The organism is Phormidesmis priestleyi ULC007 (assembly GCF_003003695.1).
Classification (GTDB): Bacteria; Cyanobacteriota; Cyanobacteriia; order Leptolyngbyales; family Leptolyngbyaceae; genus Phormidesmis_A; species Phormidesmis_A priestleyi_A.
Window position 1 is genome coordinate 1 of the sequence record NZ_PVWG01000013.1, and the last position, 56069, is coordinate 56069.

A 56069-nucleotide genomic window follows, 5' to 3' on the forward strand; every position below is an offset into this window, starting at 1 on the left:
ATCCACGGTTAAGCTTTCCTGGGTAGAATCGGTCTGACATAGAAAAGCCCTCCACTTGCGTGGAGGGCTTTTTGAATTAGGTCGATAGTTCGGTTTTAGTCAGTTATGGTCGTCGGAGGATCACAGGCAAGCTGTAACTAAGGGTTCTCCAGTGAGGCTAAACGATCGCACCTCAGTGATTTTGACTTTAACTAACTTGCCTCTTAACTGGTTGATGTCTCCTGCAAAGAAGGTCAGGCGATTGCCACGAGTGCGTCCCATGACTTGAGTCGGATCTTTAAGATTTTGATCTTCGACTAGGATTTCTTCAACACGATCGCGATATCGCTGCGATCGCTCTGATGCTTGAGTGCTAACCAAATGATTGATTCGTTGAAGTCGATCTTTTTTCACGTCTTCAGTGAGTTGATTGTCCCAAAGTGCGGCTGGGGTTCCGGGACGAGGCGAGTAAGCGGCCGTGTTGATCAGATCGAAACCAATGTCTTCGATCAGTTTAATCGTGTTTTCAAATTGGGCTTCGGTTTCGCCAGGGAAGCCAACGATCGCGTCTGCACTAATCGAGGCATCGGGCATCAAGTCACGAATCGTGGCAATGATGCGACGATATTTTTCGTGAGTGTAGCCTCGTGCCATGGCTTTCAGGAGATCGTTGTCACCTGACTGGAAGGGAATGTGGAAGTGTTCACAGACTTTGGGAAGTTCAGCACAGGCGCGGATCAGTCGCTCAGTGAAGTAGCGGGGATGACTGGTGGCAAAACGGATACGATCGATGCCTGCTATGTCGTGGACGTGATAGAGCAAATCTGTCAGCGTGTGTTTGTGTCGTCCTTCGGGGGTAGCTCCGGGTAAGTCTCGACCATAAGCATCAATGTTTTGTCCCAGTAAGGTAATTTCTTTATAGCCTTGCCGTCCTAATTCTTCCATTTCGGCTCGAATCGCGTCGGGGGTGCGAGATTGCTCGACTCCGCGCACGTTGGGAACCACGCAATAAGTACACCGCTCATTGCAGCCGTAGATCACATTCACCCACGCACTGACGCGGCTATCTCGCCGGGGTTTCGTGATATCTTCCACGATGTGAATGGGTTCGGTGGCGACCACTTGATTGCCGCTAAACACTTGCTCTAGTAGATCTTCTAGGCGATTGGCATGTTGCGGCCCCATCACGAGGTCGAGTTCTGGGACGCGGCGCAAAAGGGTTTCGCCTTCTTGTTGAGCGACACACCCGGCAACAATCAGGGTTAGGTTAGGATTTTCGTGCTTGCGGGCGGCTTGTCTGCCCAGGTGAGAATAAACTTTTTGTTCGGCGCTGTCTCGAATCGAGCAAGTGTTGTAGAGAACCAAATCTGCGTCGAGAGCTTCTTCTGTCCACTCGTAGCCCATGACTTCTAGAATGCCAGCCATGCGCTCTGAGTCAGCTTTGTTCATCTGACAGCCAAAGGTGGTGATGTGGTAGCGGCGACGATCGAGCATGGGATTCAAAGATAACAGTCAGCGATCTATTCTAATCTTTTTCCCTCCGATTTTCTTTGACATACCATTGAGCAAAGAACTGACTCGCGCTCCCCATTGATAGAGCTAAAATAATCGGAATCAGATCCGCTTGCCAGTTGGGTGAGAGCATCATCAAGACAGGTGACATGATTGCCAGACTGAAACCGGTCGTGAAGATTCCGACACTCCATCGGTAAAGCCAAGCTTTTTTGAGAGGTAAGAAAAAGCGGTTGGTCAGAGCAGCCATTAACAGTCCATTCAAAAAGCCTAACCCTAAACCCATCGCTCCTCCAAAGATTGCTGTCAAAACGAGGCTCATCAGCATCGGAGAATAGCTTGTGTAATATTTTGCTGAAGCGATTAGAGCCGCAGCTGTGTATGAAGAGGCTCCGGCGATCGCCCCCACACTGCTAGTGCGCCAAACGGCATTCCAAAAGATCTGGTCTTTAGTAACTTGAGGGACGATTCTAGTTTTTTCTTCACTCGTTGAGAGCGATCGCGATCGTCCTGCTTGCAAAACTTGCAGTGCTTCTTGAGCGGATGTTAAGCGACGATCGAGGGCAGGTTCGGTCAGCCATTCAAGCCAGTCTGCAACCGACTCATTAAGCGCAGCGCTTGATTTGAATTGAATCTGCAAATTTGCCTGCGGCAAGTCGGCAGGATGTCTGCCCGTTGCTAGACAAATTAAAGTCGCGCCCAGACTGTAGAGATCAGAAGCGGGAGTTGCCCGTCCGCCATATTGTTCGGGGGGCATATAGCCATAGGTGCCGACTACTGTTATGGTGCTGCCTTCGTGAGCGACCAGCGTCTGCACTGAGCCAAAATCGACGAGGTAGACCTGTCCAACTGTGTTGCCAGAGCGATCGCCTAACAAAATGTTGCTGGGCTTAAGGTCGCGATGAACGACGGGCGGCTGCTGGCTGTGGAGATAAATCAGAATTTCTAGGAGCGATCGTCCTAATTGCTGCACGTCTGCCTCGCTAAACGATCGACCTGCTTTGAGGTGCTGTTCTAAAGATTTCGCATCAATGTAGCTTTGCACCAGAGCCACCCCTTTGTAGGTCGGAGACTCTAGCTCAAAGTAGTCGAGATAGCGCGGAATGGCGGGATGATTCAACGATTTTAAAGTTTCTGCTTCCCGCTCAAATAGTTTCAGGTCATCCCATTCAAACTCGTGATTAAATGTCAGCAGCTTGACGACGACGAGTTCTTGAGTTTGCAAGTCTCGTGCTAACAGGGTTTGTCGCCCGGCTTTCTTGCCGAGTGATTGCTCAACTTGATAGCGATCGTGCAGCAACTCCATAAAACAAACCTGGGGGTAGATGGGTCTAAATGTCTGGGGTTAGGAGTGACCACCACATAATGTGGTAAATCAACGGTATGGGTTTGGTGCCCACCTTCTTCAAACTACACGCCTAATTTTATGAAACCGACTTTTTTTTGGCGAATGCCTTTATTGATGCTGTTTATGCTGCCGTCTGCTTGTAACCAATCCAGCACAACCAGTCCGTCATCTTCAACCGGAGCGGCATCGGGTGCGATTCCGATCGGAATTGCCGTCGCTCAAACCAGTAATGTTGCTCTATTGGGACAAGAGCAAGTTGCTGGAGCAAAAATTGCTGAGAAATATTTCAACGATCAAGGTGGCGTGAATGGAACACCGATTCGTTTAGTGTTTCAAGACACGGCTGGAGACGAGGCGGGAGCGATTAATGCGTTTCAAACCCTGATCACTAGAGATAAAGTGGTTGGAATTGTGGGGCCGACACTTTCGCAGCAGGCATTTGGGGCAGACCCGATCGCCGATCGCTCCAAGGTTCCGGTGTTGGCTCCCTCGAATACGGCAAAGGGCATTCCGCAAATTGGTGATTTTATTGCGCGGGTGTCGGCTCCGGTGGCGGTGGTTGCGCCCAATTCAGTCAAGGCGGCTTTAAAGATTAATCCTCAAATCAAACGAGTGGCGGTGTTGTTTGCTCAGAATGATGCCTTTAGTAAGTCTGAGACAGAAACATTTCAGCAAACCGTGAAAGACCAAAAATTAGAGTTGGTGACGGTGCAAAAATTTCAAACCACCGATACTGATTTTCAAACGCAAGCCACCTCGACAATTAATCTTAAGCCCGATCTGGTGATCATTTCAGGGTTGGCGGCAGATGGCGGAAACTTGGTGCGACAGTTGCGAGAGTTGGGCTACAAAGGCTTAATCATTGGCGGCAATGGCTTAAATACGTCTAACGTCTTCTCAGTCTGCAAGGCGCTCTGTGACGGGGTTTTGATTGCTCAGGCATACAGTCCAGAACATCCGGGTGCCATGAACAAAGCGTTTCGAGATGCCTATCAAGCTCAGTTTCAGAAAGAGCCGCCGCAGTTTAGCGCTCAGGCATTTACCGCCGTGCAAGTCTATGTAGAAGCGTTGAAAGCGCTGGATAAGCAGACAAAAGTCGCTCAAAAAGCGCTACCAGAATTGCGAACTGCTTTGAATCAAACGCTGCTCAAGGGGCAGTATGAAGCTCCGATCGGGGCAATCTCTTTCACACCTGAAGGCGAAATTGTTCAAAAAGAGTTTTATGTGGCTCAAATCAAAATGGATGCGAGTGGTAATAATGGCAAGTTTACGTTCTTGAAATAGGGAAAACCGATGCGATCGCTCCGCTGGTTTCTAGTTGGAATGGGGGTATTTTTGACACTGCTGTGGGCGGCACCCGTTTATGCAAATGCACCCGCTCCTCCTGCTTATGCCTGGTTTAAGTTTGAGGGTGCTGAATCTGCATTTCAGGGTGCCCAGTTGGCCGAGTGTCGATCGCAGCAATGCACTCAACCGATTTTGCTGATGCAAAGTGGCACCTGCACCGAGGCGGGTTGTCTCAAGTCGTCTCCGATTCTCAGCGCGCCTCATCGGTTTGACTGTGCGGGCAATATTTGTTTGTTTGTAGAGCCGTCGTTTACTCAGCGATCAACCGGTCCTTATTACAAACTGCTGGCTCAGTTTAGCGATCGCGTTCGCATTAGCAAAGCCGTTGCTTTAAATATCAAAAGCGCTTTGGCAGGTTATTCTGCTCGATATCTACGGGTCAATGTTCGAGCGGTTGATCTGGCGATCGTGCCAGACACCACTCCGATGAAACCTAGCCGATGGGAGGTGTTTGGTAAGGCTTTGGCGCTGACGCAGATCTCAGAGTTGGTGGTTGCGGCACTGTGGCTGCGGTGGCTGAAATTTGAAAAGCAGCCATTGGGTCAGGCATTGGTTGCGATCGCGTTTGTCAACTTACTAACGTTTCCAGTGGTGTGGTTTTTCTTTCCGTCGTTGCAGCCGTTTCAGTACACAACATCGCGGGTGTTTGGCATGATTATTCTTGGAATCGCCAGTCTGTTTGGTGCGCTGTTGGCAACTCGCCCGATCGTCACGCTCAAAACACTGCGAAACGTTTTTATCGGTTGGCTAGTTTCATTGCCGATAGTGTTGGTAATTGGGTTCTTTTTAGCGATCGTTTTTGGTTATGGAGAGTCACTTCCACCTGTGAATGGAGTTTCATCTCTGATTACGCTTCCTGCTTCTGAAGTGTTTGCGGTTGTTTTCGAGGGCTGGCTGATTTACTGCTTAAATAAACCGTCAATATCTCTACAGCAAGCGGGTCTATTAAGCCTAACTATGAATGTTGTCAGTATGGCTTTAGGATTATGGTTACTTCCGGCAACTCAATTATTTTAATTATTTATCGAGCAGTCGCTTTTTATGAATCTCACTATATTTCTGCAAAGCTTTCTTAACGGTTTATCGATCGGCAGCATTTACGCAATTTTCGCATTAGGCTACACGTTAGTATTCTCAATTCTCGGAATCATTAACTTTGCTCACGGGGCAATTTTCACACTCGGCGCTTATTTCACGTATGTTTTAATGGGCAACGCATTTGGATTTAATGGATTACTGGCTAATTTAGCATTGCCGATTCGATTACCGTTTGCGTTTGCGTTGATTTTTGGCAGCGCGATCGCAGGTCTAGTTGGAGTTTTCATCGAACGAGTGGCGTTTCGTCCGCTACGTCGCAGAAAAGCCGATTCTCTGCTGACAGTGGTGTCTAGTCTGGGCGTTGCAGTTGTGATCGTGAATCTAATTCAATATTTAGTAGGTGCAGAAATTTATACCTTTCCTCCTGATACTTACGGCAATTTACCGCCTGCCATTAATTTTGGAAGTGAAGCCAATCCGATTCCGATTCGCAGTGTGCAGGTGGTGATTTTTGTCGTGTCAGGTGTGATTCTCAGCCTGCTGACTTATTTGATTAACGCCACAAAATACGGTAAGGCAATGCGAGCCGTGGCAGAAGATCCGACTACGGCGAGCTTATTGGGCATTGACCCCGATCGCTTCATCGTCCTCACGTTTTTTGTCAGTGGATTTTTAGGTGGATTAGCCGGAACGCTCGTTGGTTCTAGTGTCAGCATCGCCGGGCCCTATTTTGGCATCGGATTTGGACTCAAGGGATTAGCCGTGATCGTGTTGGGCGGATTGGGAAGCATTCCGGGTGCAGTGGTGGGAGGGTTGACGATCGGACTCGTCGAAGCCTTCGTTCCCGGTGACTATTCCGCTTATAAAGATGCCGTCGCATTCGGCATTCTGTTCATCATGCTGATGGTGCGACCGCAGGGATTATTAGGTCGATCGCTGGTTCAAAAGGTCTAAGGATCGTGGATTAAATAACCTGTAAAAGTCCTCTGATTTGTCATCGCCGAGACTTTTGCCCCCTAAATCCCCCACGAGTGAGGGACTTTGAAACCAGAGTCTTAGCTCAAAGTCCCCCAGAATGGGGGATTTAGGGGGCTGAAGCCGACCCAAACGCAGCGACAAAGATTGGTGTACACCGTAGCTCCTTAGGGAGATGGCGAGAAGTTACACCTTAATAAATCCACGTTCCTAAGGATTTTATGAGTGATTTTATTTCAACTTACGGCTTTCTATTCGTCTCAATGATCTTGGGCGCAATGTTGGGATTATCGCTCTATTTGCCCCTGATGGCAGGGCAGTTATCGCTAGCGAGTCCTGGGTTTTATGCGTTGGGTGGTTATATTGCCGCAATTCTATCGACAAAGGTGTTTCCAGTCACAGAGGCTTTTCCGATTTCTTTTCTGTTATTAGAGATGCTAATTGCGGGAATCGCCTGTGGTTTATTGGGCGTTGTGGTTGGCGTTCCTGCTTTGCGACTGCGAGGAATTTATTTAGCGATCGTCACGATCGCCTTTGTCGAAATTCTTCGTGTTCTCGCGCTCAATCTCGATATCACAGGCGGAGCGGTCGGCATTTTTGGGATTCCGCAGCCATTTCAGACTCCGATTGAATATCTGTGGGTGGTTTTGCCGCTGCTGCTGGTCAGCATGATATTTATCTACCGACTAGAAAAAATTCGCGTCGGACGCGCTTTGATTGCGATTCGAGAAGACGAACTCGCCGCCGATTCGATGGGCATTAACCCGACTTACTACAAAGTTCTTGCCTTCGCGATCGGCGCAATTTTGGCAGGCGTGGTGGGTGCCATCAGTGCCCACTTTCTCAACACCTGGAACGCTCGACAAGGCACCTTTGACACTAGCATTATTTATCTGACGTTTGTGCTAATTGGTGGCTCAAGAACGTTTTTAGGGCCTGTTCTAGGAGGCATGGTGTTTACGGCACTACCAGAGGTTTTGAGAGCCGTTGCCGATACGCCAGGCTTACCCGTTTGGTTGGCGCAATTTCTCCGCGATGGTCGCCTGATCATTTTTGGGCTGCTGATTGTTATTGGCACGATCTTTTTTCCCCAAGGGTTGGTAACTCCTCAGTTGTTGAAACGGCGTGCCCGATCGTAGACTAAATGACTCACTGAGCAAATCCCGCTAGCAATATTAGAGATCTGATCAGGCTTCGACAACAGCGGAAACTGCGGATATTTCTAAACTAAAAGGCAAGATTCTAGCCGCCGTAAGCCAAAATCGTTATAGGGAAACACGCAGGTAAATTAAGCATGGATATTAAAACTGGATTTGTGGGCAGCGTTGGCAACACACCCTTGATTCGGATCAATAGCTTTAGCGATGAAACGGGATGTGAGATTCTCGGCAAGGCAGAATTTCTCAATCCGGGTGGGTCGGTGAAAGATCGGGCCGCGCTCTACATTATTGAAGATGCCGAAAAGAAAGGCTTACTCAAACCGGGCGGCACGGTTGTAGAAGGCACCGCAGGCAACACTGGTATCGGACTTGCCCACATCTGCAACGCCAAAGGTTATAAATGCTTAATTATTATTCCTGAAACGCAATCCCAAGAAAAAATTGACCTACTGCGAACTTTAGGAGCCGAAGTTCGGACAGTTCCAGCAGTTCCCTACAAAGACCCCAATAACTACGTCAAACTGTCGGGCAGAATCGCCGCCGAAATGGAGAACGCAATCTGGGCAAACCAGTTTGAGAATTTGGCAAACCGCATCGCCCACTACGAAACCACGGGTCCCGAAATCTGGGCACAAACTGACGGCAAGGTGGATGTCTGGGTCACTTCAACCGGGACGGGTGGCACCTATGCCGGAGTCTCAATGTTTTTGAAAGAGAAGAACCCTGACATTAAGTGCATTCTCGCAGACCCCATGGGCAGCGGACTGTATAGCTATGTCAAAACGGGTGAGGTTCATTCAGAAGGCAGTTCAATCACGGAGGGCATTGGTAACAGCCGCGTTACCGCAAATATGGAAGGTGCCCCAGCAGATGATGCCATTCGGGTAGATGACAAAGAAGCGGTTCGGGTGGTCTATCAGCTATTGGAGAAAGACGGATTGTTTATGGGCGGCTCAGTTGGGATTAATATCGGAGCGGCGATCGCCCTTGCCAAACAAATGGGAGCCGGACAGACGATCGTCACCATTCTCTGCGATGGCGGCAGTCGCTATCAGTCCAAATTATTTAACCGCGAGTGGTTGGCTGCTAAAGGACTTTTACCCAATCCATAAAATCGATCTGCCAAGATAGAGAGATGGAACTGATTAACTTATCATCTGCTACCGAATCTGTGATCGCTTCTAAGTGTGTACGGGTTTGTCAAAGCAAGTCGTGCCGCAAATTAGGAGCCGCTACTGTCTTAGCCGCATTTCAATCTCATCCGATCGCAGATGTAGAAGTGGTGGAATGCGGTTGTCTTGGGCAGTGTGGCAATGGTCCAATGGTGGTGGTTTCGCCTGAGCAGGTTTGGTATTGCGGGGTGAGATCGGAGGAAGTGGCGGCGATCGTCACCCGTCATCTTCAAAATGGCAAACCGATCAAAGCCATGCTCTACCCAAAGTTTCACCCGTAGGATTAGGGCTGTTTTTCTCGTGTTAAGAAGGGCAGATCAATTAACTCAGTTTGAGTGTTGTTGATCGTCACTTGCATTCCTGCTTTAGCGTTTGCTTTTGTGCGGATATAGGCAAGCCCGATCGCGCCTTTCTCGGTTTCCAAAATGCTGGTCAGCTTACCAACCTTTTCTGCCCCAACCATGACCACAGTTCCCGGTTCTGCAAGCGCATTTAATTGCACGCCCCAAAGCTGCTGTTTGACCCCGTTGTAAGTATCTAGACGCGCGATCGTTTCTTGCCCGATATAGCAGCCTTTGTTAAACGAAATAGTGTTCCACAACCCTGCTTCTAATGGATTGTAATCATCAGTCAATTCATGACCCGGCATCGGACGACCTTGCTCAATGCGGAGTTGTTCCCAAGTGCGATCGCTGATCGCCACCGCTCCAGCCTCTATTAAAGATTGTTGGAGTGCGGCGGCTCGATCGACATCAGCAATCAGGGTGTAACCTGCTGTCGCTAACCCACTGCCGATCGCAACTCGCACGTCTTGTCCTGCTAAGTTGAGCAAGCGATGACTCGCATCAGGTTGACCGATCAGATCGGCTGCACCCAGCTTTTCTAACAGCGCGTGGCTCTCAGAACCGATTAAGCTGAAGGTCGCGGTTTGGGTGGTGACATCTGCTAACTTCACTTTGTCGGCGAAAAAGATGTAGCGATCGAGAAACGTGATTAATTTCTCGGTCAGATTAGGTGACACCAACAACAAAACCGAGTTTTCTAAAACGTAAGCCGTTGTCAGGTCGATCGTTCGTGCGGTCGAAGTGACAAACACCGTGTCGCACCCTTCACCCGGCTTGAGAATCTTAAAGTCATTAGTGCTTTGATTGTGCAGAAAGCGAATGCGATCGACATCAGAGACTTCAATGCGTCCCCACTGAGAGCGATCGTAAAGTGCCACGCCCGACCTTGCGGCTGCTAATGCTGCGGTGTCTTTCTCGAAGTTCATTCTATTCCACTGGGCAGGGTTGCAAATATCTGTTCGACTAGCTGTTTTGTTTTATCATCCAGCCGATTCCAGTCTACATCGCCTGTTTCATCAAACAGACTCAGATCGACTTCGACGGGTTGAGAATCGTCTTGCTGGTTAAAACAAACTTTGTAGCACAGTTCCCAGAGGTCGATCGTCACTTGGCGATCGTCTTGCTCTAAACACAGTTCATAGCCGGGGTGAGGAGATGGCAATTGAGATAACGTTTGCTGAATTTCGGCAGCTTGGTCGGGTGGGGCGGTTTGAAGCTGTTCTTGCAGTTGAGTCACCGTTGCTTTGACTGCTTCTGGCGTGTCGTCTTTCCAAACGGGCACATCTCGATAAGTGCCCTTCCACGAAGATTGGTCTAGCTGCTTACGCAGGTTGTCAATGACTCGAATAAAAGCGGGCTGCATCAAGATTTCTGCTCGTTGCCATGCTTCAAGGGTTGCAAACTTAGGTTTCATAACTCTACCCTGCACTCTTTCCTATCGTTGCATTTGAGGGCCTGCCCAAACGCTATTGGTCACCTGTCCGTAAGTTTGTGGTCGATCGCTCACAGCTTCTAGCGTCTCGCTCTCCAGATCCACTGTCCAAAGTTTCCAGGGAGTCTCACCTAAATTGCCTGCTCGAAAGAGAATACGATCGCCACACTTTGCACTCCAGCCCAACAAAATTGCGTTGGTATATTCGATTTTAGTGGGCGCAACGGTGCTGGAACGATTTAACGTGCGATCCCAAACTAGCGCATAGTCTGAGGCGATATCAGAACAGAAGATCGACTCAAATTCTCTTGCAAGCAGACGATCGCCTGTGGCCGACCATGAGATCGGAATGACGATCGAGATGGTTCCTGCCAAGTCAGCGCTGTTGCTAATAAACGGATTTTCTGCAAATGGCGAAGTCGCTGTAATAGCTTGCAAATCGCCTGTTTGCAAATTCTCTACAAACAAAACGCTGCTGACCCGGCTTTGATAAACCTCTAGCTCAGTCTGCATCTGAACCCGGCTATAAGCTTTGTAGTGACCATCGGGTGAAGTCAGTGCATGACTGCGGTAGGAATGCTTTTTGGGTGTGCCCTCTGCTAATGTCGCCATCACCCAGCCCCACGGAATCGGATGAGGACTGTTTAATGGATCGAGTTGAACCGATTGAGAAGTCATAGCCAGAACCCCACTTCTAGAAGTGCCTTGGGTGATGAATTGCCTCATATTATGAACGTAAACCCGATCGGGGTGAGGTCACTTTACAAGACTTCTTGAGTTAACAAGTTACTTTAGTCTCCCAAGACGCAAAACTGCCGCGAGACGGATTTTGGCTACAATACCTGTACTGAAAAATAGGGGCAGAGTTTAAGCTGCGATCGCATGAAAATCGTTTTTTTTGGAACACCTCAATTTGCCGTTCCGACTCTAGAAGCTCTGCTTGCAAACCCAGCATTTGAGGTGGTAGCAGTCGTCACCCAGCCCGACAAACGCCGAGGACGCGGAAATGAATTGTCTGCCTCGCCTGTGAAATCAGTCGCGTTGGCTCACCAGATTCCGGTTTGGCAGCCCAAAAGCGTCAAGAAAGATGCCGAGACGCTAGAAAAACTACAAACCTCTCAGGCAGACGGGTTTGTAGTCGTTGCCTATGGACAGATTCTCTCTCAGGCAATTCTAGATATGCCGAAGTTGGGCTGTGTCAACGTCCACGGCTCTCTCTTACCTCACTATCGAGGGGCAGCGCCGATTCAGTGGTGTCTTTATAACGGCGAGACTGAGACGGGCATCACGACTATGCTGATGGATGCAGGTATGGATACAGGCGCGATGTTGCTGAAGGTAAGGCTGCCGATCGCCCTCCTCGACAACGCCCACGATTTAGCAGAAAAGCTCTCACCTCTAGGCGCAAACTTGCTGATCGAGACGCTTCTCAAACTTGCCAATCAAGACATTCAGCCGATCGCGCAAGAAAATAGTCAAGCCACCTATGCGCCGTTGATTAAAAAAGAGAACTATGAGTTGGATTGGTCACGCGGCGCGATCGAGCTTCATAACCAAGTTAGAGGCTTTTATCCCAACTGCACCACTGCGTTTAGAGGCACTGCGCTTAAAATTATGGCAACTGTTCCGATCGCTCCATCAGTGGAACTGTCATCAGAATTCGCAATGCTGACTTCTTTAGCGGACGGATCTGATCAGGCTGCTGGGGAAATTGTGGTGATCGTCAAAAACCTCGGAGCCGTGATTCAAACAGGTGACGGGTTGCTGTTTTTGCGAGAAGCGCAACTAGCGGGTAAGCGCCCTCAATCTGGCTGGGATTTTGCCAACGGCAGTCGTTTAGCGATCGGAGAAAGGTTAGGCAATTAGGGATATTATAGCTACAGCCAGTCAACTTAGGACAAGGGGCTTAAGCCCCTTGTTACTTAGGGTGCTGAACGATCGCATCAACAGCAGAACGATTCACCAAATGTCCATCTTCCATACAAATAATTCGATCGGCAAGATCCAGAATGCGGTTGTCATGAGTGACTAGCAAGATGGTGCAACCCTGTTCTCTAGCAAGTTTCTCCATAATCTCCACCACATCTCGTCCCGATTTCTTGTCCAGTGCAGCCGTTGGCTCGTCTGCCAGAATGATTTTAGGCTGACTGACCAGGGCACGCGCGATCGCCGTCCGTTGTTTTTGTCCACCCGACAAATCGCTCGGATAGTAATTCATTCGGTCTTCTAAGCCCACTGCGGTCAAGACATTCCGAATGCGAGTATCTGCCTCTGCTGCGGTCACAGTCTGAATCTCCAACGCCATTTCAACATTCTGATAAACCGTCAGAAAGTTTAATAGATTGTGCGCTTGAAAAATATAGCCGATATCACGACGAGCCAGGGTCATCTGTTCCTTGCTGGCATTGAACAATTCATGTCCTAAGATGCTTAAGCTGCCATCTTGGATCGATCGCAAACTTCCCATAAGCGTCAACAATGTAGTCTTGCCAGAACCTGATGGCCCTGTCATGATCAGGATTTCGCCTCGATCGATTTGCAGATTAATGTCAAACAAAACCTGTTTTCGCAGTGAGCCTTGACCATAATGATGATTCAAGTGGGTCATTGAAATAGTGGGTTCAGAAGGCGCACTAATAGGAGTTTCTGGCAGATTAGACATCTCTAACTCCTAAAAAATATCGGCGGGGTCAGCGGTTTGTAATTTACGCACGGCGATCGCAGCCGAGGATGAACTCATGATTGCAGTGAGGACAAAGACAAACACAACCCGCCCCAAATCCATCGCCATCGGCAGCATGGTTGCAATATTAGTAATGCGATAGATGCCCAAGGCGATCAGAGTCCCAGGAACAAACCCAAGGGCCGCCAAAATTAGGGATTCTTGGAACACGACGATGAGCAGATAGCGATCGCGAAACCCCATCGCTTTGAGCGTGGCATATTCGGGTAGATGATTGGTCACATCGCTATAGAGAATCTGGTAGACAATCACCGCCCCTACAATAAAGGCAATGACCACGCCCAAATCAAAGGTATAGCCTACCGGAGTGCTGGCATTCCAAAAGGCAACTTCTGCTCTAGCATAGTCATCTCTCGTCATGACTTTGACATCATTGGGCAGACGCAATCGCATCGCTGCTAAAACCGCTTGAACATCTGCACCAGGCTTAAGTTTGATGACTCCGACATCAATCAACCCACCTCGACGAAAATTAGCCATGCGTAGAAAGTTGACATCACTCGTCACCAAGTAGGCATTGATGCCAAACGTCGGGCTGAGTTTGAACAATCCCTGAACTTGAACTTGACGTTCATTAATCTCGGTTGTGATCGATTCCCCCGACTCAAACCGTTGGGCAATTGCTCCAAATTCTCGACGAGAACCCAGATTAAACAAAACTGTATCTGGTTCGCGCAGTTTCTCGCGGTTGGCTTCTACACCCGGAACATTCATCACCTGATGTTCTGGGTTAATGCCGATCGCATAGATATCCCAAATTTCTTTGTTTTCAGGATTGCGCCACTGAATTGCATTGAGATAGATTGGGCTGACCGATGCAACACCCGTTACGCCTGCTGCCTGATAGAGTCGGCGCTCGCTAAACCGATCCAGGGAAATCAGCGCTCGCGATCGCCCACTCAGCATGACAAGTTCACCGTTCAGGCTATTGTGAAATTCCACTGCGCTACTAAACAATGCGCCTCGAAAGCCCATTTGCAAAAACATCAGCACATCGGCAAAGCTAATACCTGCGATCGCCACGAGCAAAAGTGCCCGTTCTTTCCGTAACTGTAACCAGGACAAAAACAGCGGTTTCTTTTTCTGAGTCATTTTAGTCATGCAATTTCCTCAAGATTTGACATCGAGTGATACTTGAATACTCAAATTTGTTAAACCCGAAACTCTACGACTAAACGGCTCATCCAATAGCACTTTCACTTCCACCACTCGCGCATCAAACTGAGCTGCCGGATCGGTGTTGAGAACATCTTGTTTGTTAATCTCTAGTCCGACTTCGACAACCTTGCCGCGTAGCACGTCTGGAAAGGCATTGTTCTTGCTAATCACAGTTGCAGTCTGCCCGACTCGAATGCGGCTGATATCCAATTCGTAAACTTCTGCTACTGCCACCATTCTCTGAGTTTGCCCCAGGCTAATGATGCCTTGAGTCCCAACCAACTCTCCAGGACGAGTGTGGATTTTGAGAACTTGTCCATTTTGGGGCGATCGCACCGTTGCCAAGTCCAATTCTGCCTGTGCCCGCGCTACACTCGCCTGTGCTTGAGCCACCTGCGATCGCACCACCTTCACATCGACCGGGCGCACTTCTGCAATTTGATCGAGCGTGGCTTGCGCTTCAGCGACCTGCTTCTGTCGAGATAGCTGAATTCGGCTCAGATTAGCCCGCGCCTCGTTTAGCTGTTGCCGCACCGTATCAGCAGTCAATTGCTTCCCATCGCGCAAAGAAGCAGAGATGGCACCTTCGGTATAAAGCGCCTGATAGCGCCGATCTTCGAGTTCTGCATTGCGAAGTTCTGCTTGCAGACGGGCGATCGTGGCTTCCTGGGCAACGGTTTCAGTTTGTAATTCCACCTGTTGGCGATCAACTACTTGTGCCTGCGCTCGAATTTCTCCCGACTTCGCGCCCGCTTCCACCTGCCCTAACCGGGCTTGGGCAACCCTCAACTGCTCTTGTGCTTCTTGCAAAGCTGCCCGCCGACGCGCATAAGTATCTAGAACTGCAATCACATCTCCTTGGCGAATCCGTTGACCGTGGCTCACTTTGAGAGTTTCCACTCGCGCCCCCTCTGAGGAGGTAGGCGCAAACACTTGAATGACTTCACCCTCTGGCTCCAATCGTCCCAGTGCAGATACTGTTTCAACCTTGGGCGCAGCAGCCACCACGATTGACGGCTGAATTGGACGACTCAACCAGGTTCGGTAAGCAATACTGCCAGCTAGCAGGAGAAAACCGATCCCAAACATCGCCACTAAGCGAGGTGATCGCCATTTAGCTCCCCAATCCATATGATCCATGTTTTGCCCCCTTGGTCACACCCAACGCCGCACACTCGCTTTATAGCGAAGATATTCATCACCGAATTTTTGCTCTAGATAATGCTCTTCGCGCTTGATCACGCCGTTTTGCACAACAACTATGAGCGGCAACAGAAGCAACAACGCCCAAAATGCGTTAAAAAGTAGCGCAATACCGACGTAAAGCATCGTTAAAGATAAGTAAATCGGGTTGCGACTAAAACTGAACGCTCCGTCGGAAACGATCGCTGTCGTTGGACAAGAAGGATCAACTGCTGTCTGTGCGCGGCGCATCGCGCGAAAAGCCGAAATTGCGATCAAAGCCGCGCCGACAAGTAAAACCACGCCTGATGCGATCGCGATCCATTGCGGCAGGAAGGTAGCCGGAAAAATAAAATGAAGTAATAGTCCGATCGCGAGTGTCCCGGCAAAAAGCGCAGGCGGAAATGCAATGACTCCGGGATTATCCACTGTTTCTTCTGACATTGAATTTTTCCTCAAAGGTTGACCTTATCTACTCTAATTATTGTATTCAAAAACTTGAATACAATAATCAATGTATAGTCAACGTATTGAATTCGTCAAGTAGAGTTTTTGGTTATGGCACTCAAGCACACCATCCTGGCATTCCTGTCTCGTCAGCCTTTGAGCGGCTATGACGTTGCCAAAGAGTTTGCTGAAGGGTTTGGCAGTTGCTTTTGGAAAGCAAGTCAGCAGCAAGTTTATGCCGAACTGACAAAGCTAGAGCAGCAGGGCAGCGTCACTTACGAGGCAATTCCGCAACCGGGACGACTCGATAAAAAAATCTATTCCATCACGGATCAGGGACAGCAGGAACTACTCGATTGGTTAACTCAACCCTGCGAACCCGCCGCTATTCGTGAAGATTTGGGCGTGATGGGGTTGGCGGGCCATCTCGTTTCCTCTCAGGTAGTGATCCGCGAAATTGAACGGCGGCGACAATTACACGTTGAAATGGTGCAACACGTCAAGAAATTAGATGAGCATTTCTCTCAGCATCTCGATTCGCTAGACTTAAAGGATCTCTATATGCATTTAGTAATTCGTCGCGGCATTCGCTATCAGGAAGAGTGGGTAGCTTGGTGCGACGAAGCGCTTCAGGCGATCGGGCAAACTGTAAAACGCTAGGTAATTGAGAGATGACCGCGACCCTCGCTCTCATAAAATCGACAGCCTGCACAGAGTCCTTGTGGGTTGACCGCACAGCGAATTAGCTGCGATCGCGCATTAAACCCACAGGTGGCATCGCCCAAAACCCAACGACCCTCGATCAGCGATTGTTCGATCGGGCGTTGAGCCGTCTGCACATAGAGCGCAATTTTGTGGAGGTGATAGCGTCCTGCTTTTAGCTGATAGCGGTGATGTCGCTCTAAAACCGCGTAAGTCTGTCCTTCTAAATCAAGGTAAGCGCCGGGTTGGGGTGCCCAGTCAAGACGAACACTTCCTAGAAATTGACGAGAATTGCTCAAAATCAACTCGGTAGGCAGCGATGGTTGCTCCATGAGAAACGTGTTCTAGAGTACACAGTGCCTTTTGATGGTATCGCGATCGTAACCCGTCACCCCCACAGTTTAGATTCTGCACAGATTTTGGGTTTACTTAAGTCTTGCACCTCTCGCAACAACCGCCGGAAATTAATTTCCCGGCTCATAGCTCAACCCCATGGAAATGGGTTGAAACCTTTGCTCAGTCCTCTTCAGAGGACTTTAGCGATTAGCCCGAATTTTAATTCAGGTGGGTGATCGGGAACTCGTTGAGACGGGTGCAAGATCTGAGTTTACCTAACGCCGCCCAAACCACGGATTGACCTGCAAAACGCCACTGGGCTTAAAGACGACCTTAAAGGAAGCCAAAGACTCTTGAGGAGTCGCGTTCGGGTCAGCAGGTTTGCCTAGCTGGGAGAGCGGAGTCGATTGGGAAAACTCACTGGCTGCCGCGTTTCCAGGCTCATAGTCAGCGATCGTGCCGTCCGACTTGACTCGGACTCGAAAGATCAATTCCTTATTAAAAGGAGGACTGCCTTTCCAGTTTTGGTCAATCTGGTCATAAAGCTTTGGCTGTAAAGCTTCTAGCTGCGACTTCTCGGTGATCTCTGCGGGAGCGGTAGACGACCCACTGAGAGAAGCGGTTGGGCTAGGAGTTGCCGACGCTGCGGGGCTAGGAGACTCTGACGCTGATGGATTAGGTGACGGAGATGAAGTTTCCCAGGGGCTAACTTCGAGGCTGCCTTGCGACGTAAAAGTAACTTTAAATTGCCCGATCGGTTCCTGAGAAGGCGTACTGCCAACGGCTGGAATGTAGAGCAGATTGAGTAGAGGCGTTTGTTTTACATTTTCGAGCGCCCCCGGACTTTCGGGTTTATAGCCGACGATCGCGCCATCTTTGCCCACGCCGACGCGATAAACCAGATCTTGAGTTGGGTTGGTTTGCGGCTTCCATTTGTCATTCACTTGGTCATAAAGCCGTTGCCGGAGTCGATCGAGTTCTTGCGGGTCGGTGATCGCGGGAGTCGTATTCAGCGTGTTTTCGAGTTGTGCTAAATCGGGTTCAGCCAGTTGGCTCGGACTCGGTGAAGCCGATGCCTGCGAACTCGGTGACACTGAAGGACTCAGAGAAGGACTGCCTGTGGGTTTAGGAGACGCAGCCGAAGTCGGACATTCTCCAGCCGCGAGACAAGCGGGTTTATTGACTTTTGGCATCGGCAGCATAAAAAAGGCGATCGCTGCCAGTGCTAACCCCGAAACTCCGATCGCCGCCGGAACTGCCTGTTTTGCCAACGGTTCGCGCGCAAACGCATATCGCTTGGGCACGGGCGCTAGATTTAATGACCAAAAGGGCAGAGTCTGCGTGTCGGCAACAAACTGATCGATCGCTTCCACTAAATCAAATAGCTGCACCGTGCTGAGATCAACTTTCTGAGCGGCTGTTGTGGTGTGATCAGCGCTCGGCTCGATCGTCAGACGGTGATAAATGCGATCGAGCCGCTCTAACTTCACAAACGAAGGCTTATCGCTGTAGGTGTGGCGCGGCAGATGAATTCCACTCAAAAACTCTTGAGCATACAAACTGACGGCGGTTACTAAACTCTCAAAAAATTCCCGTCCGCCAGCGAGGGGCTTTTCTTGCCCTGCTAGGTAGCACTCGGCATTGATCAGCAGTGCCATAACGGGACGCATCTCAGCTTGGGAGGTTGCGATCGGGTCTGCTAACCCCTCTAAAACCAGGGTGCAGTTGGGCAAACTATATTGGCGTTGGATGGTCATCCCACTTCTCCATCAAACAAACTAATCCACAATCGCTGCATTCCTGATGTTCCGGTGCAAAAAAGCAACTGAGCCAGCAGATCAAGCGCCAGTTCGTTCAGCTTCTCGTCAGAACTGTAAGCCATCACTCCCGCACGGCGAGCATTCATCCGGCTGCGAAAATGGGCGCGAAATCGCTCCAAATATTCTGACAATCGAAAGTGATGCTCAGTCGATAGCTGCTTTTCGGTAAGCTGCTGATACGCCAAAAGCAACTGCCGCACCAGCACCGTCAAGCGACGTGCCAGATAGCAGGTAATCACGACGAGAGCTTTTGCTTCTAAAAGCGTCAGAGGGCGACGCTGACTATAGCGCCTAAACGGATTAGTGCTGCGTAAGCGCCAGAGAACCACCCGATTTTGAATAATTCCCCGCAGGTCAAGATCGTTGGCAGTTGACAAGATTGCTTCTGAGCCGCCCAAGTCGAGGGCTTCGATCGCTAACAGCAACAAGTCAATTTGCAATCGCGCCCGTCGTGGGCAAACGCCTTCAGAAACGGGAGGATCGGGCAAACCGTCTAAAATCAAGGGGATGGTCGGGGCAGGTAGGCTATTTAACTGCATTACGCTCACAGAAACACTCATTCCAATTGCGGGGTGTGGTCGATTAACGATGATCTGATGAATCGGGTGGGCATTTTCCTAAAATTCATCGTTGGCTCTTTGCCAATGTAGCAACAGAAATAACCGAAGTTTTAAAACGATTCTGATAATCTGTCTTAGAGTGCCTCAGTTACTAGATTCCATACCAGGGCGGTTAGGGCGTAATTTCCCCACCTTAGCTTAGAACCACTAGCAACATTTCAGTCTATCCGACTTTCAGCAAATCAGCCCAGTCTTAGAGTCTCCGATTTTTTAACCTATTGAAATCTTAAAGGTCTAAATGCTATCCAACATTTACTGATCCAAAGAAATGGGACAATTAACAGTTGAGTTCACTAGGGAAGTTAGAGACTTTGCTCTGCTCTCAGCCGAATTGATAGGAATATTAGAGAAATGCTCAAACGATTTGTCGTACTAGTGTTGGTGGTTTTTAGTCTGAGTTTGCAGGGCTGTGTGTCGGGGGTCGGTGGCTTAAAAAGCTACGCCGATAGCACCGATGGTTATCGGTTTCTCTACCCCAATGGCTGGACAGAAGTGCAGGTGGCTAACGGCCCTGATGTGGTTTTTCACGACATTATCAAGCCGACTGAAAACGTCAGTGTGGTGATTAACCCAACCCAGGGGCAAAAAACGCTTAGCGATCTAGGAACGCCAAGCGAGGTCGGCTATAAGTTGGGCAAAAGCGCGATCGCGCCGCCTAACTCAGGTCGCACCGCAGAACTGGTCAACGCCGAAGCGCGCGAACTGGGTGATCAAACCTATTATCTGCTGGAATATCTAGTCAAGCTGCCCGGAAACCAGGAGCGGCACAACATCGCCAGCGCGATCGTCTATCGGGGCAAGCTCTACACGTTTAACGCCTCCACCTCAGAAGAGCGGTGGGGCAAGATGAAAGACCTGTTGACAACTGCTGCGAAGTCTTTCTCGATCGACGGATAAACTCGACTCTATGACTCCTTTTGTTCTGGCTTCTGCGTCTCCGGCTCGAAAACGGCTGCTTCAGCAAGCGGGCATTGACCCGATCGTGCATCCCAGCGATTTTGACGAATCTCAAATTCAACTAATCGAGCCTGCTGAGTTAGTAAATGTCCTGGCAGAACAAAAAGCCCTAGCAACGATGCGATCGCTCTGGGAACACCGAGGCAATCTGCAACTCGTGGGCTATGGTCGGTTGTTTTCACGCACACCAGGGCTGATTTTGGGATGCGATTCAGTTTTGTCTCTCAAAGGCGAGATTTACGGCAAGCCTGCTGATGCGGCAGACGCGATCGGGCGCTGGAAACAAATGCGTGGTCAGGTGGGCGAACTCTATACGGGGCACGCTTTACTGGTTCCCTATTCAGAACAAGGGATGCTCATTCCTTCTACAACGCTGGTACGTGCTCAAATGACGCGAGTCTTTTTTGCAGAAGTTAGCGATCGTCAGATCGAAGCCTATGTTGCCACTGGCGAACCGCTCGTCTGTGCGGGCTGTTTTGCCCTAGAAGGTCGAGGTAGTTTGTTTGTCGAGAAGATAGAAGGCTGTCATACCAACGTGATCGGGTTGAGCATGCCTCTGTTGAGACGGATGCTGGCTGAGGTGGAGGTTGACGTTACAGATTTTTGGCAGAAACATAGCAATCCCGAATAATTTGTGGGATCGGCATCCTGCCTGTACAGGCTAGAAGCCTGTTCCACTCTTGACAACTGAAATGGGATTGCTATAACCATTTGCAAAAGGCAAAAAACCAACTCTAAAGATTTCCCCAGAGTGTCGGAATACTTCTTAGACTGGAGCAACCGGAGTTCCTCGTGCTTGATTGACCGCAATGGATTGTTTGCCCAAGAATCTCGCTAATTTTCGCTCTGACATTCTGGATCAAACCTACTTGGGGCAAATTTGCGGCTCCAAACAGCTATTTACAGATCGCTACGAAATTCGCAAATTGCTAGGTCGCGGCGGCTTTGGGGTGACGTTTTTGGCGCGCGATCGCGGGTTGCCTAGCAGCCCTCTCTGCGTCATCAAGCAACTGTGTCCTAAAGTTCAAGATGCGGCGGCTCTGCAAAAAGCCCGTCAACGGTTTGAGCAAGAAGCAAAAGCCCTGAGTCGGCTCGGCAGTCATTCTCAAATTCCTCAACTGCTCAACTATTTTGAAACGAACGGTGAATTTTATCTAATCCAGGAATATGTTTGTGGCAATACCTTAAATAAAGAAGTGAGGCAATCAGGTGCCTTTTCTGAAGAGAAGGTCAAAGCGTTTTTGCAAGAATTTCTGCCTCTGTTACGCTACGTTCACAAAAATCGAGTCATTCATCGCGATATCAAGCCGCCTAATCTTCTACGCTGCAAAGATGACGGGCGACTGGTGCTGATCGATTTTGGAGCCGTCAAAGAACGAATTGCCACGGTCGAACACTCTAGCATTCGCACCTCGACGCAGTTTGTGGGCACGATCGGGTTTGCCCCACCAGAGCAGCTTTCGTTACGTCCGGTCTATGCCAGCGATATCTATGCAGTGGGTGCCACCTGTCTCTATTTGTTAACTGGAAAAGCGCCGATCGAGTTTGAGTATGAACCGAAGACGGGTGATATCAAGTGGCGCGACATGGTGCAGGTCAGCGATCATTTTGGACGAGTTTTAGGCAAAATGTTAAGGGTGTCTGCCTGCGATCGCTACCAGTCTGCCGAAGCGGTGCTGCGAGCGCTAGAGTTAGAACCCCATTTAGATGATTTGCTGCCGTGTATGAACAATCAACCGCCTGCAACCTCAGCGATCTCACCCAGAATACCGAGTCACTCACGAGAATTTATTTCTCCCCTGGTTAGGACGGCGATCGCGATTCGAGAGTGGCAAGCCCGCCTGCAAGAACGACGCGATAGTCAAGACGCTTCGGATCAATTGTTGTCTGAGGATTGATACTAGCAGAGTAGATTTTTCAAAGGGCTTAACATGACTGCTCTACCTAACCAAACCGCGATTTTGACGGCGCTGCAACATCTGATTGAAGTCGTCGCCAAGCTGCGATCGCCCGATGGGGGGTGCCCGTGGGATTTAGCCCAAACTCGCGAGACGCTGATTCCTTATGTGATTGAAGAAGCCTACGAAGTGGTTGATGCGATTCGCAGTGGAGATCATGACGCGATCGCCGAAGAGTTGGGAGATTTGCTGCTGCAAGTGGTGCTGCAAGCTCAAGTCGCCAGCGATCAAGGGCAGTTTGATCTGTCGCGGGTCGCTGAGAAAATTACTGAGAAACTGATTCGCAGACATCCTCATGTGTTTACTGATTTAGCGGTTGAGAATATCGATGAGATTCACCGCAACTGGGAGCAAATCAAAGCCGCTGAAAAAGGGCAAGACTTCTCAGAAACCCAACGCCTGACTTATCAGCTAAAGCGGGCTGCCCGATCGCTGCCTCCTTTGATGGCAGCCCTGAAGATTTCTCAAAAAGCGGCGATCGCAGGCTTTGAATGGGAGACGATCGAGGATGTTTGGGCAAAGTTTGAAGAGGAGTTGGCAGAATTTCAGCACGCGTTGGCACACGAAAGTAAAGCTGCACAGCAGGCAGAATTAGGCGATCTGTTCTTCACCCTGATCAATCTCGCTCGCTGGCACGATCTTGATCCATCAGTAGCCGTGCAGGGGACTAATGAACGATTTATTCAACGATTAGCCCAGATCGAAGCGGTGGTCGATCGTCCGCTTTCAGATTACAGCTTGGAAGAGTTAGAAGCGTTTTGGCAGCAGGCAAAAGCCAAGTTAGCCAAAGAACGAGCCACAAACCCAGAGCATTAGCGATCGTAGATTAAATAAACGTGAATTCGATGAGGCTTTTCGCTACGGTTGCAAGTCCGGGCTACCCCCTAAATCCCCCATTTTGGGGGCTGAAGCCGCTCAAAACGAAGCGAAAGAACTCATCGAACTGCCGTTAAATAATATCAGTGACTTGCAACGCTAACAGGCACGGCAGTGCTATGCCCTTACAGCGCTTTACTGAGTAGGTAAAAATACTTATTGGATTGTCTACCGAAAATTTACTGAATTTATTTTTCAATCCACAACTTGAATGTTAGGATAAACACCTAAATTCACCGATCGCTCCTTACTACCCAGGGTTTCCTACAATGTCTGTGCTGCCGTTTGAGATTATTGAGCAATATCAACTAGAAGAGGGTGAGCGAGGGCTTAACCGCCAAAACGCCCACCTAATCCATTTTCTGCAAGAAGAGCTTTGTCTTGCCCCATCCGCGATCGCGATGGCAATTCGCTATGCCAAGCAAGAGAATGGGCCTTTGCCGATGGTGCTTTGGCACTACGGGTTAGTTTCGTTAGAGCAACTCAATCAGATTTTAGACTGGTTAGAAAACTAGCTGTTTACTGCCGACTCATTTTGTTTAACAGCCAAAGTGACGTGGCGATCGCCACAAAATGCGCCAAAATTACGTTGATACTCGCTTGCACGACCAAAATATCAAGTGGTTTAATAAACTTTGATTGGTCGGTGTTGATAAACCCGGCTGCACCTTGACTAAGGGCTTTGCCAAACAGCAAACCGATAATCGCTTCGGCTCCTAGCACTGCTAGCAAAATTCCGCCCAGGCTGGCGATTAATCCGATTCTCAAGACTTGAATCGCTTCTGCTTTTTTAGGACGAGTGGCGGCGGCACCCTGCAATCGACGACCGATCGGAATGTAGCGAAACAGTGCCCAATACATATTAAAGCCCAGCATCGCAATGCCCAAGACGGTTAAAATCACGCCGACATTCGTCCCCGGATTGTTGGCTGAATCAACCCCTCGACTTGCGATCGGGGCAAACAGCAAAATCGCACTCGACACGATCGCCAAAACAAGCTGCGACCAAAAACTGATCCAGCCTGTGAGTCGAAAGGTGCTGGCAATTTGCTTGAGCGTGGGTGAAGAATCAGATTGCGTCATGTCCGAAGGGTTAGAGATGCGATTCTAGCAGTCTCGCATATTTGGCGATCGACCGCACTTCGATTCTAGTTGACGAGGGAGAACGGGCACTCTACTGAAAGCGCTTTTCAGAAGTTTATGAATCTTCCCCGTCCGAGTTCTAAGACCGATCTGCGATCGCGCTTCAAGCAAATTTGGGGCTATGACGACTTTCGATCGCCCCAGGGTGAAATTGTTGAGACGTTGCTGTCACAAAAGGATGCTCTAATTATCATGCCAACAGGCGGCGGCAAATCGATTTGCTTTCAGCTTCCAGCGTTGATGCAAACCGGATTGACGCTAGTGGTTTCGCCGCTGGTTGCCTTAATGGAAAATCAGGTGCAAGAGTTGCGGCAGCGTCGGTTGCCTGCGGCGTTGTTGCACAGCGAACTATCTGCCCCACAGCGCAAACAAGTGCTTTGGGCGATCGAGGCTCAACAACTTCGGCTGCTTTATCTCTCGCCAGAAACGCTGTTGAGCGCGTCGGTTTGGCAACGGCTGTGGGATCCGCGCTTGCAAATCAACGGCATCATTCTAGATGAAGCGCATTGTTTAGCTCAGTGGGGAGACACTTTTCGACCTGCTTATTATCGATTAGGGGCGGTGCGATCGGCGCTATTGCAGCACAAACCCGCCGGGACTCGGATCGCGATCGCTGCCTTTACCGCGACTGCCGATCCTCAGACTCAACAGACGATCGAACGAGTTCTGCAATTGCAAGATCCGCAAGTTTTTCGACTCAATCCCTATCGCAGCAATCTCAGCCTCACGGTGCAAACAGTGCAAACTCCGAGAGGGCGACGAGATCAATTACTTAAATTGATTCAATCTCAACTTAAACAGTCCGGTTTAGTCTATGTGCGAACGCGGCGAGATAGTGAAGAACTATCAGAATGGCTGAGGCAACGAGGTTATAAAACGGCGGCTTATCATGCAGGATTGGGAGCCAGCGATCGCCGCCGCATCGAACAAGCCTGGTTAACCGATGCCCTCCAGTTTGTGGTGTGTACGTGCGCCTTTGGGATGGGGGTAAACAAGGCGAATGTCAGATGGATTGTTCACTTCCATGCACCGTTTCTGCTGAGTGAGTATGTGCAAGAAATTGGACGCGCGGGACGAGATGGCAAACCAGCAAAGGCGCTAATGCTAGTGAGTGGATGGCTCGATTCGGACGATCAACAGCGCTGGAAATTTTTTGAAACGCAAGCACGATCGCAACAGCAAACAGCCCAGAAACTTATCAAAAAACTTCCGCAGCAAGGAAACGTGAATGAAGTAGCTAAACAGTTTAAAGAGAGTACGATCGCGCTTTCGTTATTGCAAAGTCTCGGACGGTTAACCTGGTCTGACCCGTTTCACTACACGATTCACGCGACTGACTCTGCTCAGACTGCAAACTCGTCTAATTCTACGCAACCGATGCGAGACTATCTTAAAACGCGCGAGTGTCGTTGGGGCTTTTTGCTGCGGGCATTTGGGTTTGAGAATGAGGCGATGAGCTTCAAATGTGGGCGGTGCGATCGCTGTCGCGTCTGAAAGAGTTCCAGTCACGTTAATCTTGTTCAAACACTTTGCCTAATGCGGCAGGTGGTGTGCTGCGAATCATTTCTGATGCGGTGCGATCGAGCGGTGAGGGTAATAACTTTAACAATCGTTCTATCCACTCACTAGATGTCAACACGAGTAATAGAATCATTAACATGAAAGGAGCCACATTAAACACTTGACTAGGAACAGCAGGAATTGTACTTTGAGCAACGCTGGCTAAAGATTGCAGGATGCCAAATAAATAACAACTTAACGCGACTCGAAGCGGATTCCACCCACCAAAGATGACGATCGCTAATGCAATCCAGCCATAGCCAGCCGTGTGCATGTGACTCCAACCTGCCTTAAAGTCAAGCGAAAAAGCGGCTCCAGCGATTCCCATCATTGCTCCCCCAATCAGCGTGTAGATGTAGCGCATCTTGACTACATTGGTTCCTCTTGCAAAAGCTGCATTGGGTTGTTCTCCGATCGCTCTTAACATCAGTCCTGCACGAGTCCGATAAAAGTAGACCCAAACTAGGGCGATCGCGGCATAGCTGAAATACACCAGCAAATCACTTTGAAACAAAAGATTTCCTAAAAAGGGAATATTCTGCAAACCGGGAATCTTAAAACTGGGCACTGTCGGGCCGGGAATTCTTACAAAGGAGTTGCCCAGAAACGACGATAAATTTGCGCCTAATAACGCCAACACAAACCCGATCGCGACTTGTGATTGTTTGAGCGTCAACGTTCCTAACGCGACGATCAGCGCGATCGCGGCTCCGACTAAGGCGGCTCCGGCAAATCCGGCTAATAAACTTGGTACTGTTCCCGATCCTTCGAGGGTTTTGGCGATCGCAAAGCTCGTCATGGCTCCGAGCAAAATTGTGCCCTCGGCGGAGAGGTTGATTACCCCAGCGCGTTCGGTGATGGTTTCGCCAAGACAGGCAAACACGAGGGGCGTAGAAGTCGCGATCGCAGTCGCCAAAATGGACACAAATTGAGCAATATCCATAGATCGCATGATTCAGGTGAATTGATTTTAACAGCCTGATTTTGAAGGATTTAAGGAGTTTTGTCAGTTTGTCCGATCGTCAACGTTACGATGTGAAAAGATGCCTGTAGTGAAAACGTAGACAAGATCAAATTTTCTGGCAAGGAGAGACTGATTGCCCCTCTGCAAACATCTGAAGAAATACCACCTGATACGGTCAAACAAAGAGATTTGCCTGTAGCCTAGAGTCTTGCAGACGTTCTCTATGGCTATGGCAACGATCCACTTCAAAGGCAAGTCCTACGTTCAAAATCACCACCTCACCCTCAAGTACCATCATTTGGTGCCCAATCCTGTTGCCAGCCTGACGGATAAAATCAGCCTCCACGATAACCTGATTATCCACGGTGACAACCTGCTCGCTCTTAAAGCCCTGTTGCCGACTTATGCGGGCAAAGTGAAGTGTGTTTATATTGACCCGCCCTACAACACGGGCAACGAAGGCTGGATCTATAACGATAATGTCAACTCGCCGATGATGCAGGAGTGGCTAAAAGCCAACCAACCGATCGACAAAGAAGACCTAGCACGACATGAAAAATGGCTCTGCATGATGATGCCTCGCCTGAAGTTACTCAGAGAGCTTTTGCGAGATGATGGTGTAATTTTTATCTCAATTGATAATAACGAAGTTCATCGTTTGAGAATGCTGATGGATGAGATTTTTGATGAAAACAATTTTATAGCAACTATTATTTGGCAGAAAAAACAATCACCTCAGAATGATGCAACTTATCTTTCTGATATGCACGATTATGTTTTAATTTATGCCAAGAAGGCTAAAGAAACAAAGAATGATCCTGATGGTTGGGAACGGAATTTATTACCGAGAAGCCAAGAACAGGAGGAACGGTATTCTAACCCTGATAATGATCCAAGGGGGACTTGGACATCTGTAGACTACACTTGTAACAAGTCAGTTGATGAACGCCCTAATTTGTATTATCCAATTCTAAATCCCGTCATAGGGAAAGAAGTTTATCCATCACGCTCAAATGTATGGCGATTTGACACAAATAGACATCTGAAGAATGAACAAGAAAACCGAGTATGGTGGAGTGGCGGAATTCCAAGGCTAAAAAGATTTAGATCTGAAGTTAGAGAGGGTGTAGTTCCTTCTACATGGTGGGATCGAAAATTTGCTGGAGATAACCAAAAAGCGCGAAGAGAGATTAAGAAACTTTTTGAAGAGTTAGATAATCCTTTTGACTCGCCTAAACCTGTGAGTCTGCTTAAACTTATTTTTAAGATTGCAACTGAAGATGACTCTATTATTTTAGATTCCTTCGCAGGTTCAGGAACGACGGCTCATGCTGTTTCATCACTTAATCAGGAGGACGGGGGTAATCGTCAGTTTATTCTGGTTGAAATGGAAAACTACGCTGACTCGCTGACGGCAGAGCGAGTACGGCGAGTAATTCAAGGAGTTCCTAATGCAAAAGATAAAACTCTGAAAGATGGTTTGGGCGGCAGTTTTTCGTTTTTTGAATTGGGTGATCCGATCGAGATGCAGGCAATTTTGGAAGGGAATAGTTTGCCTGCTTACGAAGACTTAGCACGGTATGTTTTTTACACTGCGACAGGTGATGAGTTTGACCTAACGAAAGTTGAGGTTGATCGATATTTTATTGGCGAAAGCAACGACTTTGAAGTTTATCTACTTTATCAACCTGATTTGAATTATTTACGCTCCACTGCCCTTGATTTAGGTAAAGCAGAAAAGCTAGGACTGCCGAAACCTAACTCCAAGAAACGGCTGTTTTTCGCACCTATGAAATATCTCGATATCGATACGTTAGAACGATATCGCATTGAATACTGTCAGCTTCCCTTTGAGATTTACAAGTTCAAAGAGTAGCTAGAGGTCTCTACGATATGAGCAGGCGAGAAAAACTCCGTTCAAGATTAAAAAACAACCCAAACAATGCAATATTTTCAGATATTTGGAAGCTTTTAGAACAGGAAGGGTTTGTACTCGATCGAATTACAGGAAGTCATCATATTTTCACAAAGGATGAAATAACGTTCGTCGTTCCAGTCCACAACAACAAAGTCAAAACGATTTATGTGAAGCGAGTGATCGAATTGATTGACCAGACGGAAGTTCAAGAAAATGAAGAGGAGTAAGCATGAATTATCCCATTGTGATTTATCCCTGCGATGAGGGTGGCTATGTTGCAGAAGTTCCAGCCCTTAGAGGATGTTTAGCTCAGGGTGAAACCTTACCTGAAACACTAGAAGAACTAGAAATTGTCACAAAGCTGTGGATTGAAACGGCGCAAAAACATGGGCAATCTTTGCCTGATGTTGATACTGCAATTGAGAAGGCTAAAACTTTGAGCTACAGCGGTTCCTGTTGAGGGCGAGGATCTAGAATGACAAGGCTAAACCCAGTACAGCTTACGCGGCGCGATCGATAAACAATCATGGAACTCAAGGACTACCAAAAACACTGTATTAACGAGGTCAAGGTCTACCTTGAGCGTTTGGCAAAGTCCAAAGCGAAGTACGACAGAGACGTTGCTGAAGATCCTGACGATGCCTTTAATTTTCCTCAGCAAGCCTGGGAGAAAGCAAAAGGAGGCACAACGTTTCAAGGGGCTATTCACCATGACAAGAAAAATGGTCTGAGTGAACCGTTGCCCAATTTTTGTATCAAAGTGCCGACTGGGGGCGGGAAAACCCTCTTAGCGACTCATGCGATCGGCTTAATTAACCGCCATTATCTAAAACGGCAAACAGGATTAGTGCTATGGATTGTGCCAACGAACCAGATTTATCGGCAAACCCTGAAGGCACTCCGTACCCGCGAACATCCCTATCGTCAAGTGTTGGATCTCAATAGCGGTGGTCGTACTAAAATCGTCGAAAAAACCGAACGCTTTACACCTTCTGACATTCAAGAAAGTCTCGTCGTTTTGCTGCTGATGCTGCCGTCTGCCAATCGGCAAAACAAGGAAACTCTGAAAATTTTCCAGGATCATGCAGGCTTTGATCAGTTCTTTCCACCCGACGATCGCCTCCCTGATCACCAAGAATTACTGGGGCAATTCCCTAATTTAAACTGTTTTTCTGAACAGCATTCCTTCTTTGGTAACAGATTAAAACCTCGCTGGGCAACACCCTCCGCATCCTTCAGCCCATTATCGTGATTGATGAGGGACACAAAGCTTACAGCAAAAATGCTCAAGACACGATCTGTAACTTTAATCCATCCATCATGGTCGAACTATCGGCCACGCCACCATCTAACAGCAACATCCTGATCAACGTGAGTGGGCAGGAACTCAACCGAGAGGAAATGATCAAGCTCGACATTCATCTTACAAACAAAGCCAGCTATGACTGGAAAGACTGCTTACGTGATAGTGTTGCCAAGCGCGAAGAACTCCACAGACAAGCGTTGGAGTATCAAGCGAGAACTGGAACCTACATTCGCCCGATTTGCTTGATTCAGGTTGAGCGGACTGGAAAAGACCAACAGACCGATACTCACTACATTCACGCTGAAGATGCTAAGAACTTTTTGATCAGAGATTGCAGCATAAGCTCAGATGCGATCGCTATAAAATCTAGCGAAACCGATGATATCGAAGGGCTTGACCTATTCAGTAAAGAATGTTCTATCTGCTATGTCATCACTAAGCAAGCTCTACAAGAAGGCTGGGATTGCTCCTTTGCCTACGTGTTGACAGTCCTCACCAACCCCAGTTCAAAGAATGCTATCACCCAATTAATCGGGCGCATTCTCCGACAACCGTTTGCTCGAAAGACCAAAGTTCAAGCATTAGATGAATGCTATGTTTTTTGCTTCAAGCAGAAAGCGCAAGGCTTGATCAGCAGTATTCGTATAGGCTTACAGAATGAAGGTTTAGGCGACATTGCAGGAAACATCGTTCAAGATACAGTTAATGACGACAAAGTAGAAGTCGGCTATCGAGAGCAATTCAAGAAATTTGAAGGCAAGCTTTATCTACCCCGGTTTGTTATTCAACAGTCCCAAGGTTGGCGCGAACTCAGTTATGAAATGGATATACTCAGCCAAATTAACTGGGGACTCGTAAATCTGGACGAAATTAAAAAATTGCCTCTCACAAAGACAGAAAGCAAAGACGAAACATCAGCAATTGGGCTTAGTCAATATGAACGAGAAGTCATTGAAAAAAGAGAGAGCCAGATTCAAAAAGCAAGTGTAAAGCTCGATTTAGTCTACGTCACTCGTCAAATTTTAGATGTAGTTCCCAATCCTTGGATCGCCTATCAAATTGCAGAAGAGGTGTTTTCATCCTTATCCAATCTGTCAAGCAATACCGAAGAGATTATCGCAACCAACATGGTTTTCATCATCGAGGAATTGCGTAAGGAATTGAGCAAAGAGCGCGATCGTTTAGCAGAAGGTATATTTCGGCATTTGCTAGATACACAACAACTTTGCTTCTTTTTAGTTGTTGATAGAAGCCCAGATATTCCGACTCGAATAAATGTCCATAAAAAGGCACATAGACTAACAAGAGAGAATAATGATCCTATCCAGCGCAGTTTGTTTGATTATGTACTAGAAGAAGATTTTAACGATATGGAGAAAGCGATCGCCATTTATCTAGATGAGCAAGAAAAACTCCTCTTCTGGTACAGAAATGTTTCTAGAAAAGATTACTACATTCAAGGTTGGAAGAAAGGAAAAATTTATCCTGATTTTATTGCGCCCGAAGCAGATTTACAGAAACCGGACGATTGTTCCACTGTATATGTGGTTGAAAGTAAAGGTTTACATTTGAAAAATGAAGACACTCAGTATAAACAAACCATTTTTGAAATTTGCAATGAGCTTGGTCAAAAAATGCAGTGGAGTGAACTAAAGCAAGAGTTCTTTGGCTCTCGCGTTGAGTTCAAGCTAATTTTTGAAGATGAATGGAAACGTAAAATCAATGAGATTCTTTTGTAAATTATTCAAGTCACAGTAGTAAATTTGACGACAAAATGCCCATTCCACAATTTACTTAGGATCGCTATATTCATCCCTGTCGATGTTACGCTTTAATTGCTTGATCGCTTCTTACAGGGAATAAGCATGAACTATCTCATTGTGATTTATCTTTCCATATTTGGAAAGATATTTGCACGTTCTGTAAACCACGGGCAAAGCCAATTTCTTCGACACCGTAATGTAGGGCATCTGTCTCTCCTCTTTGTCAGCTTTTAACTCTGTCCAAAACGCTTGCTTTAATAAGTAGACAGATTCACCGTTAGCTAATCAGACCCGATCGCCAAAGTTAAGTTTTAGATGCTGTTGCCCTGTTCGCTAGATTCGTCTTCCGAGAATCACTAGATCTTGTTCCCCTCTGTCAAACTTGGCGACCCTGGGCAGATAGCCCCACTGCTCAAATTCAAATTGCTGAAATAACTTAAGGCTGGGATGATTATCGGCAAAAATGAAACCTAGCAAAGTGGCTATCTTGAGAGCAGGAGCCATCTCGATCGCTCGCCCCAAAAGTTTCCGCCCAATCCCCATTCGCTGACAATCAGGGTGAACATAAAGACTCAACTCAGCTGTGCTTTGATAGGCGGGTCTACCATAAAATGACCGAAACCCTAGCCATCCTGCAACGGTGCCGTTAATCTCCATCACCCAAAGGGGACGATCGTGGGTATGAGCGAGAAACCAATCAAGACGACTTTCGATCGTCACAGGCGCAAAATCTGCGGTGACAATTTGGCAAGGAATCGTAGCGTTGTAAATGGTGACGATCGTAGGCAAATCAGCTTCAACAGCGTCGCGGATCATAGGTTTAGTTAACGGTGGATCAATTGCGAATAAGCTTAATCTAGAATCGCAAATCTTAAAGTGCAAAATCGGTTATTCCTGGACTTGGCTAGAAATCCACTGTAAGTAGGGCTGCGATCCGGCGACGATCGGCAACATAATAATCTCTGGTACTTCATAAGAATGGATTTCTCGAATTTTGGCTTCTAGTTCGTCAAATCGCGATCGTTCAGATTTGATCAACAGTTGCCACTCTTCGTCGTGATGAACCGTTCCTTGCCAGGTGTAAATTGAGAACACTGGCAGCAAATTCACACAAGCCGCGAGTTTTGCTTGAATCAGAGACTCTGCGATCGCATCTGCCTCTTGCCGCGAACTCGCTGTCACCAACATGATTCCATAGCGTCCTGTCTCTTCGGTCATAAGGCTTACACTATAATCACTCTCTATTATTTTCGATCCTCATGTTCAAAAAAATCGCCCTCACCCTGATTTGGGTTGGATTTGTCAGCTATGCCTTTTTGCTTGCGCCGCCCGACAGTCCCGATACGATCGACCTAATTAAAAATCTGTCTACCGGACAAATTCAAGGCGTTAACCCCTTAATCGTGGCACTGTTCAACATTATGGGCGTGTTTCCCCTGATCTACAGTTGTGTGATGTATCTCGACGGCAAAGGACAAAAACTTCCGGCGTGGCTGTTCTCAACGGCATCGTTTGCAGTAGGTGCGTTCGCGATTTTGCCCTACCTGATTTTTCGCAAACCTAATCCGACGTTTCCAGGGCAGAAAAACTGGTTTCTCAAACTATTAGACTCTCGCTGGACAGGTGCATTGCTTGGGTTGGCGGCGATCGCGTTAGTTGTTTACGGCGTGACTCAAGGCAATTGGAATGACTTTGTGCAACAGTGGCAAACCAGCCGATTTATTCACGTCATGAGTTTAGATTTTTGTTTATTGTGTCTACTATTTCCGACATTGTTGGGCGATGACATGGCGCGGAGAGGATTGACCAACAAACGAATTTTTTGGGCGGTTTCATTGGTGCCTTTGTTTGGCGTGATCGCTTATCTCGCATTGCGTCCCCCGGTGATTGAGCAGTCTAAAACAGAAGCGATTCGTCAACAACCTGCATCGGTCTAAGCATGAACAATCAAGGCGATTGGCGGCATCCCCCGGCTGATTTGAGGCTGCAAAATGCTCAGGTTCATGTGTGGCGATCGCCGCTTGATTTGCCTACAGAACGCATCGAACTGTTTGCAAAAATTCTGTCATCAGATGAACAAATTCGCGCTGATCGTTTTCGATTTGCTCAACACCGTCAGCGCTTTATTGCTGGAAGAGGTATCTTACGATCGCTCCTTGGTCGCTATCTGCAAATCGCACCCGATCAAGTGCAGTTTATCTATAGCGAAAAAGGAAAACCATCTCTCGCAAATCAACGATTGCAGTTTAATGTCGCGCATTCGCAAGGATTAGCACTCTATGCAGTTGCGCTCGATCGTCCAGTAGGCGTTGACTTAGAACAGGTTAGAGCGATCGCAGATTTAGACTCCTTGACTCAGCGCTTTTTCTCACCCAACGAACATGCCGCGATCTCCGCTCTGCCTGCCTGCCAACAGTCTCAAGCCTTTTTTCGTTACTGGGTTTGCAAAGAAGCCTATCTCAAAGCGACAGGCGACGGACTCGCAAAACTACAAGCATTAGAAATGTCTTTAGAGTCAAACCAAGCTTATTTGACCAAGATTCCTCAAGGAAACATTGCAGATTGGCACCTTCGAGAATTAGCTCCCGCAGCAAATTTTGTAGGCGCGATCGTCAGTTCTAGTCAAAATTGCAATCTCACCTGCTGGCAACTCTAACGAAAGATCTATTCCGCAAGAGATAAAGCGAAAGAGACGAGAAGAAAACTATCCCACGAGAGCAAGATGTGTTGATCTCAACGATCGTTAGACAATACACACAATTCGCTTTGAGCGTAGGTAAATCTTTACTCTTGGGAGTTATATGACAAGTCCTATAGAATTTAATTTATTTGCCCCCTATAACAAGGGAGTTTCATTAGTTGGCTCTTTTTCTGATTGGAAAGAAATCCCCATGCAGAAAGGGGAAGACGGCTATTTTAGAGTCAACGTTGACTTAAAAGATGGGACTTATCAGTACAAATTTCGAGTGCAGTCAAAAAGCTGGTTTTTTGAGCCAGATCAATGGGTAGATGTCACTGATCCCTACGCCACTGATGTCGATGGCAAGAGCGCTTCTGAGAATGCGATCGCTCACATCAAAGATGGACAACGCATCGTTGATACCTATGTTTGGCAACATGATGATCAGCCGCTTCCCGCCGATCGTGAGCTAGTGATTTATGAACTGCACATTGCTGATTTTTCAGGTGGTGAAGCTAATCATGATGGGCATGGCACTTATCAAGACGCGATCGCCAAGCTCGATTATCTTAGCGATTTGGGCGTGAATGCGATCGAGCTAATGCCCGTCAAAGAATATCCCGGTGACTATAGCTGGGGCTACAATCCGCGTCACTTCTTCGCCCCCGAATCGAGCTATGGCGAAACCGCACAACTCAAGCAATTGATCGACGAGTGCCACGGTCGCGGAATGCGCGTGATCATGGACGGGATTTATAACCACTCTGAAGCGTCTGCCCCTCTGACTCAAATCGATCACGACTATTGGTATCACCACCAACCCCGCGACCCTGACAACAACTGGGGCCCAGAATTCAACTACGAAAAATACGACGAAAATTTACAAACCTATCCGGCTCGTCGCTTTATTGGCGAAGTGGTTCGCTATTGGGTTCGCGAATTTCACATCGACGGCATTCGCTATGATGCAGCGCGACAAATTGCTAACTACGACTTCATGCGCTGGATCGTGCAAGAAGCCAAAGGAACGGCTGGGGGAAAACCGTTTTACAACGTGGCTGAACACATTCCTGAAACCACGAGCATCACGAATGTTGATGGCCCGATGGATGGCTGTTGGCATGACAGTTTTTATCACTGCATTTTAGAACATATCACAGGCGACACCTTTGACTTAGAGCGGCTTAAAGACGTGCTTGACTGCAAGCGTCAGGGCTTTATGGGCGCAACCAATGTTGTCAACTATTTGACCAATCACGACCACAATCATGTGATGGCAGAATTGGGCGATCGGGACATTCTCGGTGAAGAAGCTTTTCGTCGGGTCAAACTTGGTGTCTCGCTGTTAATGACGGCGGTTGGCATCCCAATGCTGTGGATGGGTGAAGAATTTGGCGAATATCACTATAAAACCCAAGATCAATCCAAGATTGACTGGACATTGTTGATTGGCGACTTGAATCAAAATCTTCGCGGTTATTACAAAGGTTTGATTGCTCTGCGCGAACATAATCACGCGCTTTACACCGAGAAAATTGCATTCTTCCACGAAAACCCTGACTCAAAAGTGTTGGCATACACTCGCTGGAACGGTGAAGGGGCGCGTGTCGTCGTCGTTGCCAATTTCTCAGATCAGTTTCTGGGAGGCTACAGCGTTCCTGATTTCCCTGAAGATGGCACTTGGCACGAATGGACAGGCAACTATGACGTGCAAGTGGGCGATCGTCACCTGACCACCGATATAGGCCCGCACGAAGCCAAAGTTTTCGTGTGGCAATAGAGCGAATGTGATCCAGAAGTACTATTTTTGGCGTTACTGAATGGTGGCATGAATCGCCCCCCTAGCCACCAATTTTGAGGGAAACCGGAATCTCAAAGTCCCCCAATTTTGGGGGATTTAGGGGGCGAGAGAATTTACAGCTTTGACAGATTTATACTTCGGTTCAGCAACACTACATTTTTTAATCACAAGCAACTATGACAAGTCCGATCGAGTTCAAACTTTTTGCTCCTAACAATCAAGCGGTTTCTCTAATAGGCTCTTTTTCTGGCTGGACAGAGATATCGATGCAGAAAGGAAATGACGGTTACTTCCGCACTCACGTTGACCTCGAAGATGGCTCTTATCAATACAAGTTTCGAGTTCAATCTAATACTCCGGCGCTCAAAGATCAGTGGGTGGACATCAACGATCCTTACATGACCGCAATGGATCGCAAAACTGAAAACGGGATTGTTCGGGTCAAGTCAGGAGAACGACTGATTGATACCTATGTTTGGCAACATGACGATCGTTCTCTACCTATCAATCAGGATTTGGTGATCTATGAACTGCACATCACTGATTTTTGTGGTGACAGCAATTTAAATGAGCCGGATAAATTTAAACGAGCGATCGCTAAACTCGATCACTTAACAGAGTTGGGTGTGAATACGATCGCCCTGATGCCAATCACCGAATATGCTGGAAACTATCGCTGGGGCTACATGGTGCGCTACTATTTCGCTCCCGAATCGAGCTATGGCAAACCCGAAGATCTCAAGCAGTTGATCGATGAATGTCATGCACGAGGCATTCGGGTAATTTTGGATGGCATTTATAATCACACCGATGATCAAAATCCGTTATTGATGCTTGATCGAGACTATTGGTATTATCACGATCGTCACTATCCTGATGACGATGCAAACTATTGGGGCCCTGAATTTAATTACACTCACTATGACGACAAGCTAGACATTCGCCCTGCGTGGAGTTTTGTAGGCGATGTCGTGAGATTTTGGATTCAGGAATATCATATCGATGGTATTCGTTATGATGCGGTTCGGCAGTTAGCAGATTATGAGTTTTGCGGTTGGCTGATGGAGCAAGCCAAACAAGCCGCAGGCGATAAGCCGTTTTATAACATTGCAGAACACATACCTGATACGAGCGAAATTGTTCAACCAAAAGGCGTGTTTGACGGTTGCTGGCACGAAAGTTTCCGCTACTTTCTCAAAGACATCATCACGGGTGGAGATTCTAGCCTTGAAGAACTGAAATCCGCGATCGATGCCCGTCAACAGGGTTACTCAATGACCACGAATGTGATTAATTATCTAGCCAGTCACGATCGTGAACACATGCTTGTTGAATTAGCAGACGTTGACATTACCGGAGAAGCGGCCTTTCAACGGGTCAAACTCGCCGCAGTTTTGCAGCTCACTGCCCCCGGCATTCCGATGCTGTGGATGGGGGATGAGTTTGGGCAACCCACTCGCAAAGCTGAAGTAACATCAACACCCAATCCGCTCGATTGGTCGCTGCTTGAACAAGACTTGAACCACGATTTATTCGAGTTTTACAAGCGTTTGATTGCCCTGCGACACAATAATCCTGCTTTGCGAACTGAAAATATTGAGTTCTTTTATACTCATTCCGATCACAAAGTGTTGGCGTTTGTGCGCTGGACTGAGACGGGCGATCGGCTCGTCGTCATTCTCAATTTTTCAGCGCAATCTTATGAGCAATACTCAATTTCTGCTTTTCCAGCAGATGGAGTATGGCGATCGTGGACAGGTGAAAAATTTGAAGCAAAAGATAATCAGTTAGCGATCGATCTTCCTAGTTTTGGGGCGTTAATTTTGATTCATGAATAGTCGGCGATCGATGGGCAAGTCTCCTCAGAGCAAACGCATCCAAAACTCAACTTTGGCTTTTGGGTCTGACGAGCTAACGTTCCCCTTAAGTGACAAACCACTCGGAAGGCCATTGATCAAGAGGACTGAAAAGGAGCCATAAAGCTGTGGGGTTCTTAGGTAAAAACCATGCATCTAGACTGTCATAAGAGCGAGCGATACCGCCGTCAGGAAGATCAATTTGCCTCTGTGCACCATAAAGCAGGAAGGTTGCAAAGTGCCCTGGCGACCCTGTTGCCCAATTGCAGAACTCATCTACCGTCGTAATACTCCTGATTTCATCCGATTGAACATAATTTGCTGCCAGCAAAATTAATTCTTGAGAATCTTCATCTACCGAAATGCCACCTACTGGTACTATCTCAACTTCTTCGATTCGCTGTCCCTCAACTGTCCGAGCGGCTAGCCAGATCGGAATCTCTTTATCTAGAATCAGGGGTTCGATATCTCTAAGAAGGTCTATTAAAGTCATTGTTATTCATACTTTTGCTAGTCTCAGCCAATTGCTTGCTGATGTTTTTATACATAATCAAGGATACCAAATTACGGAGTGCAAAGACTTTGTACGGAGCCAGCTAACTATAAAGTAGTGGGCAGAAACGTTCCGCACATTTCTAGATTTAGTTTAGCTACCAGCGATCGCCCTGCAAGCCTCCTCAATTTTTGGGTCGATCGATCCCGTGTTGAGCGACAATAGAACGTCGATCGCTGCAAATCATGTCTTATGTCCCTAGATGCCACATTTACCGCTCAACTTCGGCAATCTGCCGATCGGTTGTTTGATCTCATGGATCAGTTTTCTCAAGCAAAGATTCTGATTGTGGGCGATCTGACCCTCGACGAATTTATGACCGGACAGGTTGAGCGAGTTTCTCGTGAAGCTCCAGTGCTGATTTTGCGCCACGAGACGACACGACAAGTGCCGGGAGGCGGGGCGAATGCGGTCTATAACTTTGCTCGACTGGGCGCGACGGTGAAGGCAGTTGGGCTATTGGGCAAAGACTTTCAAGGGCAAGCTATTCAGCAGATCTTTCTAGACGCAGGCATCGACACCCATGGCATTTTTCTCGACCCCGATCGTCCCACTATCACCAAAACCCGCATCTCTGGACACGCTCGTCAATCGGTGACTCAGCAAATTGTGAGAATCGATCGCAAGTCCGACGAGCTTCCCGCTCCCAACCTTCAACAGCAGCTTGCAAACTATATTCATCAACACGTTGGCACGGTGGATGCGATCGTCTGTTCTGACTATGGCGACGGCACCCTGACCCAGCCTGTGATTGATGCCGTGCTTACTCATCCTCGTGCCATTGTTGACGCTCAAATTGGACTCGATCGCTACCAAAAAGCCAGTCTCTTCACGCCCAATCTACCCGAAGCAGAACTCGCTGTCGGCTACAAGATCACCAACGCGGCAACCCTCTCTCAAGCGGGACAGGACTTATTAAATTTGACCCAGGCACAGCAATTTTTGATCACGCGAGGCGATCAGGGAATGACCTTGTTCGAGCGCGATGGAACCGAACAATCGATTCCCGCTTTTAATCGCACTGATGTGTTTGATGTCACAGGTGCAGGCGATACCGTCGTCGCCGCTCTTACCCTCAGTCTCGCTGCTGGGGCGACTTTCTGGGAAGCAGCCGTCTTAGGCAACCTCGCTGCGAGCATTGTCGTCCGTCAATTTGGTACAACCACCACCCATCCTTCTGAGATGAAGGCAGCTCTAGAGGCGTTGTTAGATGAATGTTAACCTGAAAATCTAAATCTAGCGCCTGAGTAGTTACGACCGATCGCTTTCAAATTATTCTATCAAGTGGCAGTTTTAACGGTGGAGACAATGACCAAAATTGTAGAAGTTTTGCCAGATTTAGAAGCCCTAATCGATCGCGCCCTAGCAATTGTGTTAGACAAACTCAACGCTGCCGTCACAGAAAGAGGAATCGGGACGATCGCATTAGCAGGGGGCAGCACACCTAAGCCTCTTTATGAAAAACTCGCAGCACAATCCCTACCGTGGGACAAAATTCACGTTTTTTGGGGCGATGAACGCTATGTCCCGGCTGATCACCCTGACAGCAACCAGCGCATGGCAAGACTCGCATGGCTCGATCGCGTGGAAATTCCTGCCAGCAATGTTCACCCGATGGCGACGAATGAAGCCGATCCTGCGATCGCGGCGCAAACCCACGCAGCCGAACTGCAAGCCTTTTTTCAGGTCAAAGCCACCGAGTTTCCAGCGTTTGACGTGATTTTGTTAGGCATTGGGGATGATGCTCATACGGCTTCGCTGTTTCCTCATACCGATGCGTTGCGGGTGGACGATCGGCTAGTCACCGTTGGCAGCAAAGATGGACAACCGCGCATTACCTTCACAGTTCCGTTGATTAATCACGCTCAGACGGTGATTTTTATGGTGGCAGGTGCCAGCAAACAAAGCGCTCTTGCCCAAATTTTTGCCCCGGTTGCCGACGACATGACCTATCCGTCTCGTCTGATTGCTCCCCAAGGCGACTTGTGGTGGTTGCTCGATCAATCAGCCGGACAGAACTTCAAAAACGAGGGATAAGTTTTACGCTCAACCAGAACTTAAACCTCAAACTTAGAACTCTTCACTTATCATAGATTTGGTGAATGGGGAAACTTTCATGATTGTCTGTCCCAATTGCAACCATCAGAATCCTGATGGGGCGGTGCAGTGCGAGGCTTGCTATACGCCTCTTCCAGCGACAACTCAATGCCCTAACTGTGGGACGACCGTGCAAGCTGATGCCAGTTTTTGCGGTCAGTGTGGCTTTAACTTAAAAACTCCAGAGCCTGAAAGTCAAGTCGCGACCGCAGTTTCGTCACCCGTGAGCGAATCTGACCCCGATCGCTTACCAGATTTGCTCACGATCGATCCGCTAGTCTCGCCCGATCCGTTAGTCGAGCCGCCTCCACCCACTTCGCCTGAACCAGTAGCTGAACCGATGTTACTGCCGCCTGTGCCGATCGCTGAGTCTACTCCAGTTAGCTCAGCCACCCAATTGCAAAATCAGTCGGGCAGACTGCTGCATTTGCAAACCAATGTGGTGATTGAGCTACCGCAGGGGCTGCCTGTGGTGCATATTGGCAAGCCCAACGATCGCATTCCGCCTGATATTGATGTCTCTGGCTTTCCCAACTCAGAAATTGTCTCTCGCATTCACGCTGATATTCGGGCTGATGGTGATGCTTATTACATTGAAGATGTCGGCAGCTCAAATGGCACTTATATCAATAACGTGCCGTTGCTGTTAGGCAATCGTCATCGGCTGCGTCCGGGCGATCGGATTGCCTTGGGCAAAGGTGATAAAGTTTCCTTCTTATTTCAGATGTCGTGACGAGTATCGTTTTTGACTTTAAAGAAGCTGTTCAGAAGAATTTAATCTAAGTTAGAGTGGTGACGTTCCGCATCTTGACCGCTTTTCTTAAAGCAGAGTTAAGCTGCAAGCCATTTAAACACAAGCAGTCTTCTCATCCTGTCTGCGTATTCAGACTCGGCAGCGCTAATGTGATTACTCTGACCCTTCTGCACCCTGTCCAATTAAAGCCCGTTCAATGTTGGACGTTTGACGATGAATCGGTGATTCGCATTGGGCGATCGCCCGATAATCAGGTCATTCTCTATAGTGCTGTGGTCTCTCGACATCATGTAGAACTGCGGCGGATCAATTCTGTCTGGGAAGTCGAAAGTTTGGGCGCAAACGGCACTTATCTAGACGGCAAACGCATCGCTCAGGTGCCTGTTAGAAATGGCATGATCATCCGACTGGCACGATCAGGCCCTAACATTCAAATTCACGTTGGGGTTTCAGCCAGCCATGAGGCAGACAAACTAGCGGGTGAGCGCACATTGTCGCAGCGCGCCCAGTCTAAGCAGAACTCGGCGACTTCAGACATAGAGGCAGACACCACACAACCTCTGCCCGCGATGGAAGTGCTTGAAAGTCAAATTCCTGAGCGATCGACGGCAATGGAACCACCCGGCGAAAAGCTCAGTTTAGCGGGCAGCATCACCTGTGATCACCTTCGCAAGACCCCCGATTTTCGGTTTTGCATTGATTGCGGTGCGCCTTTGAGCGTGCAGCAGACGATCGGCGATTATCAAATAGTGAAGCTTTTAGGTGAAGGTGAAGTGGGCTTCACCTATCTGGTTTGGCGACAGGGAAAGCATCGGGTTCTCAAAACCTTAAACTCGGAGTGGGTCAAGCACCCCAAAGCACTCAATTTATTTGAACGAGAAGCGAAGGCTCTCAGTCAACTGAGTCATCCCAGCCTTCCTCAAGTTCTGGATTTTTTCACGATCGAGCAGCCTTATCTCGTAGTGGAATTGATTTATGGTCGATCGCTCTTTCAACAAGTCACAAAATGGGGAGCCATTCCTCAAAAGCAGGCGATCGGCTGGATGCTAGAACTGTGCGAAGTTTTAGAGTATCTGCATCAGCAGTCGCCTCCAGTTTTACACCAAGATATCAGACCTCATAATTTAATTCGACGATCGACCCCCACTGCCTTTCGCGAAATCTCTTTGGTTGATTTTGGGGCAGTTAGAGGGTTAGGGCTAGAAGCTAAAAACCGCACTAGCGCGATCGGCTACAGTGCCCCAGAGCAGTACGCGGGCAAAGCAAGTCCTGCTTCAGATTTATATTCTCTAGGGACAACGCTGGCATTTTTGCTATCAGGTCAAGACCCTGGCGAGTTTTATCGCTATCGAGAACAAGGCTATCGCTTTTATGCTGAATATGTGCCTGGGTTGAGTGCCGAAATCGTGCAGGTAATTCGTAAATTGACCCATCCTGAAGTTAGAGATCGTTACACTTCAGCCCAAGAAGTCGCAGAAGCGCTAAAGCAAATCGTTTAGAGAACGAGACGCTAAAGCTCAGAAGTCCTATTGACAGAAGGAGCAAAGCAACCGTAGCTCCGCTATCTTCACAAAGCGCTCAAGATGATAACGGATCTGGGAAAATGACAGTTGTTTGCATTATTGTAGTGGATAGCGATTAATCTCTGAGGTACACACATGGCAGACAAATCGAACGTTACGCTGACGATCGCCTTCAATGATCCTGATCTGGATAGCGAAGAACTAGAAGAGCAAGCCCAAAACCTGCTGGCTCAAATGAAAGACTTGGACGAAATTGAAACCGTCGATCGGGTGCTTGATCCAAATCCACCGGAAGGGAACAAGGCAGTGGGCGCAATTTTGGTCGGAATTCTGACGGCTCAGGTAAATAAAGAGAACGCCCAAAAGGTAATGGGATTTCTGTTCGATCGCATTGGTCCTAAGCCTATTGAACTGGAAGTGGAAGTGGAAGCCAATGGCAAAAAGCTAAAGGTGAAAGCCAGCAGTCAGGCAGAGTTAATGGCAGCGATCGAAGCGGCACAGAAATTTGTAGCAGCATAGGATATTGACATGGCAAAGGTCGCATTGTTAATTGGCGTTAGTGAGTATGAGCCTGGATTAAATCCCCTCCCTAGTGCTGCAAAAGATATTAAAGCGATGCAGCAGGTTTTGCAGCATCCAGAGATGGGTAACTTCACTGCATCAGATATTAGAGTCCTAGAGAATCCTGATTGCCAAGCAATGGAAGAGGCGATCGAAACGCTGTTTGCTAGCCGTAAAAAAGATGACTTGGTATTACTCTTTTTTTCGGGTCATGGCATTAAAGATGACCAAGGTAGACTTTACCTATCCAATGCTAAAACTCGTACGAATCAAGAAGGGCTTGTTCGCTCAACAGCAGTGCCCGCCAGTATCGTGCAGGAAAGTATGACTAGAAGCCGCTCTAAACGGCAGGTTGTCATTCTAGATTGTTGTTTCAGTGGCGCATTTGCTGAGGGAATGTTGGCGAAAGATGATGGTTCTGTTGATATTAACTCCCAGCTAGGCGGTGAAGGTCGGGCAATTCTTACCTCTTCCACGTCAACCCAATATTCTTTTGAGCAACAGGGTTCAGACCTATCTGTCTACACCCGCTATCTGATCGAAGGAATTGAAACAGGAGCCGCTGATCAGGATAACGATGGTTCCATTTCAATCGATGAGCTACACGAATATGCTAAACGCAAGGTGCAAGAAACGGCTCCAGCAATGAAGCCAGAAATCTACGCTGTTAAAGAAGGCTTCAAAATTCTGCTTGCTAAAGCGTCTCTTGGTGATCCAAAACTCAGATACCGTAAAGATGTTGAGCATTTTGCCAGTCGGGGTGAAATTTCAGAAATCGCCCGAATGGGCTTGGAAGCCAAAAGAGCAAAATTAGGCTTATTACCAGAGGAAGGGGCTGCAATCGAAGCCGAGGTTGTTAAGCCTTACCAGGAATATAAGCAAAGCTTGCGGCAATATGAACAAGAGTTCAATAATGCAGTTAAACGTCAATTTCCTTTCAGTAGCGAGACTCGCAGTGATTTGAAGTATTTTCAACAGGCTTTAGGGCTTAGAGATGAGGACGTTGCACCAATTGAGGCGAAACTTAATCCAATTGTAAAACCTGAGCCAGTTCCCAATCCCTCAAACTCAAAGCCTTCTTCCAAACGCGGTGGTTGGCTGGTCGGATTGAGCCTAATTAGCACTTTGACTGTGGCAACCGGAGCATTCTTTTGGACACAGTTGCTGCTAAGACCAAAAGTCTCCATTACGCCACCCCAAAAAACAGCAGTCATCACTCCGCCAGATGTACCAAAGATCCCAGTAGTCACTACTCCACTAGATGTACCCAAAAACCCAGTAGTCACCACTCCGCCAGATGTACTAAAGACCCCAGTAGTCCGCATTACGCCAGATGTACCAAAGACCATTGATTGCAAAGAACAACTAGCAAGTAAGCTTGGTCGTTATGAAGGAAAAGCTATAATCCAAAACTCTTCACCACCTGGAAAGTCAGGGAGATTTATCATAGACATCGACATCAAGCCCGATAGTAAGAATTTATGTAAGTGGATAGCTGAAGTTCAAGAGTTTTATCCCCTTAAAGGGGGAGGTATTCTTAGCAGTCCGGTTGACCCTAAATCGAAGCAGCCAGTAATTTTGACGGGAAGCTTAGGTGACCCAGGTGAACGTAAAGCTTGGAATGTTGTAATGAAGATTAGTATCGACGGAAATCGTATTAGTGGTTCCTCAGTGTGGACACCACCGAGCGGCGTAGGAGGCATAACATACGAAGAAAAATTTGAAGCAACAAAATCTTAACCAAATCTTTTCAACGCGATCGCACTTGAGCCAATTATGCAGGAGCGATCGTCGTTGGCAGAGAAGGGGCAATGCTTCCAAGCAGAGGCTACACCACTGCATATCCTGTCTGTGATCGAATCTCAGGGGAGTGAAAAGCCAGCACAATGCGGTCTTTGGGAATGCTTGCAGCTACGAGGTCTTCGGTGATGCCGCGATCGATGCCATCATGATGTATCCAAAGTTTGCCACTGCGAATTTCGGCATGGAAAACCAAACTATGGATTCGTCTCTTACCCTCCCAGCCTTCATTGATCACCATAAAATGATTGCGGTCTTCGCTCACGATCACGGTGCTAGTGATGCGATCGGGCTTGTTCATCAGCAGAGCCTGTTCTGACAATGATTTATACAAGATATCACGGTATTTATCTATCCTATCCATTGAGTAATGACCTCCCGAACTTCATCAAAAATCAAAACTTTGATGTGACGTTTTCTGAGCGGAATTTGCACAATTGGCTCAGAAAAAAGGTGAGATAAATTCCCTCTCAAACCGCTAAGTAAAGAACGCGCTCTGGATACTCCTCAGCAATGATATCTTCGTAGAGAATGTACTGCCCAAGGGCATTTTCTACATCCTTGACTGGCGATGAGCTGATGAAGCTCTTCACCCCTACAGCGATTTTTTGGTTACCACGATCGGCAATCAACAGTTTTTCAGCACCCAAATCAACATAGAGATCCCGTTCACCGATTGCCAAAGTCAGGGGATCGTCAGTAATCGTCCAGCCATCTTTGATCAGGGCAGTTTTAACGGTGTCGTGATAGAGGTCTTTAGCGGGCATAGAGCAGAACTGAGTCATTCCTTCTACTGTAAATCATGGCTCTATCTTGGGGATAATTGAGAGTACAAGTACTCTCAGGAAAACTCTGGAAGAGTATGAAACTTTCTCGATTTTGACATCATTACCCCATGCTCTTGATGCCACCATGCGATCGCACTCGCAAGTCATGCAAGAGCGATCGTCGTTGGCAGAGAAGGGAGCGATCGCTTACGGTGAAGCTACTCACTCGTTCAAATGCTAATAGAGATTTAGAGCTTTTTCCAGTACGCTAGTCCCTATTGCTGCTGGACTTAAGGGCACTATGAAAATTGCTACGTGGAATGTTAACTCGGTGAGAACTCGACTAGAACAAGTTGTGGGATGGTTGCAAGACAATCCGATCGATGTGTTGTGTCTTCAAGAAACCAAAGTTGTCGATGAGAGTTTTCCGCGATCGGCGTTCACCGACCTCAACTATCAGGTTTATGCGTTTGGGCAAAAAAGCTATAACGGCGTGGCGTTGATTAGCCGATCGCCGCTTTCGGATGTCAATGTGGGTTTTGGAGCGGTCTTACCAGAAAGCGTTGTCGGTGATTTAGATGAACAAAAACGGGTGATTACTGGAGTTTTAGACGGCGTTCGAGTGGTTAATCTCTATGTCCCGAATGGGTCATCGGTTGGCAGCGATAAATACCTTTATAAGCTTCACTGGCTTAAGGTTTTGCGAGAATATTTAGAGGTTTTGCTGCAACAGTCGCAGAATTTGTTGGTGTGTGGTGACTTCAATGTTGCGCTGGAAGACTTGGATATTCACGATCCTAAAGGGCGCGAAAAGCAGGTGATGGCGACCGACGCTGAACGAGCAGCCCTGCGTCACGTTCTCGATTTGGGCTTGTCGGATGTGTTTCGCAAATTCAATCAAGAAGGCGGACAGTTTAGCTGGTGGGATTATCGAACCGGGGCGTTTCGTCGCAATGCGGGCTGGCGAATTGACCATCACTACGCCACGCCTGATTTATATGAACGATCGATCGCCTGCACGATCGATACGGCTCCTCGCAAGCTGACTCAACCGAGCGATCATACGCCAGTGATCGTCGAACTTTCGCTAAGTTAGTTAAGGAAGTATCGCGGTTCAAATCTATGTATTTAGTGACTGGGGCAACGGGTGGGTTAGGTCGTCGGATTGTCAGACTTCTACGAGAGCGAGAGTTGTCGGTGCGATCGTTGGTGCGGCTGATGTCAAACTACGCCGAGCTTGAGCATCGCGGCTCTGAGGTTTTTATTGGGGATTTGTCTCGTGAACGGGATGTCCAGAAAGCCGTGCAAGGTGTGCAGTATGTGATTAGCGCTCATGGCGGTGAGGCTGAAGCGATTAACTATCGTGCCAATATTGACCTGATCGATCACGCAAAGGCGGCAGGCGTTGCTCATTTTGTATTTATTTCAGTGTTGGGAGTTGATCGCGGCTATGAAGATGCGCCTGTCTTTAAAGCAAAACGCGAGGTCGAAAAATATCTACAGACCAGTGGGTTGAATTACACGATTCTGCGCCCTTCAGGATTTGCCTCTAACTTATTGCCGTTAGCAGAGCAGTTTCGACGCACCGGAATTTATCTATTGATTGGCGATCCTCAGAGTCGCACCTCGATTGTCAGCACTGATGACTTGGCAAAAATTGCGATCGAGTCCGTCTCTCTAGAAGCCGCGCGTAATCAAATTCTGTCGGTGGGCGGGGCAGAAATATTGCAACGTCAAGAGATTCCTCGCATCTTTGGGCGAATTTTTAATCGAGAACCCACTATCATTAATCCGCCTCTACTCGCCTTTGATGCGACTCGGAGTTTGGTCGGTTTGCTCAATCCTAAAGGTCAAGAATCATTGGGGACTTTAAGAGCACTCCTCGCCAACGAGTTTTTCTGCACACCTGCTGAAACTGAGCGCATTGAATCGCTCTTTAACCTGAAGCTAGAAACGCTAGAAAGCTTTTTGAGACGATATTTGAGCGTTTAATTCTAGATTCCGATCGCCCATCCTAAACTCATTGCGACGATCGCGCCAATCAGCGTATTGAAGACATTCACGACTTCGTTCGTCATCCAATCAAAATCTGATTGTAATGTTGCGCCGATGACGCTTTCTAGATTCGTCGCGATGAACGCTGCCACGATGCACAGCCCAATCCCGATCGGGCTAATCATTCCGACTGCCCACGCGACGACTGCGATGGCGATCGAGGCCACAATTCCTGCTAGGGTGCCTTCTAAGCTAACCGCTCCTTCCGTTCCGCTGAGCACGGGTTTTAGAGTCGTGATCAAAAAAGTCCGTTTGCCGTAAGCTTTGCCGACCTCACTGGCGCAGGTGTCTGAAAGTTTTGTGCAGAAGCTTGCCACATATCCCAACAACAGCAAAGGAATAAATTTCTCGCCTTGACCGACGAGTGAAATGAGCAGAACGCCTAACGCGCAGACGGTGGCGATCAGTGCCGATCCCCAAACGTTTTCCGGCCCGCGTGCGCCCGATCGTTTCTCGGCAATGCCCATCGCTTCTTTTTGCGCTTTGCCGACAAAGGTGATGCCCGACCCCACTAAGAAGTAGAACCCGACCACGAGATAACCTTGCCATCCCAGACTGCCCCAGACAATCACACCCAAAATCCAGGCGTGAAAGATGCCTGCCGGAGTCAGGAGTTTTTTAGGAGCAAGCCACACGATCGCCAGCAAAACGGTGTTGAGTCCGATCGCAACTAACCAAGGAATTAGGGAGGGTGACAGCATCAGCAAGCCCAGAAATTCGCCATAATTTATTCTGACACCTAACCTTCCTAATCCTATGTCTCCTACCCTTTTTCACCTCACCTTTCCCATCACAGATATTGCTCAGACAAAGGAATTTTATGTGAATGGATTGGGGTGCCAATTAGGTCGAGAAAATTCTCAGGCTGTGATTCTCGATCTGTATGGTCATCAACTGGTTGCCCACATGACCGATGAGCCATTAACACCCCAAAAGGGTATCTACCCCAGACATTTTGGGCTAGTTTTTACTGATGAAACAGACTGGAAAGCTTTGTTAGAGAGGGTGCAGAGCAAGCAACTGGCACTTTATCAGCAGCCAAAACAGCGCTTTGTTGGAACGCCGTTAGAACATCGAACTTTCTTTCTATCTGATCCGTTCGATAACTTGATGGAGTTCAAATTTTATGCTCATCAATCGGCTATTTTTGGCGATCGTGACTATGCCCAAATCGGCGATCGCGTCTGAGAAACACATCCTTCAGCTTTTTTACACAGGTTCTCGCAGTGCATTTGCCACAGTTTGCAGTCCTCTAGGGTCTTGCACCATCCAGGCGTGAAGCGGCACGTTGACTTGAATGTCTCGCCCCACCTGCAATTGAGAACTGGTTGCTGGCACAATCATCAAATCCATCGGTGTCCAAATCGAAGTGAAGTTTAGTTTCTCTAACATCAGGACATCTCGATTGAGATCGTTTAAAAAAGAACTGTTAGGACGCATTTGTATACAGCCCGGACGTTGAGATAGGTGAGCGGTCAACGTGCCGTTGTGAGGCGAGGAAATTGTAATGAAACGCTGGACGCGATCGAGTCCTCCTAATCGCTGCACATAATAGCGGCTAACGATCCCACCCATGCTGAAGCCAATCAGATCAAAGGGCTGCTGGTTAGGCAAAGTTAACTCAATATAGGTCTCAAGCTGCTGGGCGAGACGATCGAGTTCATAATCTCCGTTTGAGGGAATGAGATCAAGGCTATGCACCACCCAACCATGCTTTTGCAAATAAGTGGTCATGGGTTTAAAGATGGCGTTGGTGTCGGTCAGCCCATGCACCAACACAACAGGATTAAGCTGTGAGGAATTCATTCGTTAAAAAGAACTGCGGATCTCTAGCTTAACGGGGCACGATCGCGGCTGGATGTCGATCGAGGACAGACTGTGAAACGTCTCTCAAACCGCTGATCGGCTTTTCTAAAAATCGTGAATTAAATTAAGACCAGAATCTGCGTACGGGCATGGCACTGCCGTGCCCATTAACCTTGCAATTAACCGATATTATTTAATTCACGATCCTTAGTTTTTCTCGCTTTTCTCCATCTCACTCTTATCCGCAGGGGCAGCACTCGGAGCCGGACTTGCCTCTGACTTCGGAGCCGAAAAAGGAGGCGGACTTTCTGCGCTAGAGCTACTCGGCGCACTCGAAGGCGCAGTTGCCGTACCCGGTGGAGCAACACTTGCCGCTTTCTGAATCTGGTCTTTATATTGAGCGGGTGCTAGAGAAACCGCCGTATCGAATAGGGGTTTTGCCTCATCTGTTTTGCCCTGTGCTTTGAGCACCAATGCCTTACCAAACACAGGCTGAAAGTCTTGCTTGTTGCCCTTAATCGCTTCGTCAAAAACACTAACTGCCTCGCTGTAACGCTTTTGAGATGCAAACACCCGACCCAGCAAAACTTGAACTGCCGTCACATCGACGCTACCAGCTTGATTCTGATTGGCTTTAGGCGCAGTTTTGAGGGTATCTTGCAACATACCGATCGCCGCTTCGGGTCGTTGCTGCTCAATTAGCAACCCGGCTAACCCTTGCAAGGCATTCAGGTCGCCCGGTCTTGCATTTAAAATATTGCGATAGGCTTGGGCGGCTCCCTCTTTATCTCCAGTTTGCTGCTTTGCTTGGGCAAGCAACACCGCATACTCGCTTTGATTAGGGTTGAGCTTTGCCAGCTTTTCGAGCGGCTCGATCGCGCCTTTAATGTCTGTTAGCCTCAGCCGTGCTTCTAGCAACCCTCGTAGAGCAGTCTGGTTTTCTGGCTCTCGCTTGAGCACTTCTTCATAGCCTCTCGCCTGAGCCTCAATATCTGCCTTTTTCGCTTCGACTGACTGCGTGGGGCTAGGAGTCGCAGCCGCGTTTTTTTGAGGGGTGAACGTCGCACTGATTAGAGGAATAATTGAGACCCCTAACAGACCGATCGTTGCAATGATCAACACCACGTTCAACAGCCAACGATTCTTCCGCTTTTCAGTCACAAGATTGCCTCGAATTCTACAGCGTATTTAATATAGTCTGTCAGACTGGCGATCGACGATAAAAAACGGGCAATAGACAAACATTTCTCTACTACCCGTCGGGAATGCACGATCGTTGCTTGGCTAACTCACTGCTTGAGGAGATTGCTGACTAGTCGATGCCGCAGACATCGCAGCTTGCGGTTTTTCAGCAGGGTCTACTTGTGACAACTCAATGTGGTTGAGCAGCGTCGTCACAAACGAGAATAGTAAGAATGGTAAAGACAGCACCAACACAAGCCCAACTGTTGCGAGTGCATAGACCGGACGACTCGCGCCCATCATTGCCATTGCTGCCGCCAAACTGATAAAAATTACAATCAGCCAAACCATGATCTGACCGTAAACATCCCCAAATGAGAGGGTGCACACAACTCGATATTTTTGCAGGTTATTCATAGGGTTGCCTCGCAATGGCGGTCTAAGTCTGAAACTTTTTGCAACAAGGGATTTGTACAAAAAGCTTTGTAAACCTCCACAATAAAGCTGAGATTGAGTACTTTCTCAGTTTTGACATCTAAATGCAGAAATTTTTACATCACTTCACGATCGTCCTAATGCAAAGGCTGATATAGACGGAAAAAGCAACACCCCTTAATGTACAAGAACAAACCTTAATCCTTAATCCCAGCGACTTTTTTCTACCCATGCCTCTAGAAGAAATTGAAATTCTCTCATCTAAAGAAATTCGTCGAACTCTAACTCGTTTAGCGTCTCAAATCGTTGAAAAATCAGGGGATTTGTCCAAACTCGTTCTGTTGGGAATTTATACTAGAGGAGTTCCTCTAGCTGAAAAATTAGCAGAGCAGATTGAAGTGTTAGAAGGGGTAAACGTGGCGATCGGGGCGCTTGATATCACCTTTTATCGAGATGATTTTGACACGATCGGGCTTCGCACCCCGGCTAAAACCAATATCCCGTTTGATCTCTCAGGAAAAACTGTGGTGCTAGTCGATGATGTGATTTATAAGGGGCGAACGATTCGAGCCGCATTGGATGCCGTGATTGATCATGGAAGACCCGAAGTGATTCGATTGGCGGTGTTGGTCGATCGTGGTCATCGCGAGGTGCCGATTCATCCCGACTTTACGGGCAAAAAGCTGCCGACTGCCAAAGAAGAAAGGGTCAAAGTCTATCTACAAGATATTGATGGACGAGATGGCGTGGAATTAATTAAAGGTTGATCAGCTAGGTTAATATTTATGGATTCTTTTGCAGAAACCCAAACTCGCAAAGCCGATCATCTTCGCATTTGTTTAGATGAAGATGTGCAGTGTCGAGACGTGACGAATGGATTAGAGCGCTATCGATTTACTCACAATTGTCTACCAGACCTGAATCTCAGCGACATTAATCTCACCACAACGTTTTTAGGCAAACCTTTAGGCGCACCGATTCTGATCTCCTCAATGACCGGGGGAACAGAGTTTGCAAAGCTGATTAATTGCCGTTTAGCAGAAATCGCTCAACATTACAAGTTTGCGATGGGCGTAGGTTCGCAGAGAGTGGCAGTCGAAAATCCTTTAGTGGCAGACACATTTGCGATTCGATCGATCGCGCCAAACGCCGTTTTATTTGCCAATTTAGGTGCAGTTCAGCTTAACTATCGCTACGGAATTGACGAATGTCAGCGAGTCGTGGAGTTGCTCGAAGCAGACGCACTGATTTTGCATCTCAATCCGTTACAAGAGTGTGTGCAGACGAAGGGCGACACCAATTTTCGCGGTCTGCTAGAAAAAATTGCGGTGCTTTGTGACAAGCTTTCTGTCCCAGTAGTGGTCAAGGAAGTGGGAAATGGTATTTCAGGCGCGATCGCTCAGAAACTGATTGCGGCAGGTGTGGCAGCGATCGACGTGGCTGGCGCGGGTGGCACCTCTTGGGCAAAAGTCGAGAGCGAACGGGCGCAAGATGATAAACAGCGCCGACTGGGGGCAACCTTCGCCGATTGGGGTATTCCGACTGCTGAGTGCATCACGGCGGTACGAGCCATTTCACCGGATATTCCCCTCATTGCCTCTGGGGGGTTGCGAAATGGCTTAGAGATTGCCAAGACGATCGCCCTCGGTGCCGACCTCGCAGGGTTAGCATTTCCTTTTTTACAAGCGGCTAGTGAGTCTGAAGCAGCACTTCATGCGTTAGCCGATGTGTTGATCTCAGAAATCACAACCGTGCTTTTTTGCACTGGCAACGCAACGCTGACCGCCTTGAAACGATCGGGTTCCCTGCTCAACTGTTAAGACTCAAAGTAGTGGGGCGTAAAGCTCCCGTGTAACCCGTAGGGGACGTGGTGCTTGAGATGGAGTCGGGCGATCGCGCCTTTTTCTAAATCTTTGGCATCTAGAATCACAACATCGGTGCGATCGTGCTGACTGTCATAGACCATAGTCAATAGCCAACCGTCATCTTCATCGCCCTCGACTTGGGTATAAAGTCCTGATGCTCCAGGCAACTCACGAGGCACAAATACAGGCTCACCGACATAACCGTCTGGTGCAGCGCTCCAAATTTGACGATGCTCTGATTTCAGATCGACTTTTAGAATCGCTTGAAGCGGGGCATTTCCTTGGGCAGTGTGAGCGGCTCCTAGATAGACATAGCGGTGTTCGCGTCCCGCCTTGGCAGGATGAATAAACGGAAACTCACAGCAGCGAGGCTCGACCAATTGACGATCGACCGCTTTGGTTTCTAAATTCATGCGAAATCGCCATAGCTGACCCGGCGCAAGGGCAGCAAAATCAGTCTCGCGATAGTCAGCGCCCACTTTGACAGCAGGCAAATTCTCATAGCAAATTGAGTCAATCACAATCTCACCCTCTTGCTCATAAGCGTTGGCGTGGTGAAAGACAAATCCCGATTGAGTTTCCAGAATAATCGGCTTGGGTCGTGACGCAACATCGCGAGGAATCACAATCACCCGCGTCGGCTTGTTGGGTTGAAATTTAATACACTCACCCGGCGATCGTGTGCCCATTAAAAACGGCACCGGATTAAAGGCAACCGGATTCTGAAAAAAGATGCAGTAGTTGGGTGTAATTGCAAAATCATGAATGAAGGCAAACCCTGGCACCGGATGATTGTGCTGACGAACGATCGCTCCTTTCAGATCTAATTCATAAATATTGATCGTAAAAGACAAGCCCGCTTTGATGGCGAAGTTGACTAAGCACGGGGCACCTGCGTCAAACTGAGAAGCCGGATCAATCCAGGGATGGGCTGCAAAAGGTGCGCTAGGTTGTAAGGCTCCGTCAAAATATTCTTGCCCCAAAGTTTCCAATGTGCGCGGATCGAGGCGATAAGGTTCTGCGGCTTCCCAAAGGGCAAGCAGTTTCCCACCCCAGTAAAGGATTTGGGTATTGGCGATATTTTTGATCTTGGTATCAAAAGCGTTTGCAAGCCAGCCTCCTGGTTTTTGAGTCCCAAACACACCGCGATAGAGAATGCGTCCCGCTTGCTGTTCGGCAACATATCCTTCAGTGCGAACAAAGCGATTGCGAAAGTGGGCGCGGCCGTCTTTAATTGCGATCGCACAAACCATTCCATCTCCATCAAAAGGATGTTGAATGCGTTGTCCATTTACGTCTAAACGCCCAGGCCCATTACGAAACAACGTGCCATTTAACTCAGGCGGAATTTGTCCCTCTATCTCGTCAATCCAGTAATCATATTCTTGATCGAGAGAGCGATATCCTTTCTGCCACTCCTGAGTATTGTAGGAAGTAATCGGAACCGTAGACGCGTGTTCACCAAGCTGAAAACTTTGCATAGTCACTTGTGTTTCGGAGCGTTCAATTTCTAGCTGTCCATAAGAATTCATAACAGATGACTTCGTTCTTTAATCGACAAGACTAAAAATATCAATCACCTATTATTAGTTTGCTGTCGCACTAATCAACTGGCTTCTCAACGATCGCTTCTCGTCTTCGAGGAGGCACCAACTCTGAAACTAAATCTGGCAACTCTAAACTGGAGAACGATTGAGCTTCAGAAACAGTCTGTAGTTCTTCATCGGCTCCGGGTAGCCAGCCCAAAAATATGAGAGGCAATAATGTGCTGAGATTGGTGATCAACACGAGCAGCCACAGCTTATCAAAATTGGTTTCGTTGATTCCTAGCCAATGGGTCAGCACTGCCCCAAACTCATAAGATACCAATCCAGCCAGGTTAACAACTGACATTAACAGTGCAAACAGCGTCGCTTCAACTCCGAGTGGGCACAGTCTAGCAGCCAGTACCAAAACGGGCATGAAAGCAATTTGCCCCATCATCGTCAGCACCAAGCTATCACCCAAACTAAACCAGCGATCGTCGATTCCGATCGCTCGATTGGCGTGAGTGACGAGCAGCAACATTGTCATGCCTAATGCGGATGAAGCGACGATCGACCATCCACAAATCACCCGAAACGGCACAGACTTGAGAAATCGTTGATAAATCCAAATGCCAACGAGTGCCGCGATGCTAGTGACTAATCGCACTCGCCCCAAAAATTCAGGCTCAAACCCTAGCTCATTGGTCGAGAAGTAGAAAAATGCAGATTCTGCGGTGGGCGTTGCTTGCCAAAGAAACAAAAACGCAGTAGGCATCCAGATTGATTTCTGAGTGATGGCTTGTTTGAGTTGCCCTAACTGAGTTCGCACGATCGACCAGTCCGACCGTTCGATCACTGGAGACTCAGCAATCCACCAGGCGACAGCAGACACAATCAATGGAAAGAATGCCGTAATTGCAAACACCGTTCGAGTATCAAACTGTGACAGCAGCCAGCCACTTAAATAAGCAGTCACCAATCCACCAACCGCAGACGCGCCCCAGCAGAGCGCTTGCAGTGACCCTGCGCCACTGACGGATTCTGACCG

General features: G+C 48.1%; 59 protein-coding genes (1 of these 59 running past the window's edge). 34 read left to right on the forward strand and 25 right to left on the reverse strand.

Annotated features, from left to right (window positions below; genetic code table 11):
• Positions 1-120: 120 nt before the first annotated feature.
• The gene (gene miaB, locus C7B65_RS12960; protein WP_073072102.1) at positions 121-1473 is read right to left on the reverse strand and encodes a tRNA (N6-isopentenyl adenosine(37)-C2)-methylthiotransferase MiaB; all 1353 of its coding nucleotides are present in this window, start codon (positions 1471-1473) and stop codon (positions 121-123) included.
• Positions 1474-1504: 31 nt separating this feature from the next.
• On the reverse strand, positions 1505-2797 hold the full coding sequence (locus C7B65_RS12965) for a serine/threonine protein kinase (RefSeq protein ID WP_073072104.1): 1293 nt from the start codon (positions 2795-2797) through the stop codon (positions 1505-1507).
• 120 nt (positions 2798-2917) lie between these two features.
• Here C7B65_RS12965 and C7B65_RS12970 point away from each other — a divergent pair, with 120 nt between their 5' ends.
• The 6 genes from C7B65_RS12970 to C7B65_RS12995 all read left to right on the forward strand — a co-directional run bounded on the left by C7B65_RS12970 (position 2918) and on the right by C7B65_RS12995 (position 8812).
• Positions 2918-4123 (forward strand): ABC transporter substrate-binding protein, encoded by a 1206-nt coding sequence (locus C7B65_RS12970; protein ID WP_073072106.1) that lies wholly within the window; start codon positions 2918-2920, stop codon positions 4121-4123.
• Positions 4124-4132: 9 nt separating this feature from the next.
• Entirely contained in the window at positions 4133-5203 is a 1071-nt protein-coding gene (locus C7B65_RS12975; protein WP_073072108.1) for a hypothetical protein, read from the forward strand.
• A gap of 24 nt (positions 5204-5227) precedes the next feature.
• Positions 5228-6178, forward strand: coding sequence for a branched-chain amino acid ABC transporter permease (locus C7B65_RS12980; protein ID WP_073072109.1), 951 nt, complete (start codon positions 5228-5230; stop codon positions 6176-6178).
• Between the two features lie 242 nt (positions 6179-6420).
• Positions 6421-7338 carry a branched-chain amino acid ABC transporter permease gene (locus tag C7B65_RS12985; RefSeq protein ID WP_073072111.1) on the forward strand — a complete coding sequence of 306 codons (918 nt, stop codon included), beginning with the start codon at positions 6421-6423 and terminating at the stop codon, positions 7336-7338.
• A gap of 155 nt (positions 7339-7493) precedes the next feature.
• Entirely contained in the window at positions 7494-8471 is a 978-nt protein-coding gene (locus tag C7B65_RS12990; RefSeq protein WP_073072113.1) for a cysteine synthase A, read from the forward strand.
• A 23-nt stretch (positions 8472-8494) separates the two neighbouring features.
• Positions 8495-8812: a (2Fe-2S) ferredoxin domain-containing protein gene (locus C7B65_RS12995; RefSeq protein WP_073072115.1), complete on the forward strand. Its 318-nt coding sequence runs from the start codon at positions 8495-8497 to the stop codon at positions 8810-8812.
• 2 nt (positions 8813-8814) lie between these two features.
• Here the strand turns inward: C7B65_RS12995 and ygfZ are convergent, their stop codons facing one another.
• The 3 genes from ygfZ to C7B65_RS13010 are packed head-to-tail and all read right to left on the reverse strand — an operon-like array spanning position 8815 to position 10985.
• The gene (gene ygfZ / locus C7B65_RS13000) at positions 8815-9801 is read right to left on the reverse strand and encodes a CAF17-like 4Fe-4S cluster assembly/insertion protein YgfZ (protein ID WP_073072117.1); all 987 of its coding nucleotides are present in this window, start codon (positions 9799-9801) and stop codon (positions 8815-8817) included.
• On the reverse strand, positions 9798-10289 hold the full coding sequence (locus tag C7B65_RS13005; RefSeq protein ID WP_073072119.1) for a hypothetical protein: 492 nt from the start codon (positions 10287-10289) through the stop codon (positions 9798-9800). The genes ygfZ and C7B65_RS13005 overlap by 4 nt, the downstream gene beginning before the upstream one ends.
• A gap of 21 nt (positions 10290-10310) precedes the next feature.
• On the reverse strand, positions 10311-10985 hold the full coding sequence (locus tag C7B65_RS13010) for a hypothetical protein (protein ID WP_073072121.1): 675 nt from the start codon (positions 10983-10985) through the stop codon (positions 10311-10313).
• Positions 10986-11189: 204 nt separating this feature from the next.
• Between C7B65_RS13010 and fmt the strand changes: the two genes are divergently transcribed.
• Positions 11190-12173 carry a methionyl-tRNA formyltransferase gene (fmt, locus tag C7B65_RS13015; RefSeq protein ID WP_073072123.1) on the forward strand — a complete coding sequence of 328 codons (984 nt, stop codon included), beginning with the start codon at positions 11190-11192 and terminating at the stop codon, positions 12171-12173.
• Positions 12174-12225: 52 nt separating this feature from the next.
• On the opposite strand, the gene C7B65_RS13020 is transcribed toward fmt, so the two are convergent.
• From C7B65_RS13020 to C7B65_RS13035, 4 genes are read right to left on the reverse strand one after another with little or no spacing between them, the layout of a single operon-like run.
• On the reverse strand, positions 12226-12969 hold the full coding sequence (locus C7B65_RS13020; RefSeq protein ID WP_073072124.1) for a DevA family ABC transporter ATP-binding protein: 744 nt from the start codon (positions 12967-12969) through the stop codon (positions 12226-12228).
• 9 nt (positions 12970-12978) lie between these two features.
• Complete coding sequence (gene devC / locus C7B65_RS13025) at positions 12979-14151, reverse strand: ABC transporter permease DevC (RefSeq protein ID WP_083582940.1); 1173 nt, start codon at positions 14149-14151, stop codon at positions 12979-12981.
• Positions 14152-14160: 9 nt separating this feature from the next.
• Positions 14161-15348: an ABC exporter membrane fusion protein gene (locus C7B65_RS13030; protein WP_073072126.1), complete on the reverse strand. Its 1188-nt coding sequence runs from the start codon at positions 15346-15348 to the stop codon at positions 14161-14163.
• A 15-nt stretch (positions 15349-15363) separates the two neighbouring features.
• A complete protein-coding gene (locus C7B65_RS13035) occupies positions 15364-15834 on the reverse strand; it encodes a methyltransferase family protein (protein WP_073072128.1) in 471 nt (156 codons plus the stop codon).
• 114 nt (positions 15835-15948) lie between these two features.
• Between C7B65_RS13035 and C7B65_RS13040 the strand changes: the two genes are divergently transcribed.
• Positions 15949-16497, forward strand: a complete 549-nt coding sequence (locus C7B65_RS13040; protein WP_073072130.1) for a PadR family transcriptional regulator — start codon at positions 15949-15951, stop codon at positions 16495-16497.
• Here C7B65_RS13040 and C7B65_RS13045 read toward each other — a convergent pair.
• From C7B65_RS13045 to C7B65_RS13055, 3 genes are all read right to left on the reverse strand, one after another.
• Entirely contained in the window at positions 16494-16871 is a 378-nt protein-coding gene (locus C7B65_RS13045; protein ID WP_073072131.1) for a DUF6464 family protein, read from the reverse strand. The genes C7B65_RS13040 and C7B65_RS13045 overlap by 4 nt on opposite strands.
• Positions 16872-17150: 279 nt before the next feature.
• Entirely contained in the window at positions 17151-18632 is a 1482-nt protein-coding gene (locus C7B65_RS13050) for a DUF4335 domain-containing protein (protein WP_073072134.1), read from the reverse strand.
• Positions 18629-19255 carry a DUF3038 domain-containing protein gene (locus C7B65_RS13055; protein ID WP_073072136.1) on the reverse strand — a complete coding sequence of 209 codons (627 nt, stop codon included), beginning with the start codon at positions 19253-19255 and terminating at the stop codon, positions 18629-18631. Before C7B65_RS13055 ends, C7B65_RS13050 begins: the two co-directional genes overlap by 4 nt.
• 411 nt (positions 19256-19666) lie before the next feature.
• On the opposite strand from C7B65_RS13055, the gene psbP reads away from it, so the two are divergent.
• The 5 genes from psbP to C7B65_RS13080 all read left to right on the forward strand — a co-directional run bounded on the left by psbP (position 19667) and on the right by C7B65_RS13080 (position 23621).
• Positions 19667-20212 carry a photosystem II reaction center PsbP gene (gene psbP, locus C7B65_RS13060; RefSeq protein WP_073072137.1) on the forward strand — a complete coding sequence of 182 codons (546 nt, stop codon included), beginning with the start codon at positions 19667-19669 and terminating at the stop codon, positions 20210-20212.
• A 10-nt stretch (positions 20213-20222) separates the two neighbouring features.
• Entirely contained in the window at positions 20223-20903 is a 681-nt protein-coding gene (locus C7B65_RS13065) for a nucleoside triphosphate pyrophosphatase (RefSeq protein WP_073072139.1), read from the forward strand.
• A gap of 178 nt (positions 20904-21081) precedes the next feature.
• On the forward strand, positions 21082-22170 hold the full coding sequence (locus C7B65_RS13070; protein WP_073072141.1) for a serine/threonine-protein kinase: 1089 nt from the start codon (positions 21082-21084) through the stop codon (positions 22168-22170).
• A 33-nt stretch (positions 22171-22203) separates the two neighbouring features.
• Positions 22204-23046 (forward strand): nucleoside triphosphate pyrophosphohydrolase, encoded by an 843-nt coding sequence (mazG, locus tag C7B65_RS13075; protein WP_073072143.1) that lies wholly within the window; start codon positions 22204-22206, stop codon positions 23044-23046.
• A gap of 329 nt (positions 23047-23375) precedes the next feature.
• On the forward strand, positions 23376-23621 hold the full coding sequence (locus tag C7B65_RS13080) for a DUF2949 domain-containing protein (protein ID WP_073072144.1): 246 nt from the start codon (positions 23376-23378) through the stop codon (positions 23619-23621).
• Positions 23622-23625: 4 nt separating this feature from the next.
• Here C7B65_RS13080 and C7B65_RS13085 read toward each other — a convergent pair whose 3' ends face one another.
• Positions 23626-24189, reverse strand: a complete 564-nt coding sequence (locus C7B65_RS13085) for a DUF3611 family protein (RefSeq protein WP_073072146.1) — start codon at positions 24187-24189, stop codon at positions 23626-23628.
• A gap of 117 nt (positions 24190-24306) precedes the next feature.
• Between C7B65_RS13085 and C7B65_RS13090 the strand changes: the two genes are divergently transcribed.
• Positions 24307-25743, forward strand: coding sequence for a RecQ family ATP-dependent DNA helicase (locus tag C7B65_RS13090; RefSeq protein ID WP_073072147.1), 1437 nt, complete (start codon positions 24307-24309; stop codon positions 25741-25743).
• Between the two features lie 16 nt (positions 25744-25759).
• Here the strand turns inward: C7B65_RS13090 and C7B65_RS13095 are convergent, their stop codons facing one another.
• Positions 25760-26752, reverse strand: a complete 993-nt coding sequence (locus C7B65_RS13095) for an ABC transporter permease (RefSeq protein WP_073072149.1) — start codon at positions 26750-26752, stop codon at positions 25760-25762.
• A 244-nt stretch (positions 26753-26996) separates the two neighbouring features.
• Between C7B65_RS13095 and C7B65_RS13100 the strand changes: the two genes are divergently transcribed.
• The 5 genes from C7B65_RS13100 to C7B65_RS13115 all read left to right on the forward strand — a co-directional run bounded on the left by C7B65_RS13100 (position 26997) and on the right by C7B65_RS13115 (position 31736).
• Positions 26997-28649, forward strand: a complete 1653-nt coding sequence (locus C7B65_RS13100; protein ID WP_219898529.1) for a site-specific DNA-methyltransferase — start codon at positions 26997-26999, stop codon at positions 28647-28649.
• 17 nt (positions 28650-28666) lie between these two features.
• The gene (locus tag C7B65_RS13105; RefSeq protein ID WP_073072153.1) at positions 28667-28918 is read left to right on the forward strand and encodes a type II toxin-antitoxin system HicA family toxin; all 252 of its coding nucleotides are present in this window, start codon (positions 28667-28669) and stop codon (positions 28916-28918) included.
• Positions 28919-28920: 2 nt separating this feature from the next.
• Positions 28921-29151, forward strand: a complete 231-nt coding sequence (locus C7B65_RS13110) for a type II toxin-antitoxin system HicB family antitoxin (protein ID WP_073072155.1) — start codon at positions 28921-28923, stop codon at positions 29149-29151.
• A 66-nt stretch (positions 29152-29217) separates the two neighbouring features.
• Positions 29218-29943, forward strand: coding sequence for a DEAD/DEAH box helicase family protein (locus C7B65_RS28380; RefSeq protein ID WP_219898531.1), 726 nt, complete (start codon positions 29218-29220; stop codon positions 29941-29943).
• Positions 29940-31736, forward strand: a complete 1797-nt coding sequence (locus tag C7B65_RS13115; protein WP_219898533.1) for a DEAD/DEAH box helicase — start codon at positions 29940-29942, stop codon at positions 31734-31736. The genes C7B65_RS28380 and C7B65_RS13115 overlap by 4 nt, the downstream gene beginning before the upstream one ends.
• A 357-nt stretch (positions 31737-32093) precedes the next feature.
• On the opposite strand, the gene C7B65_RS13120 is transcribed toward C7B65_RS13115, so the two are convergent.
• Together C7B65_RS13120 and cutA are read right to left on the reverse strand one after the other, a co-directional pair.
• Entirely contained in the window at positions 32094-32576 is a 483-nt protein-coding gene (locus C7B65_RS13120; RefSeq protein ID WP_073072156.1) for a GNAT family N-acetyltransferase, read from the reverse strand.
• Between the two features lie 72 nt (positions 32577-32648).
• Positions 32649-32978, reverse strand: coding sequence for a divalent-cation tolerance protein CutA (cutA, locus tag C7B65_RS13125; protein WP_073072158.1), 330 nt, complete (start codon positions 32976-32978; stop codon positions 32649-32651).
• 41 nt (positions 32979-33019) lie between these two features.
• Between cutA and C7B65_RS13130 the strand changes: the two genes are divergently transcribed.
• The 4 genes from C7B65_RS13130 (at position 33020) to C7B65_RS13145 (ending at position 38079) form a co-directional block, all read left to right on the forward strand.
• Positions 33020-33697 carry a DUF2834 domain-containing protein gene (locus C7B65_RS13130; RefSeq protein ID WP_073072160.1) on the forward strand — a complete coding sequence of 226 codons (678 nt, stop codon included), beginning with the start codon at positions 33020-33022 and terminating at the stop codon, positions 33695-33697.
• A gap of 2 nt (positions 33698-33699) precedes the next feature.
• A complete protein-coding gene (locus tag C7B65_RS13135) occupies positions 33700-34416 on the forward strand; it encodes a 4'-phosphopantetheinyl transferase family protein (RefSeq protein ID WP_073072162.1) in 717 nt (238 codons plus the stop codon).
• A 145-nt stretch (positions 34417-34561) separates the two neighbouring features.
• The gene (locus C7B65_RS13140; protein WP_073072164.1) at positions 34562-36220 is read left to right on the forward strand and encodes an alpha-amylase family glycosyl hydrolase; all 1659 of its coding nucleotides are present in this window, start codon (positions 34562-34564) and stop codon (positions 36218-36220) included.
• Positions 36221-36417: 197 nt separating this feature from the next.
• The gene (locus tag C7B65_RS13145; RefSeq protein WP_073072165.1) at positions 36418-38079 is read left to right on the forward strand and encodes an alpha-amylase family glycosyl hydrolase; all 1662 of its coding nucleotides are present in this window, start codon (positions 36418-36420) and stop codon (positions 38077-38079) included.
• A gap of 85 nt (positions 38080-38164) precedes the next feature.
• Here the strand turns inward: C7B65_RS13145 and C7B65_RS13150 are convergent, their stop codons facing one another.
• Positions 38165-38590 carry a hypothetical protein gene (locus tag C7B65_RS13150; RefSeq protein ID WP_073072167.1) on the reverse strand — a complete coding sequence of 142 codons (426 nt, stop codon included), beginning with the start codon at positions 38588-38590 and terminating at the stop codon, positions 38165-38167.
• Between the two features lie 252 nt (positions 38591-38842).
• On the opposite strand from C7B65_RS13150, the gene C7B65_RS13155 reads away from it, so the two are divergent.
• The 6 genes from C7B65_RS13155 to C7B65_RS13180 all read left to right on the forward strand — a co-directional run bounded on the left by C7B65_RS13155 (position 38843) and on the right by C7B65_RS13180 (position 45325).
• Entirely contained in the window at positions 38843-39871 is a 1029-nt protein-coding gene (locus C7B65_RS13155) for a bifunctional heptose 7-phosphate kinase/heptose 1-phosphate adenyltransferase (RefSeq protein WP_073072169.1), read from the forward strand.
• 87 nt (positions 39872-39958) lie between these two features.
• Positions 39959-40687, forward strand: a complete 729-nt coding sequence (pgl, locus tag C7B65_RS13160) for a 6-phosphogluconolactonase (protein WP_073072171.1) — start codon at positions 39959-39961, stop codon at positions 40685-40687.
• A 79-nt stretch (positions 40688-40766) separates the two neighbouring features.
• Complete coding sequence (locus C7B65_RS13165; RefSeq protein WP_073072172.1) at positions 40767-41480, forward strand: double zinc ribbon and FHA domain-containing protein; 714 nt, start codon at positions 40767-40769, stop codon at positions 41478-41480.
• 59 nt (positions 41481-41539) lie between these two features.
• The gene (locus C7B65_RS13170) at positions 41540-43000 is read left to right on the forward strand and encodes a protein kinase domain-containing protein (protein WP_181314391.1); all 1461 of its coding nucleotides are present in this window, start codon (positions 41540-41542) and stop codon (positions 42998-43000) included.
• 159 nt (positions 43001-43159) lie between these two features.
• Positions 43160-43543 carry a hypothetical protein gene (locus C7B65_RS13175; protein ID WP_073072174.1) on the forward strand — a complete coding sequence of 128 codons (384 nt, stop codon included), beginning with the start codon at positions 43160-43162 and terminating at the stop codon, positions 43541-43543.
• A 9-nt stretch (positions 43544-43552) separates the two neighbouring features.
• Positions 43553-45325, forward strand: coding sequence for a caspase family protein (locus C7B65_RS13180; RefSeq protein ID WP_073072176.1), 1773 nt, complete (start codon positions 43553-43555; stop codon positions 45323-45325).
• An 88-nt stretch (positions 45326-45413) separates the two neighbouring features.
• On the opposite strand, the gene C7B65_RS13185 is transcribed toward C7B65_RS13180, so the two are convergent.
• Together C7B65_RS13185 and C7B65_RS13190 are read right to left on the reverse strand one after the other, a co-directional pair.
• The gene (locus C7B65_RS13185; protein ID WP_073072178.1) at positions 45414-45749 is read right to left on the reverse strand and encodes a XisI protein; all 336 of its coding nucleotides are present in this window, start codon (positions 45747-45749) and stop codon (positions 45414-45416) included.
• A 106-nt stretch (positions 45750-45855) separates the two neighbouring features.
• Positions 45856-46170 carry a XisH family protein gene (locus C7B65_RS13190; protein ID WP_223257385.1) on the reverse strand — a complete coding sequence of 105 codons (315 nt, stop codon included), beginning with the start codon at positions 46168-46170 and terminating at the stop codon, positions 45856-45858.
• A gap of 283 nt (positions 46171-46453) precedes the next feature.
• On the opposite strand from C7B65_RS13190, the gene xth reads away from it, so the two are divergent.
• Together xth and C7B65_RS13200 are read left to right on the forward strand one after the other, a co-directional pair.
• Positions 46454-47248: an exodeoxyribonuclease III gene (gene xth / locus C7B65_RS13195; RefSeq protein WP_073072180.1), complete on the forward strand. Its 795-nt coding sequence runs from the start codon at positions 46454-46456 to the stop codon at positions 47246-47248.
• A gap of 26 nt (positions 47249-47274) precedes the next feature.
• Positions 47275-48144, forward strand: coding sequence for an SDR family oxidoreductase (locus C7B65_RS13200; RefSeq protein WP_073072181.1), 870 nt, complete (start codon positions 47275-47277; stop codon positions 48142-48144).
• A gap of 2 nt (positions 48145-48146) precedes the next feature.
• Here C7B65_RS13200 and C7B65_RS13205 read toward each other — a convergent pair whose 3' ends face one another.
• The gene (locus C7B65_RS13205) at positions 48147-48908 is read right to left on the reverse strand and encodes a TIGR00297 family protein (protein WP_073072183.1); all 762 of its coding nucleotides are present in this window, start codon (positions 48906-48908) and stop codon (positions 48147-48149) included.
• Between the two features lie 55 nt (positions 48909-48963).
• Here C7B65_RS13205 and C7B65_RS13210 point away from each other — a divergent pair, with 55 nt between their 5' ends.
• Complete coding sequence (locus C7B65_RS13210; protein WP_073072185.1) at positions 48964-49395, forward strand: VOC family protein; 432 nt, start codon at positions 48964-48966, stop codon at positions 49393-49395.
• A 21-nt stretch (positions 49396-49416) separates the two neighbouring features.
• On the opposite strand, the gene C7B65_RS13215 is transcribed toward C7B65_RS13210, so the two are convergent.
• The 3 genes from C7B65_RS13215 to C7B65_RS13225 form a co-directional block, all read right to left on the reverse strand.
• A complete protein-coding gene (locus tag C7B65_RS13215; RefSeq protein ID WP_083582944.1) occupies positions 49417-50013 on the reverse strand; it encodes an esterase/lipase family protein in 597 nt (198 codons plus the stop codon).
• 207 nt (positions 50014-50220) lie between these two features.
• Entirely contained in the window at positions 50221-51174 is a 954-nt protein-coding gene (locus tag C7B65_RS13220; protein ID WP_073072187.1) for a tetratricopeptide repeat protein, read from the reverse strand.
• A gap of 123 nt (positions 51175-51297) precedes the next feature.
• The gene (locus tag C7B65_RS13225; RefSeq protein WP_073072189.1) at positions 51298-51612 is read right to left on the reverse strand and encodes a hypothetical protein; all 315 of its coding nucleotides are present in this window, start codon (positions 51610-51612) and stop codon (positions 51298-51300) included.
• 248 nt (positions 51613-51860) lie between these two features.
• On the opposite strand from C7B65_RS13225, the gene pyrR reads away from it, so the two are divergent.
• A complete protein-coding gene (pyrR, locus tag C7B65_RS13230) occupies positions 51861-52397 on the forward strand; it encodes a bifunctional pyr operon transcriptional regulator/uracil phosphoribosyltransferase PyrR (RefSeq protein ID WP_073072190.1) in 537 nt (178 codons plus the stop codon).
• 18 nt (positions 52398-52415) lie between these two features.
• Positions 52416-53450: a type 2 isopentenyl-diphosphate Delta-isomerase gene (gene fni / locus C7B65_RS13235; RefSeq protein ID WP_073072192.1), complete on the forward strand. Its 1035-nt coding sequence runs from the start codon at positions 52416-52418 to the stop codon at positions 53448-53450.
• On the opposite strand, the gene C7B65_RS13240 is transcribed toward fni, so the two are convergent.
• Together C7B65_RS13240 and C7B65_RS13245 are read right to left on the reverse strand one after the other, a co-directional pair.
• Positions 53447-55027: a carotenoid oxygenase family protein gene (locus tag C7B65_RS13240; RefSeq protein WP_317615819.1), complete on the reverse strand. Its 1581-nt coding sequence runs from the start codon at positions 55025-55027 to the stop codon at positions 53447-53449. The two genes, fni and C7B65_RS13240, sit on opposite strands and share 4 nt — an antisense overlap.
• 70 nt (positions 55028-55097) lie before the next feature.
• Positions 55098-56069, reverse strand: partial view of a folate/biopterin family MFS transporter gene (locus C7B65_RS13245; protein WP_073072194.1) — the 3' portion only. 447 nt of this gene lie beyond the right edge of the window; the window shows 972 of its 1419 coding nt (coding positions 448-1419); its start codon lies beyond the right edge, outside the window — the gene reads right to left on this strand; the stop codon is at positions 55098-55100.

Coding starts and splice junctions, on each gene's coding strand:
- devC (WP_083582940.1), bottom strand. CDS start 14,151: ATGACTAAAATGACTCAGAAAAAGAAACCGCTGTTTTTGTCCTGGTTA.
- C7B65_RS13140 (WP_073072164.1), top strand. CDS start 34,562: ATGACAAGTCCTATAGAATTTAATTTATTTGCCCCCTATAACAAGGGA.
- C7B65_RS13150 (WP_073072167.1), bottom strand. CDS start 38,590: ATGACTTTAATAGACCTTCTTAGAGATATCGAACCCCTGATTCTAGAT.
- C7B65_RS13050 (WP_073072134.1), bottom strand. CDS start 18,632: ATGACCATCCAACGCCAATATAGTTTGCCCAACTGCACCCTGGTTTTA.
- mazG (WP_073072143.1), top strand. CDS start 22,204: ATGACTGCTCTACCTAACCAAACCGCGATTTTGACGGCGCTGCAACAT.
- C7B65_RS13165 (WP_073072172.1), top strand. CDS start 40,767: ATGATTGTCTGTCCCAATTGCAACCATCAGAATCCTGATGGGGCGGTG.
- C7B65_RS13155 (WP_073072169.1), top strand. CDS start 38,843: ATGTCCCTAGATGCCACATTTACCGCTCAACTTCGGCAATCTGCCGAT.
- C7B65_RS13120 (WP_073072156.1), bottom strand. CDS start 32,576: ATGATCCGCGACGCTGTTGAAGCTGATTTGCCTACGATCGTCACCATT.
- C7B65_RS13200 (WP_073072181.1), top strand. CDS start 47,275: ATGTATTTAGTGACTGGGGCAACGGGTGGGTTAGGTCGTCGGATTGTC.
- C7B65_RS13180 (WP_073072176.1), top strand. CDS start 43,553: ATGGCAAAGGTCGCATTGTTAATTGGCGTTAGTGAGTATGAGCCTGGA.
- C7B65_RS13070 (WP_073072141.1), top strand. CDS start 21,082: ATGGATTGTTTGCCCAAGAATCTCGCTAATTTTCGCTCTGACATTCTG.
- C7B65_RS13090 (WP_073072147.1), top strand. CDS start 24,307: ATGAATCTTCCCCGTCCGAGTTCTAAGACCGATCTGCGATCGCGCTTC.
- C7B65_RS28380 (WP_219898531.1), top strand. CDS start 29,218: ATGGAACTCAAGGACTACCAAAAACACTGTATTAACGAGGTCAAGGTC.
- C7B65_RS13205 (WP_073072183.1), bottom strand. CDS start 48,908: ATGCTGTCACCCTCCCTAATTCCTTGGTTAGTTGCGATCGGACTCAAC.
- fni (WP_073072192.1), top strand. CDS start 52,416: ATGGATTCTTTTGCAGAAACCCAAACTCGCAAAGCCGATCATCTTCGC.
- C7B65_RS12985 (WP_073072111.1), top strand. CDS start 6,421: ATGAGTGATTTTATTTCAACTTACGGCTTTCTATTCGTCTCAATGATC.
- C7B65_RS13100 (WP_219898529.1), top strand. CDS start 26,997: ATGGCTATGGCAACGATCCACTTCAAAGGCAAGTCCTACGTTCAAAAT.
- fmt (WP_073072123.1), top strand. CDS start 11,190: ATGAAAATCGTTTTTTTTGGAACACCTCAATTTGCCGTTCCGACTCTA.
- psbP (WP_073072137.1), top strand. CDS start 19,667: ATGCTCAAACGATTTGTCGTACTAGTGTTGGTGGTTTTTAGTCTGAGT.
- C7B65_RS13135 (WP_073072162.1), top strand. CDS start 33,700: ATGAACAATCAAGGCGATTGGCGGCATCCCCCGGCTGATTTGAGGCTG.
- C7B65_RS13055 (WP_073072136.1), bottom strand. CDS start 19,255: ATGAGTGTTTCTGTGAGCGTAATGCAGTTAAATAGCCTACCTGCCCCG.
- C7B65_RS12965 (WP_073072104.1), bottom strand. CDS start 2,797: ATGGAGTTGCTGCACGATCGCTATCAAGTTGAGCAATCACTCGGCAAG.
- C7B65_RS13175 (WP_073072174.1), top strand. CDS start 43,160: ATGGCAGACAAATCGAACGTTACGCTGACGATCGCCTTCAATGATCCT.
- C7B65_RS13145 (WP_073072165.1), top strand. CDS start 36,418: ATGACAAGTCCGATCGAGTTCAAACTTTTTGCTCCTAACAATCAAGCG.
- C7B65_RS13190 (WP_223257385.1), bottom strand. CDS start 46,170: ATGACTCAGTTCTGCTCTATGCCCGCTAAAGACCTCTATCACGACACC.
- pyrR (WP_073072190.1), top strand. CDS start 51,861: ATGCCTCTAGAAGAAATTGAAATTCTCTCATCTAAAGAAATTCGTCGA.
- C7B65_RS13105 (WP_073072153.1), top strand. CDS start 28,667: ATGAGCAGGCGAGAAAAACTCCGTTCAAGATTAAAAAACAACCCAAAC.
- pgl (WP_073072171.1), top strand. CDS start 39,959: ATGACCAAAATTGTAGAAGTTTTGCCAGATTTAGAAGCCCTAATCGAT.
- C7B65_RS13040 (WP_073072130.1), top strand. CDS start 15,949: ATGGCACTCAAGCACACCATCCTGGCATTCCTGTCTCGTCAGCCTTTG.
- C7B65_RS13210 (WP_073072185.1), top strand. CDS start 48,964: ATGTCTCCTACCCTTTTTCACCTCACCTTTCCCATCACAGATATTGCT.
- C7B65_RS12975 (WP_073072108.1), top strand. CDS start 4,133: ATGCGATCGCTCCGCTGGTTTCTAGTTGGAATGGGGGTATTTTTGACA.
- C7B65_RS12990 (WP_073072113.1), top strand. CDS start 7,494: ATGGATATTAAAACTGGATTTGTGGGCAGCGTTGGCAACACACCCTTG.
- C7B65_RS13030 (WP_073072126.1), bottom strand. CDS start 15,348: ATGGATCATATGGATTGGGGAGCTAAATGGCGATCACCTCGCTTAGTG.
- miaB (WP_073072102.1), bottom strand. CDS start 1,473: ATGCTCGATCGTCGCCGCTACCACATCACCACCTTTGGCTGTCAGATG.
- C7B65_RS13065 (WP_073072139.1), top strand. CDS start 20,223: ATGACTCCTTTTGTTCTGGCTTCTGCGTCTCCGGCTCGAAAACGGCTG.
- C7B65_RS13035 (WP_073072128.1), bottom strand. CDS start 15,834: ATGTCAGAAGAAACAGTGGATAATCCCGGAGTCATTGCATTTCCGCCT.
- C7B65_RS12970 (WP_073072106.1), top strand. CDS start 2,918: ATGAAACCGACTTTTTTTTGGCGAATGCCTTTATTGATGCTGTTTATG.
- C7B65_RS13215 (WP_083582944.1), bottom strand. CDS start 50,013: ATGAATTCCTCACAGCTTAATCCTGTTGTGTTGGTGCATGGGCTGACC.
- C7B65_RS13130 (WP_073072160.1), top strand. CDS start 33,020: ATGTTCAAAAAAATCGCCCTCACCCTGATTTGGGTTGGATTTGTCAGC.
- C7B65_RS13045 (WP_073072131.1), bottom strand. CDS start 16,871: ATGGAGCAACCATCGCTGCCTACCGAGTTGATTTTGAGCAATTCTCGT.
- ygfZ (WP_073072117.1), bottom strand. CDS start 9,801: ATGAACTTCGAGAAAGACACCGCAGCATTAGCAGCCGCAAGGTCGGGC.
- cutA (WP_073072158.1), bottom strand. CDS start 32,978: ATGACCGAAGAGACAGGACGCTATGGAATCATGTTGGTGACAGCGAGT.
- C7B65_RS12980 (WP_073072109.1), top strand. CDS start 5,228: ATGAATCTCACTATATTTCTGCAAAGCTTTCTTAACGGTTTATCGATC.
- C7B65_RS13005 (WP_073072119.1), bottom strand. CDS start 10,289: ATGAAACCTAAGTTTGCAACCCTTGAAGCATGGCAACGAGCAGAAATC.
- C7B65_RS13110 (WP_073072155.1), top strand. CDS start 28,921: ATGAATTATCCCATTGTGATTTATCCCTGCGATGAGGGTGGCTATGTT.
- C7B65_RS13080 (WP_073072144.1), top strand. CDS start 23,376: ATGTCTGTGCTGCCGTTTGAGATTATTGAGCAATATCAACTAGAAGAG.
- xth (WP_073072180.1), top strand. CDS start 46,454: ATGAAAATTGCTACGTGGAATGTTAACTCGGTGAGAACTCGACTAGAA.
- C7B65_RS13185 (WP_073072178.1), bottom strand. CDS start 45,749: ATGGATAGGATAGATAAATACCGTGATATCTTGTATAAATCATTGTCA.
- C7B65_RS13010 (WP_073072121.1), bottom strand. CDS start 10,985: ATGACTTCTCAATCGGTTCAACTCGATCCATTAAACAGTCCTCATCCG.
- C7B65_RS13095 (WP_073072149.1), bottom strand. CDS start 26,752: ATGGATATTGCTCAATTTGTGTCCATTTTGGCGACTGCGATCGCGACT.
- C7B65_RS13085 (WP_073072146.1), bottom strand. CDS start 24,189: ATGACGCAATCTGATTCTTCACCCACGCTCAAGCAAATTGCCAGCACC.
- C7B65_RS13240 (WP_317615819.1), bottom strand. CDS start 55,027: ATGAATTCTTATGGACAGCTAGAAATTGAACGCTCCGAAACACAAGTG.
- C7B65_RS13225 (WP_073072189.1), bottom strand. CDS start 51,612: ATGAATAACCTGCAAAAATATCGAGTTGTGTGCACCCTCTCATTTGGG.
- C7B65_RS13020 (WP_073072124.1), bottom strand. CDS start 12,969: ATGTCTAATCTGCCAGAAACTCCTATTAGTGCGCCTTCTGAACCCACT.
- C7B65_RS12995 (WP_073072115.1), top strand. CDS start 8,495: ATGGAACTGATTAACTTATCATCTGCTACCGAATCTGTGATCGCTTCT.